This window comes from Mesorhizobium sp. M3A.F.Ca.ET.175.01.1.1 (assembly GCF_004791945.1).
Classification (GTDB): Bacteria; Pseudomonadota; Alphaproteobacteria; order Rhizobiales; family Rhizobiaceae; genus Mesorhizobium.
On record NZ_SRTP01000003.1, the window covers coordinates 621,510 to 675,541 of the forward strand.

The 54,032-nt window shown below is 64.0% G+C and carries 58 protein-coding genes and 1 pseudogene (1 of these 59 only partly in view); 33 read left to right on the forward strand and 26 right to left on the reverse strand.

Annotated elements, in window-relative coordinates; genetic code table 11:
• Positions 1 to 206 carry the beginning of an amidohydrolase gene (locus EN818_RS11070; RefSeq protein WP_095808892.1) on the reverse strand. Its footprint begins 943 nt before the window's first position, so the window shows 206 of its 1,149 coding nt (coding positions 1-206); it begins with the start codon at positions 204 to 206; the stop codon falls past the left edge of the window.
• 235 nt (positions 207 to 441) lie between these two features.
• On the opposite strand from EN818_RS11070, the gene EN818_RS11075 reads away from it, so the two are divergent.
• Positions 442 to 1,617 carry an MFS transporter gene (locus EN818_RS11075; RefSeq protein ID WP_095808955.1) on the forward strand — a complete coding sequence of 392 codons (1,176 nt, stop codon included), beginning with the start codon at positions 442 to 444 and terminating at the stop codon, positions 1,615 to 1,617.
• Between the two features lie 127 nt (positions 1,618 to 1,744).
• Here the strand turns inward: EN818_RS11075 and EN818_RS11080 are convergent.
• Positions 1,745 to 2,394, reverse strand: a pseudogene (locus EN818_RS11080) (glutathione S-transferase family protein).
• Between the two features lie 169 nt (positions 2,395 to 2,563).
• On the opposite strand from EN818_RS11080, the gene EN818_RS11085 reads away from it, so the two are divergent.
• From EN818_RS11085 to EN818_RS11095, 3 genes are all read left to right on the forward strand, one after another.
• Complete coding sequence (locus EN818_RS11085) at positions 2,564 to 3,469, forward strand: alpha/beta hydrolase (RefSeq protein ID WP_095808893.1); 906 nt, start codon at positions 2,564 to 2,566, stop codon at positions 3,467 to 3,469.
• A gap of 134 nt (positions 3,470 to 3,603) precedes the next feature.
• The gene (locus EN818_RS11090; protein ID WP_095808894.1) at positions 3,604 to 4,563 is read left to right on the forward strand and encodes an EamA family transporter; all 960 of its coding nucleotides are present in this window, start codon (positions 3,604 to 3,606) and stop codon (positions 4,561 to 4,563) included.
• A gap of 88 nt (positions 4,564 to 4,651) precedes the next feature.
• Positions 4,652 to 5,563, forward strand: a complete 912-nt coding sequence (locus EN818_RS11095; protein WP_095808895.1) for an ankyrin repeat domain-containing protein — start codon at positions 4,652 to 4,654, stop codon at positions 5,561 to 5,563.
• A 65-nt stretch (positions 5,564 to 5,628) separates the two neighbouring features.
• Here the strand turns inward: EN818_RS11095 and EN818_RS11100 are convergent, their stop codons facing one another.
• From EN818_RS11100 to EN818_RS11115, 3 genes are all read right to left on the reverse strand, one after another.
• On the reverse strand, positions 5,629 to 6,006 hold the full coding sequence (locus tag EN818_RS11100) for a hypothetical protein (protein ID WP_095808956.1): 378 nt from the start codon (positions 6,004 to 6,006) through the stop codon (positions 5,629 to 5,631).
• A 766-nt stretch (positions 6,007 to 6,772) separates the two neighbouring features.
• On the reverse strand, positions 6,773 to 6,970 hold the full coding sequence (locus tag EN818_RS11110) for a hypothetical protein (protein WP_129552837.1): 198 nt from the start codon (positions 6,968 to 6,970) through the stop codon (positions 6,773 to 6,775).
• 12 nt (positions 6,971 to 6,982) lie between these two features.
• On the reverse strand, positions 6,983 to 7,213 hold the full coding sequence (locus tag EN818_RS11115) for an RNA-binding protein (RefSeq protein ID WP_095808896.1): 231 nt from the start codon (positions 7,211 to 7,213) through the stop codon (positions 6,983 to 6,985).
• Between the two features lie 1,024 nt (positions 7,214 to 8,237).
• On the opposite strand from EN818_RS11115, the gene EN818_RS11120 reads away from it, so the two are divergent.
• The 4 genes from EN818_RS11120 to EN818_RS11135 all read left to right on the forward strand — a co-directional run bounded on the left by EN818_RS11120 (position 8,238) and on the right by EN818_RS11135 (position 13,368).
• Positions 8,238 to 10,298, forward strand: a complete 2,061-nt coding sequence (locus tag EN818_RS11120; protein ID WP_095808957.1) for an ABC transporter ATP-binding protein/permease — start codon at positions 8,238 to 8,240, stop codon at positions 10,296 to 10,298.
• 376 nt (positions 10,299 to 10,674) lie between these two features.
• Entirely contained in the window at positions 10,675 to 12,087 is a 1,413-nt protein-coding gene (locus EN818_RS11125) for a polysaccharide biosynthesis/export family protein (RefSeq protein WP_165349871.1), read from the forward strand.
• A 32-nt stretch (positions 12,088 to 12,119) separates the two neighbouring features.
• On the forward strand, positions 12,120 to 12,872 hold the full coding sequence (locus tag EN818_RS11130) for a hypothetical protein (protein ID WP_095808958.1): 753 nt from the start codon (positions 12,120 to 12,122) through the stop codon (positions 12,870 to 12,872).
• A gap of 202 nt (positions 12,873 to 13,074) precedes the next feature.
• The gene (locus EN818_RS11135) at positions 13,075 to 13,368 is read left to right on the forward strand and encodes a hypothetical protein (protein ID WP_095808899.1); all 294 of its coding nucleotides are present in this window, start codon (positions 13,075 to 13,077) and stop codon (positions 13,366 to 13,368) included.
• 49 nt (positions 13,369 to 13,417) lie between these two features.
• Here EN818_RS11135 and EN818_RS11140 read toward each other — a convergent pair whose 3' ends face one another.
• Complete coding sequence (locus EN818_RS11140; protein ID WP_095808900.1) at positions 13,418 to 13,858, reverse strand: hypothetical protein; 441 nt, start codon at positions 13,856 to 13,858, stop codon at positions 13,418 to 13,420.
• A 410-nt stretch (positions 13,859 to 14,268) separates the two neighbouring features.
• Here EN818_RS11140 and EN818_RS11145 point away from each other — a divergent pair, with 410 nt between their 5' ends.
• From EN818_RS11145 to EN818_RS11160, 4 genes are all read left to right on the forward strand, one after another.
• Positions 14,269 to 14,703 carry a DOPA 4,5-dioxygenase family protein gene (locus tag EN818_RS11145; protein WP_095808901.1) on the forward strand — a complete coding sequence of 145 codons (435 nt, stop codon included), beginning with the start codon at positions 14,269 to 14,271 and terminating at the stop codon, positions 14,701 to 14,703.
• 462 nt (positions 14,704 to 15,165) lie between these two features.
• Complete coding sequence (locus EN818_RS11150; RefSeq protein ID WP_095808902.1) at positions 15,166 to 15,348, forward strand: hypothetical protein; 183 nt, start codon at positions 15,166 to 15,168, stop codon at positions 15,346 to 15,348.
• Between the two features lie 465 nt (positions 15,349 to 15,813).
• Positions 15,814 to 16,440, forward strand: coding sequence for a LysE family translocator (locus EN818_RS11155; protein WP_095808903.1), 627 nt, complete (start codon positions 15,814 to 15,816; stop codon positions 16,438 to 16,440).
• Between the two features lie 15 nt (positions 16,441 to 16,455).
• Positions 16,456 to 17,607: an ATP-binding protein gene (locus tag EN818_RS11160; protein ID WP_095808904.1), complete on the forward strand. Its 1,152-nt coding sequence runs from the start codon at positions 16,456 to 16,458 to the stop codon at positions 17,605 to 17,607.
• Between the two features lie 74 nt (positions 17,608 to 17,681).
• Here the strand turns inward: EN818_RS11160 and EN818_RS11165 are convergent, their stop codons facing one another.
• Entirely contained in the window at positions 17,682 to 17,867 is a 186-nt protein-coding gene (locus EN818_RS11165) for a hypothetical protein (protein ID WP_095808959.1), read from the reverse strand.
• 267 nt (positions 17,868 to 18,134) lie between these two features.
• Here EN818_RS11165 and EN818_RS11170 point away from each other — a divergent pair, with 267 nt between their 5' ends.
• Together EN818_RS11170 and EN818_RS11175 are read left to right on the forward strand one after the other, a co-directional pair.
• On the forward strand, positions 18,135 to 19,814 hold the full coding sequence (locus EN818_RS11170; RefSeq protein ID WP_245518818.1) for an RNA-directed DNA polymerase: 1,680 nt from the start codon (positions 18,135 to 18,137) through the stop codon (positions 19,812 to 19,814).
• An 88-nt stretch (positions 19,815 to 19,902) separates the two neighbouring features.
• A complete protein-coding gene (locus tag EN818_RS11175; RefSeq protein WP_245518819.1) occupies positions 19,903 to 20,556 on the forward strand; it encodes a hypothetical protein in 654 nt (217 codons plus the stop codon).
• A gap of 18 nt (positions 20,557 to 20,574) precedes the next feature.
• Here EN818_RS11175 and EN818_RS11180 read toward each other — a convergent pair whose 3' ends face one another.
• From EN818_RS11180 to EN818_RS11220, 9 genes are all read right to left on the reverse strand, one after another.
• Positions 20,575 to 20,820 carry a MoaD/ThiS family protein gene (locus tag EN818_RS11180; RefSeq protein ID WP_095808906.1) on the reverse strand — a complete coding sequence of 82 codons (246 nt, stop codon included), beginning with the start codon at positions 20,818 to 20,820 and terminating at the stop codon, positions 20,575 to 20,577.
• Positions 20,821 to 20,925: 105 nt separating this feature from the next.
• Complete coding sequence (locus tag EN818_RS11185) at positions 20,926 to 23,190, reverse strand: xanthine dehydrogenase family protein molybdopterin-binding subunit (protein ID WP_095808961.1); 2,265 nt, start codon at positions 23,188 to 23,190, stop codon at positions 20,926 to 20,928.
• A gap of 5 nt (positions 23,191 to 23,195) precedes the next feature.
• The gene (locus EN818_RS11190; protein WP_095808907.1) at positions 23,196 to 23,669 is read right to left on the reverse strand and encodes a (2Fe-2S)-binding protein; all 474 of its coding nucleotides are present in this window, start codon (positions 23,667 to 23,669) and stop codon (positions 23,196 to 23,198) included.
• Positions 23,669 to 24,529 carry a xanthine dehydrogenase family protein subunit M gene (locus EN818_RS11195; protein WP_095808908.1) on the reverse strand — a complete coding sequence of 287 codons (861 nt, stop codon included), beginning with the start codon at positions 24,527 to 24,529 and terminating at the stop codon, positions 23,669 to 23,671. The genes EN818_RS11190 and EN818_RS11195 overlap by 1 nt, the downstream gene beginning before the upstream one ends.
• A 306-nt stretch (positions 24,530 to 24,835) precedes the next feature.
• Positions 24,836 to 25,939 (reverse strand): hypothetical protein, encoded by a 1,104-nt coding sequence (locus EN818_RS11200; RefSeq protein WP_095808909.1) that lies wholly within the window; start codon positions 25,937 to 25,939, stop codon positions 24,836 to 24,838.
• 95 nt (positions 25,940 to 26,034) lie between these two features.
• Complete coding sequence (locus tag EN818_RS11205) at positions 26,035 to 27,351, reverse strand: HlyD family type I secretion periplasmic adaptor subunit (protein WP_095808910.1); 1,317 nt, start codon at positions 27,349 to 27,351, stop codon at positions 26,035 to 26,037.
• A 3-nt stretch (positions 27,352 to 27,354) separates the two neighbouring features.
• A complete protein-coding gene (locus EN818_RS11210; protein WP_245420636.1) occupies positions 27,355 to 29,112 on the reverse strand; it encodes a type I secretion system permease/ATPase in 1,758 nt (585 codons plus the stop codon).
• Positions 29,113 to 29,123: 11 nt separating this feature from the next.
• Complete coding sequence (locus tag EN818_RS11215; protein ID WP_095808911.1) at positions 29,124 to 30,548, reverse strand: family 16 glycosylhydrolase; 1,425 nt, start codon at positions 30,546 to 30,548, stop codon at positions 29,124 to 29,126.
• A 211-nt stretch (positions 30,549 to 30,759) separates the two neighbouring features.
• Positions 30,760 to 31,014, reverse strand: a complete 255-nt coding sequence (locus EN818_RS11220) for a hypothetical protein (protein ID WP_128276691.1) — start codon at positions 31,012 to 31,014, stop codon at positions 30,760 to 30,762.
• A 369-nt stretch (positions 31,015 to 31,383) separates the two neighbouring features.
• Between EN818_RS11220 and EN818_RS11225 the strand changes: the two genes are divergently transcribed.
• A complete protein-coding gene (locus EN818_RS11225) occupies positions 31,384 to 32,490 on the forward strand; it encodes a glycosyltransferase family 4 protein (RefSeq protein WP_165349870.1) in 1,107 nt (368 codons plus the stop codon).
• 121 nt (positions 32,491 to 32,611) lie between these two features.
• Here the strand turns inward: EN818_RS11225 and EN818_RS11230 are convergent, their stop codons facing one another.
• Both EN818_RS11230 and EN818_RS11235 read right to left on the reverse strand, forming a co-directional pair.
• Positions 32,612 to 33,724: a hypothetical protein gene (locus EN818_RS11230; protein WP_095808914.1), complete on the reverse strand. Its 1,113-nt coding sequence runs from the start codon at positions 33,722 to 33,724 to the stop codon at positions 32,612 to 32,614.
• Between the two features lie 151 nt (positions 33,725 to 33,875).
• The gene (locus EN818_RS11235; RefSeq protein WP_095808915.1) at positions 33,876 to 34,667 is read right to left on the reverse strand and encodes a pyrroline-5-carboxylate reductase dimerization domain-containing protein; all 792 of its coding nucleotides are present in this window, start codon (positions 34,665 to 34,667) and stop codon (positions 33,876 to 33,878) included.
• Between the two features lie 135 nt (positions 34,668 to 34,802).
• Here EN818_RS11235 and EN818_RS11240 point away from each other — a divergent pair, with 135 nt between their 5' ends.
• Positions 34,803 to 35,042: a hypothetical protein gene (locus EN818_RS11240; protein ID WP_095808916.1), complete on the forward strand. Its 240-nt coding sequence runs from the start codon at positions 34,803 to 34,805 to the stop codon at positions 35,040 to 35,042.
• A 23-nt stretch (positions 35,043 to 35,065) separates the two neighbouring features.
• Here the strand turns inward: EN818_RS11240 and EN818_RS11245 are convergent, their stop codons facing one another.
• Positions 35,066 to 35,770 carry an SDR family oxidoreductase gene (locus tag EN818_RS11245; protein ID WP_095808917.1) on the reverse strand — a complete coding sequence of 235 codons (705 nt, stop codon included), beginning with the start codon at positions 35,768 to 35,770 and terminating at the stop codon, positions 35,066 to 35,068.
• 130 nt (positions 35,771 to 35,900) lie between these two features.
• Between EN818_RS11245 and EN818_RS11250 the strand changes: the two genes are divergently transcribed.
• Positions 35,901 to 36,818 (forward strand): LysR substrate-binding domain-containing protein, encoded by a 918-nt coding sequence (locus EN818_RS11250; protein ID WP_176478473.1) that lies wholly within the window; start codon positions 35,901 to 35,903, stop codon positions 36,816 to 36,818.
• A 170-nt stretch (positions 36,819 to 36,988) separates the two neighbouring features.
• Here EN818_RS11250 and EN818_RS11255 read toward each other — a convergent pair whose 3' ends face one another.
• The 3 genes from EN818_RS11255 to EN818_RS11265 form a co-directional block, all read right to left on the reverse strand.
• Positions 36,989 to 37,432, reverse strand: coding sequence for an SRPBCC family protein (locus EN818_RS11255; protein WP_095808918.1), 444 nt, complete (start codon positions 37,430 to 37,432; stop codon positions 36,989 to 36,991).
• A 259-nt stretch (positions 37,433 to 37,691) separates the two neighbouring features.
• Entirely contained in the window at positions 37,692 to 38,957 is a 1,266-nt protein-coding gene (dinB, locus tag EN818_RS11260; protein WP_095808919.1) for a DNA polymerase IV, read from the reverse strand.
• A 290-nt stretch (positions 38,958 to 39,247) separates the two neighbouring features.
• Positions 39,248 to 39,628, reverse strand: a complete 381-nt coding sequence (locus EN818_RS11265; RefSeq protein ID WP_095808920.1) for a cupin domain-containing protein — start codon at positions 39,626 to 39,628, stop codon at positions 39,248 to 39,250.
• 420 nt (positions 39,629 to 40,048) lie between these two features.
• On the opposite strand from EN818_RS11265, the gene EN818_RS11270 reads away from it, so the two are divergent.
• Positions 40,049 to 40,240, forward strand: coding sequence for a hypothetical protein (locus tag EN818_RS11270; RefSeq protein ID WP_095808921.1), 192 nt, complete (start codon positions 40,049 to 40,051; stop codon positions 40,238 to 40,240).
• A gap of 126 nt (positions 40,241 to 40,366) precedes the next feature.
• Here the strand turns inward: EN818_RS11270 and EN818_RS32645 are convergent, their stop codons facing one another.
• Positions 40,367 to 40,642, reverse strand: a complete 276-nt coding sequence (locus EN818_RS32645; protein ID WP_095808922.1) for a hypothetical protein — start codon at positions 40,640 to 40,642, stop codon at positions 40,367 to 40,369.
• A 365-nt stretch (positions 40,643 to 41,007) separates the two neighbouring features.
• Between EN818_RS32645 and EN818_RS11280 the strand changes: the two genes are divergently transcribed.
• Complete coding sequence (locus EN818_RS11280; RefSeq protein WP_095808923.1) at positions 41,008 to 41,241, forward strand: polymerase; 234 nt, start codon at positions 41,008 to 41,010, stop codon at positions 41,239 to 41,241.
• Between the two features lie 213 nt (positions 41,242 to 41,454).
• Positions 41,455 to 41,685 (forward strand): hypothetical protein, encoded by a 231-nt coding sequence (locus EN818_RS11290; RefSeq protein WP_095808964.1) that lies wholly within the window; start codon positions 41,455 to 41,457, stop codon positions 41,683 to 41,685.
• A gap of 84 nt (positions 41,686 to 41,769) precedes the next feature.
• Here the strand turns inward: EN818_RS11290 and EN818_RS11295 are convergent, their stop codons facing one another.
• The gene (locus EN818_RS11295; RefSeq protein ID WP_095808924.1) at positions 41,770 to 42,987 is read right to left on the reverse strand and encodes a hypothetical protein; all 1,218 of its coding nucleotides are present in this window, start codon (positions 42,985 to 42,987) and stop codon (positions 41,770 to 41,772) included.
• A gap of 279 nt (positions 42,988 to 43,266) precedes the next feature.
• Between EN818_RS11295 and EN818_RS11300 the strand changes: the two genes are divergently transcribed.
• The 6 genes from EN818_RS11300 to EN818_RS11325 all read left to right on the forward strand — a co-directional run bounded on the left by EN818_RS11300 (position 43,267) and on the right by EN818_RS11325 (position 47,787).
• Positions 43,267 to 44,520, forward strand: coding sequence for a pilus assembly protein TadG-related protein (locus tag EN818_RS11300; RefSeq protein ID WP_095808925.1), 1,254 nt, complete (start codon positions 43,267 to 43,269; stop codon positions 44,518 to 44,520).
• Positions 44,521 to 44,525: 5 nt separating this feature from the next.
• Positions 44,526 to 44,969, forward strand: coding sequence for a TadE/TadG family type IV pilus assembly protein (locus EN818_RS11305; RefSeq protein WP_095808926.1), 444 nt, complete (start codon positions 44,526 to 44,528; stop codon positions 44,967 to 44,969).
• A gap of 16 nt (positions 44,970 to 44,985) precedes the next feature.
• Complete coding sequence (locus EN818_RS11310) at positions 44,986 to 45,450, forward strand: TadE/TadG family type IV pilus assembly protein (protein ID WP_095808927.1); 465 nt, start codon at positions 44,986 to 44,988, stop codon at positions 45,448 to 45,450.
• Between the two features lie 456 nt (positions 45,451 to 45,906).
• Entirely contained in the window at positions 45,907 to 46,698 is a 792-nt protein-coding gene (locus tag EN818_RS11315; protein ID WP_095808928.1) for a hypothetical protein, read from the forward strand.
• A gap of 287 nt (positions 46,699 to 46,985) precedes the next feature.
• Entirely contained in the window at positions 46,986 to 47,174 is a 189-nt protein-coding gene (locus EN818_RS11320) for a DUF1059 domain-containing protein (protein WP_095808929.1), read from the forward strand.
• A gap of 205 nt (positions 47,175 to 47,379) precedes the next feature.
• The gene (locus EN818_RS11325) at positions 47,380 to 47,787 is read left to right on the forward strand and encodes a hypothetical protein (protein ID WP_095808930.1); all 408 of its coding nucleotides are present in this window, start codon (positions 47,380 to 47,382) and stop codon (positions 47,785 to 47,787) included.
• Between the two features lie 219 nt (positions 47,788 to 48,006).
• On the opposite strand, the gene EN818_RS11330 is transcribed toward EN818_RS11325, so the two are convergent.
• Positions 48,007 to 48,276 (reverse strand): exopolysaccharide production repressor protein, encoded by a 270-nt coding sequence (locus tag EN818_RS11330; RefSeq protein ID WP_245420638.1) that lies wholly within the window; start codon positions 48,274 to 48,276, stop codon positions 48,007 to 48,009.
• A 708-nt stretch (positions 48,277 to 48,984) separates the two neighbouring features.
• Positions 48,985 to 49,218, reverse strand: coding sequence for a hypothetical protein (locus EN818_RS11335; protein WP_245420641.1), 234 nt, complete (start codon positions 49,216 to 49,218; stop codon positions 48,985 to 48,987).
• Between the two features lie 325 nt (positions 49,219 to 49,543).
• On the opposite strand from EN818_RS11335, the gene EN818_RS11340 reads away from it, so the two are divergent.
• From EN818_RS11340 to EN818_RS11370, 7 genes are all read left to right on the forward strand, one after another.
• On the forward strand, positions 49,544 to 49,867 hold the full coding sequence (locus EN818_RS11340) for a hypothetical protein (RefSeq protein ID WP_348628776.1): 324 nt from the start codon (positions 49,544 to 49,546) through the stop codon (positions 49,865 to 49,867).
• 170 nt (positions 49,868 to 50,037) lie between these two features.
• The gene (locus tag EN818_RS11345) at positions 50,038 to 50,229 is read left to right on the forward strand and encodes a hypothetical protein (protein WP_095808933.1); all 192 of its coding nucleotides are present in this window, start codon (positions 50,038 to 50,040) and stop codon (positions 50,227 to 50,229) included.
• Between the two features lie 164 nt (positions 50,230 to 50,393).
• On the forward strand, positions 50,394 to 50,579 hold the full coding sequence (locus EN818_RS11350; protein WP_095808934.1) for a DUF3606 domain-containing protein: 186 nt from the start codon (positions 50,394 to 50,396) through the stop codon (positions 50,577 to 50,579).
• A 682-nt stretch (positions 50,580 to 51,261) separates the two neighbouring features.
• Positions 51,262 to 51,564, forward strand: coding sequence for a DUF982 domain-containing protein (locus EN818_RS11355; protein WP_095808966.1), 303 nt, complete (start codon positions 51,262 to 51,264; stop codon positions 51,562 to 51,564).
• Positions 51,565 to 51,591: 27 nt separating this feature from the next.
• Positions 51,592 to 51,879 (forward strand): DUF982 domain-containing protein, encoded by a 288-nt coding sequence (locus EN818_RS11360; protein WP_095808935.1) that lies wholly within the window; start codon positions 51,592 to 51,594, stop codon positions 51,877 to 51,879.
• A 199-nt stretch (positions 51,880 to 52,078) separates the two neighbouring features.
• Entirely contained in the window at positions 52,079 to 52,432 is a 354-nt protein-coding gene (locus EN818_RS11365; protein WP_095808936.1) for a GYD domain-containing protein, read from the forward strand.
• Between the two features lie 153 nt (positions 52,433 to 52,585).
• On the forward strand, positions 52,586 to 53,122 hold the full coding sequence (locus tag EN818_RS11370) for a J domain-containing protein (protein ID WP_129552833.1): 537 nt from the start codon (positions 52,586 to 52,588) through the stop codon (positions 53,120 to 53,122).
• Positions 53,123 to 54,032 lie beyond the last annotated feature (910 nt).

Genomic DNA, 54,032 nt, shown 5'->3' on the forward strand with positions numbered 1-54,032 from the left:
ACGGTGGGCCCGGCCTGCCCGCTGTCATAGACCGCCGCGACGCCATGCCCGCCCAGTCCGGTCAACACCCTGTCCGGCCCGGTATCGGCCAGGAAGGCGACGACCTCTTTTGCCGTCTTCTCCTCCTCGTTGGAGATTTCCGGCTGCCGGTGCAGCTTGCGGCGCCATTCCGTCAGCTCGACGATGTCGCGATTGGTCAGGGTCATGGGTACGGCTCCCGCTTGGCTTCCAGCTTCACACAAACACAATAGGGTTTTGCTGGCGCCGTGCCATGTCGGTCGATTCAGATAGTCCATCGGCGAATTGCCGGACATAGGGGTCGGGCGAGCCCACTATCCTGCGCGGCGCCAACCCCTTTGTGTGAACATGGCTGGCGAAAGCATATATGATATTGCTAATATAAAAACAGGCCGCGCACCATCGGCGGTCGGGAGGATCCAAGTGCGAAGCCGCTGGACCATTCTTGCTGTTTTGTTTGTCGCACGTGCTGCCTTCGCCTTCCAGTTTGGAAGCGTGGGGGCCGTCGCGCCGCAGCTCAGTCAAGGTCTCGGCGTGAGCCTGGCCGATATCGGTATCCTTATTGGGCTCTATTTCGCGCCGGGCGTCCTGCTTGCGCTTCCCGGTGGCACGATCGGCCGCCGTTATGGCGACAAGGCGACCGTGCTCGCTGGGCTTCTGGCGATGCTCGCAGGCGAATTGCTAATGGCGTCGTCGACCTCATGGGGCTTGCAAATCGCGGGCAGGTTGATTGCCGGGACCGGCGGTATTCTCTTGAGCGTTCTCATGACCAAGATGGTCGCAGATTGGTTCGCGGGTCGCGAAATCGCCACCGCGATGGCCATCTTCGTCAACTCGTGGCCGGTAGGCATTGCAATCTCGCTCATGCTGTTGCCATGGATCGGACTGACATTCGGGCTTCACCTTGTCCACCTTGCTGTCGAAATGTGGATCTTGATCGCACTGGGCGTCATGGCGGTTGTCTATCGCGCGCCGGAGACGGCCGCCTTCGTTGAAAGCGAGCGCGGCAGTCTGACCCCAGAAACGATTTATGCCTTGGTCGCGGCCGGTGGAATCTGGTGTCTCTACAATATCGGTTTTTCAATGATCTTTAGCTTTGGACCGTCGATGCTCGGTGAGCGACACTGGTCCATTGCCGCAGCTGGATCAGCTATCAGTATCGTGCTCTGGCTCGCTGTGATTTCCGTGCCCCTCGGGGGCGTCCTTGCTGATCAGACCAAACGCGGCGAAGCAATCGTTGTTACGGGCAGTATAGCCTTTGCGATGCTAACGTTGATCCTGTCGCAAAGCGGGCCAGTGCTCCCTACCGTAATTGCGCTGGGGATCGTTTGCGGCCTGCCGGCCGGTGCGATCATGAGCCTTCCTGCGCGTGTGCTCGAGCGAAAGACGCGGTCGATCGGAATGGGAATTTTCTTTACGGTTTTCTATGCCGGGATGCCGGTAGGAACGACAATTGGAGGAAGGCTCTCCACGTCAATTGGCACCGCGAGCGCAGCTCTCGACTTTGGTGCCGTGATGCTGCTGGTTTGCCCGGTCATCCTGTGGCTGTTCAGGCGTGTTGTTCTTGGCCAAAATCGGACTGCCGTTTCATCCACATAGCCGGTTTCACTCAGCGTTCGCGCGGAACTCGCCAGACTGTTCCACACGAAGACATGCGAGGCGGATGGCGCCAGCCAACCGCCCGCGGCCGGCAATTAGCATCGGATTCCTCGGCGAGGAGCCCCCGTCAGCCGTTCGTGGCGCCGGTAAAGACCGCCAGTTGCGCCTCAAAAGCCCGCTTGAACGCAGGCCGTGCTTCGCCGCGCGCGACATAGGCGGCAAGGTTCGGGTACTCCTCCAGCAGGCCCGATCCGTTCAGCCGCCGCAACACCATCACCATCATCAGGTCGCCGGCGCTGAAGCCGCCATCGAGCCAGTCGGCATCGCCGAGGCGGGCGGACAATTCGCCCAGCCGCTTGCGGATGCGATCCTCGACCAGCGGCAGGCGCTGCTCGTGCCAGGGCTGGTCGCGCTCCACCAGCTTTGCAGTTTCGCGATCGAGGATCGGCGGCTCCAGCGTGCTGAGCGCGGCGAACATCCAGGTGACCGCGCGCGCCCGGCCATGCGCATCCTGAGGCAGCAGCCCGGCATGGCGCTCGGCGATATGCAGCACGATCGCGCCCGTCTCGAACAAAGCGAGGCCGCCTTCCTCATAGGTCGGGATTTGCCCGAAAGGCTGCAGCGCGCGATGCGCCGGCTCTCTCATCTCGCGGAACGAGACCAGGCAACGTGATAAGCCTGGCCGACCTCCTCGAGCGCCCAGCGAACGCGCATGTCTCGCGCCTGTCCCCGGCCGCGGTCGGGCGAACGTTCGAAGGCTGTGATGGTGGGGGTCATCGGAAGGCTCCGGGTTGTATGACGGCGTGCATGATCTCAACGATCGTCTTATGGTTTGGTTCTTGGGTTCTGCCCAAAGGACGACCGGCCGGCGCCGTTTCCGACAGCTTTCACCATTTTCTTTCGCGTCGGATCTGTCGCTAAACTGGTACTGAGCGGAGGAGGGAGAATGGACGACGGGGGCGAACACCGCGATCTGGCCGAGATCGCCGCCATCCGCGCCTTGCTGGCGTCAAGGCCGCGACCGGTGGGCTGGGACGAGCGCCGGGCGCGGCTCGACGAGGTCGGTTCGGGCTGGCCGGTTGCGCAGGACATCCGATGCGAGGCGGTGGTCATCGACGGCCTCGCGGCGGAGTGGTCGCTGGCGCCTGGCTCCGACAAGGACAAGGTCCTGCTCTTCTTCCACGGCGGCGGCTACTGCTCCGGCTCGATCAAGAGTCATCGCCGAATGGTGACCGAGGCCGGCCGCGCGATGGGGGTGCGCACGCTCGCCATCGACTATCGACGCGCGCCCGAACATCCGTTCCCGGCGCAGCACGAAGACGCGCTGGCCGCATGGCGCTTCCTTGCCGGGCAGGGCATCGCGCCGGATCGCATCGTCGTTGGCGGCGACAGCGCCGGCGGCAATCTCAGCCTCTCTTTGGCCGGCAGGTTGCGCGCGGCGGGCGAGCGCTTGCCGCGCTGCCTGTGGCTGGTTTCTCCCTGGACGGACCTGTCGATGTCCGGCGCGACGCTGTCGAGCAAGGATGGGACCGACCCGATCATCCACCGGGCCTATCTGGAGGAACTGGCGGCAGCCTATGTTCCGGATGGGATCGACCGGCGCGATCCGCTGATCTCGCCGCTGTTTGCCGATCTCAAAGCGTTTCCGCCGATGCTGATCCAGGTTGGCTCCGCCGAGACGCTGCTCTCGGATGCAGCGCGGCTCGCGGAAGCCGCCGGCGCGGCAGACGTCAAGGTCCGCCTCGAGGTCTGGCCGCATATGATCCATGCCTGGCCGGTCTGGAATGCGGAACTGAGCGCCGGCCGCCGTGCCTTGCAGAGCGCGGGCCAGTTTGTCCGCGAATTCATGTAGTCCTCGGCTCGACCTGCTCGCGTCATTTGCCATGGCACCTCCGCCCCTCGGTCCAGGCGAAGTTATGTAACACGCGCAGATTGAGCTATAGTGCCCGCCGCGCACGCGGGCATTCATCGAGCAGGGGGTATGACATGCAGGCAATGCCGATAGCCCATCATGGCGAGCGCTCCGCCGTCGCGGCCATGTCCTCCCTGAGCGGTTATCCGGCCGCCGTGCTGTGCTGGCTGCTTTCGGCCGGCGTCTATATCGCGGCCAAATGGGTGGCGCCGGAAATGCCGCCCTGGGGACTGTGCTTCTGGCGGCTGGCGCTGGCCTGCGCCATCCTGCTGCCGATCGTGCACCGCCATCACGGCGCGATGATTGCGCTGCTCAAGACCCGGGCGCTGGAGATCGTCGCCGTCGGCGCTATCGGCCTCACCATCTGCCAGGGCATGATCTATCACGGCCTCGCCGACACCGACGCGACCACGGCCGGCATCATCATGGCGCTGTCGCCGGTCATGACCATGGTGCTTGCCCGTTTCGTGCTCGGCGAGCCGCTCGGGCTCTGGCAGTCGGTGGGCGCGGCGATCGCGCTCGTCGGCATGCTGGTCATCGTCGCGCATGGCGACCTGACGGCGCTGCTGCAGCTGCGCTTCAATCTCGGCGAGTTGTGGATCGTCGGCAGCGCGCTGTGCTGGGCGCTCTACACCGTGCTCGTGCGCCGCGCCAAATTCGGCATCGAGCTCTTGCCGCTGGTCGTGCTGCTGCTGGGGGCCGGGGCGCTGGTCGCGCTGCCTTTCCATCTGTGGGAACTGGCCAACGACGAACGCTCCACCATGAACGCCAACGGCCTGCTGGCGCTCGCTTATCTGGCCGGGCCCGGCGGCGCGCTGATGTACTATCTCTACAACCGCAGCGTCGAGACGCTGGGCGCCAGCCGGGCGAGCATGCTGCTCTATCTGCAGACCATGTTCGTCGCCATTCTCGCTTATCTCTTGCTCGGCGAGAGCCTGCACGACTACGATCTCTTGGGCGCCGTCTTCATCGTTGCCGGCATCGTGCTTGCGACGGTGCTGAAGCCGAAGCCGGTTCCCGCCCGCGCCGCCTAGAAAGCCGCGCGACGGCCCGCTCTGCACTGTTCGCGAACCCTGATCGGGTGTACCTTCTTCGATCCGTATCGGCGGGAGGGACGGCCGGATGCGTGGTCTCATCGCAAGCTTGCTGATTTTCCTGGGTGCTCTCGCAGCCGCCCGCGCCGGTCCGCTCCACGACGCGGCCAAGAGCGGCGACCTCGGCGCCATCACTGCGGCGCTCGATGCCGGCGCCGACATCGAGGCGCAGGAGAAGGGCGCCACGCCGCTCTTCTTGGCGGTGCGCAGCGGCCATGTGGAGGCGGCCGAACTGCTGATCAAGCGCGGCGCCGACGTCAACAAGGAGTCGAAGCTCGGACTGCCGATGACCGTTGCCGTGCTGAAGAACGCCGCCGACATGATCCAGCTGCTTCTGGCGCATGGCGCCGACGCCAACGGCACGACGCGGGGCGAGCCGATGCTGACGCTGGCCGTCGCCAATGGCTGCCTCGACTGCGTCAAGGTGTTGGTCGAGGCCGGCGCCGACGTCAACGCCGTCTGGATCCAGGGCGACCCCACCGAGCTGCCGGGCATCATCACGCCCTATCACCTTGCCAGGCACGACGACCATGCCGACATCGCCGCCTATCTTTTGGCGCATGGCGTCGTCATCCTGAAGCCGCCGCCGATTTCCGCCAGTCTGGCGAAGGGCGACCCGGCCAAGGGCCAAGCCCTGTTTGCCACCACCTGTGCCCCCTGCCACGTCGTGCGGCCGAAGGACAATTCCACCATCGGGCCGAACCTGTGGAACGTCGTCGGACGCGACAAGGCCTCGACGACATTCGAGCGCTACTCCAAGACCCTGCTCGCCTGGGACGGTGCCTGGACCTATGAGGACCTCAATATCTTCCTCGCCGGTCCGACGCTGACGACGCCCGGCGTCAACATGGACTTCCGCGGCGTGCCCGACGAGACCGACCGGCTGAACGTGATCGCCTATCTCAGGACGCTGGCCGACACGCCGGTTCCCCTGCCATGAGAACTGGCGCGTCGGCTAAACGAGCCTGAAGTGCAGCCGCAGTCCACAGTCAAGATCAGTCCCAGTCAGGCCGAAGCGATCGCCCACAGCTGCGTCAAGCCCATCGCAAGAACGAGGATCACGCTTGCTCCGATGAACAGCGCCACAGGTATCTGCTTCAGATGAGCGCCGAAGCGGCTGCCCGAGAAGTCGTCGACGGCATCATCCAGCATTGCCTTTAGCTCATCCATGGCGGACCTAGTAGCCAGAACACCATAAACCGTAATTGCGACCACAATCGTCGCGAGCGCGAGCCTTGCGGCTAGTCCCGCTGATGGTCCGTACGCCAGTATCGCGAACATAGTCCCGATATTGGCGAAAAAAATGATCGCATATGTCTGCGTCAGATGGCCAAGTCGCGCGGCTGCCCCCGCCATATATTGATCAACGGTGAGTTTCGCCATGTGCTCCTCCAGCAAGTGACCAGCTAAGTACCGAGTTGCAAATAACCTACCGGCGTCGGAGCGTCGGGAGCTTGGCAAGTCGTTCATTGCGCTGCATGCGGGCGCCCCCCCCCACGAGAGTTCGTTCGATTTCTGTCAAAGCGAGCGAGAGCCAGCATCGACGATCGCAGGCTTCGCAACGAATTCGGCTCGCCGCCCATAGCTAATCCGCGATGAATCGATCGCTTATCTGCTCCGGCTGTCGAACCTTGAAACAAGGGGCCCGGTGGATTTTTTCGCTGAGCGATGCGAGTTCAGCTCCTAGATTAGCATATACTAATATGCTATGCAAATGCGAGGGGCTACTTCCATGGTGCAGTTGAAAAGGCCTATTGCATTGATATGGCTTGCCTTAGCCAGCAGTGCGAATGCTCACGATTGGTACACTGCCAAAACTGACCCGGTTCTTCATTATGCTTGCTGCGGCAACAAAGATTGCCACCCAATCGATCCCAATGACGTCAGGGCGACGAAAGACGGTTACTATGTCAGGCTGTCCCGCCCGACTCACATGAATGACCTACAACAAGCGGAGTGGTTCATCCCAAGAGAGCGTGTACAGGCAGCGCCCGATGATCGATATCACATCTGTGAGCGGCTAGTGACGCTCTATCGGACGATCATTCCACACATGAAGTTCGAGACTTATCAGAGAGTCAGGTGGACGTGTTTCTTCGCGCCAAGGGGCACAAGTTCAATCGCGCAGACCCACCAGATGTGATCTGGGCTAGCGTTTGCGTTTTTCCATTTCCTGATAAACGAGCAAGAGCATTGTCGCCTCGGCGCTTCCCGGCCGAGCATTCCTTGGCAACCGTTTCTCAAGCGCCTGCAGCTTCGCGCTATCCGGTAGTGTCTCAATTTGAATTTTCGGCCACGCGCTTTTGTAGGGGCCGCGCTTTCCCGGCTTCGGCGCAACGGCGTCCATCTTCTCGGCTAGCTATTTAGCCCACCGCTTCGCAGCCGCCTTCTTCGCGATCTCCGCGCGCCGCTCCGGTGACATGTTGGCGGCGCGTTTCTTTCCGCCTTTCGACCCAAGCTCTTTGGCAGCTGGGTTCTTACCGTCATCTGGCGTATCGTCGGCTTCCTCGCCCGTAGCAATGCGCATGACGCGGACGGCGTTGCCGATCACGTCGGCTGGTCGCTTCTGGCCTTTAGGTCCGGTGGGCATCGTGCAGCCTCGACAATTCCAACTCGGCGTCTGACAATTCCTTTTCCCAATACGTGATGTCTTCCGGTGTGGCGGGGAGAGGCATTGCGTTTGCTTTGTAGGCTGCCAGGATGGACTTTGCCAGCCGAACGCGCGATCGCTCGGTATCGCGTAGCAGCTCAAAAACGTCCGGCTGATTTTCTTGTTCGTTCTCCATACCACCAAGCATATAGGCGGTTCGGCCTAGGGGAGCAAACGCGGCAAGGCGCTTTTGCCTTGCGCCCAAATTTCAAACTGAGACACTACCCGCTATCCATATCCGAGAGGTGGTTTCCAATCGCCTCGATCGCATCACGAAGTCTCGCCACCAACTCGACCGCAACGACCTGCATTTTCCTCCGTCCCTCACATTATATGAGAAGGCTCTAACGTATCTGGCGGCCTTTTAACATGTGGCGATTCGGGCATGCTTCGAACAAGAAGTGAGATCGGGTTGGAACCGGGGATGCTCCACATCCCCGGAAGTGGGGGCGTGGTGCGGAGATCCTCGTGAAGAAGCAGGACGTGTGACGCCGAGCACCCAAGCCCGGCGCCGGTTTCCACCGCACGTCAAGCAAAGTGGAGTCAGTCATCTTTGCCAATGGTCACATCTGCTGTGTCTAACGCCCTCAGCGTCTCGGTTCTGGTTCCCCATTGATTCGATTGATAAGGCCGGTGCGGTCGCAGCAATCGCCTATCTCAGAACGCTCGCCGACGCGCCGGCTCCGCTGCCCTGAGCCGCATCGGCGCGGCCGTCGCCGGGACCTGGAACACCAGAAGCCCCGGCCTGGCATCCCGGAGGCATGAAACCTTCTGATTTTTGAGCCGTTGTCGGCTGATGTCGGAGATAGACGCCAGGCCAAAAGCGGCCGATGGGGCCAAATCGGGGGAGGATAGGCTGTCGCGGCCGGGAAAGCTGCGGGCAGAGCAACTGCGCGACGAAAAATCGCGCTCAGCGGAATCGCGCCCAGAGAAATCGCGCCCAGAGAAATCGCGTCCACAGAAATTGCGCTCAGCGAAATCGGGCGATGGGAAAGCGCGCCCAAGGAAGCCGCGCGGCAAGCCGCATGACGGGAAACCGCGCGCCAGGACAGCGCGCGAAGAAAGGTCGCCTTCGCACAAGCCCCCCGAGGACAAGGTCTCGCCTGTCGAGGTCGCGTCGGGGGTCGTCGGCGAGCCGGGGCCGCCGCCGCCCGATGCGGTCGAGCCCGGTCCGGAGCTGACGCCGGAGCAGGCCGACCGGGCGCGGAGGAAATATCTGCTGAGGCGCTTCTGGATCAGCGCGCGCGGCTACTGGAGCCGCCGCGGCGACAGGCTCGCCTGGCCGTTCACCATCGGCGTCCTGGTGATGATCTGCATCAATGTCGGCTTCCAGTACGGCATCAACGTTTGGAACCGCTCGATCTTCGACGCGCTCGAGCAGCGCAACGCCCGCAGCGTCTATTTCCTCAGCGCCGTGTTCGTGCCGCTGGTGCTTTGCAGCGGCAGCCTTGTCGTGGCGCAGGTCTATCTGCGCATGACCATCCAGCGCCGCTGGCGCTCCTGGCTGACCACCGCCGTCATCGCGCGCTGGCTCGCCAACGGCCGCTACTACCAGCTGAACCTGGTCGGCGGCGACCACCAGAACCCCGAGGCCCGCATAACCGAGGACCTGCGCATCGCCACCGAGTCGCCCGTCGATTTCATCTCCGGCGTGCTGAACGCCTTCCTGGCCGCCTCGACCTTCATCGTCGTGCTGTGGACCATCGGCGGCGCGCTGACCTTGCCGATCGGCGGTGAGAGCGTCACCATCCCCGGCTTCCTGGTCATCACCGCGGTGATCTATGCCGGCATCACCTCGACCTCGATGGTGGTGATCGGCCGCAACTTCATCCATCTCTCCGAGCGCAAGAACCAGGCCGAGGCCGAAATGCGCTACACGCTGACGCGCGTGCGCGAGAACGGCGAGAGCATCGCCCTGCTCGGCGGCGAGGAGGAGGAGCGCAGCGGCATCGACAAGGACTTCGCCCATGTGCTCAAGCAATGGGCGCTGCTGACCGGTCAGCACATGCGCACCGCGCTGGTGTCTCAAGGGTCGATCCTGTTCGCCCCGGTTGTGCCGGTGCTGCTCTGCGCGCCGAAATTCCTCGCCGGCGACATGAGCCTCGGACAGGTCATGCAGGCGGCATCCGCCTTCGGCATCGTGCAGGGCGCCTTCGGCTGGCTGGTCGACAACTATCCGCGCCTGGCCGACTGGAACGCCTCGGCCCGGCGCATCGCCTCGCTGATGATGTCGCTCGACGGGCTGGAGCGCGCCGAACAGAGCGACAAGCTGGGCCGCATCCAGCGCGGCGAGACCGACGGCGAGGCGATGCTTTCGCTCGACAATCTCTCCGTCTCGCTCGACGACGGCACCGCCGTGGTCAAGGAGACCGAGGTCGCGATCGAGCCGGGCGAGAGGGTGCTGGTGGCCGGCGAATCCGGTTCCGGCAAGTCGACGCTGGTGCGGGCCGTCGCCGGCCTGTGGCCCTGGGGCGGCGGCAGCGTCAACTTCCACCCCGACCGGCGCCTGTTCATGCTGCCGCAGCGCCCTTACGTGCCCTCGGGCACGCTGCGCCGCGCCGTCGCCTATCCGGGCGCGGCCGACAACTGGACGCTCGAAGAGATCAGCGCCGCGCTCGACAAGGTCGGCCTCGACTATCTGAAGGACCGCATCGAGGAGGAGGCGCCCTGGGACCAGACGCTGTCGGGCGGCGAAAAGCAGCGGCTGGCCTTCGCGCGTCTGTTGCTGCACAGCCCCGACATCATCGTGCTGGACGAGGCGACCTCGGCGCTGGACGAGAAGAGCCAGGACCAGATGATGCAGACCATCATCCACGAATTGCCCAAGGTCACCATCATCAGCGTCGCGCACCGGGCCGAGCTCGAGGCCTTCCACAGCCGCAAGATCACGCTGGAGCGCCGCAAGGGCGGCGCGATCATGGTCAGCGACATCAACCTCGTCCCGCGCAAGGGCAGGCGCAACGTGTTCGCGCGCGCCTTGTGGGGCAGCGGCGGGCGCGATGGCGGACGGCGCGAGGCGCAATGAGGCGCCACGACCGTGGCGCGGCCCGTCGTGTTTATTAGCGGAAACTAATTTTCGAGCCACCCGTTAAGAGGACTGGGAGCGAATTTCAACGCTCGCACCACCACCCACGACGGATGGATAGCGGCTAAGTTGAAAGGAGACAGTCCCTAAGCCTTTTGCGGTGCTTGGCGTGGCCGGGAGCTTTTCTATCATTCGTCGTTCGGTGCGGCATGCAGCCGCGCGATGCGGGTTCACGGAGAAGACAGCGGCAAGGGTCGCGCAGCCGGAGGGTTCAGTGATGGGTAGCCAGTCGACATACCTCCACCGTGACTCCACCTCCACCAAACGGCGGTATTTGAGTTTGCTTCATGGGCGGCGCGGCAGAGCGCCCAGCCCCATGCTGTGCCTCATCTCGCTCTGGCTCGTTCTGCTGCTGGGATCTGCGGCAAGCAGCCAGGCGGCGGCCGACGACAAGCTGGCGCCGGGAGACAGGATCGAACTGCGCGTCTGGCGCTGGACGACCCTGCGCGACGGTGCCGTGGAAGGCTTGCAGCTCAACCAGAATTTCAGCATCGACGCGACCGGCGGGCTCGAGCTGCCGAACATCGGCAGGCTCGAAGCCGCGGGCCTGCAAACCGACGAGCTGGCAAAGCTGATCGCCGATTGCCTGCAAGCCAGAAGCGGCCAGGCCGAGCGGCCGGAGACGACGGTCAAACGCATAGCCCAGCCAGCCATGGAAACGACAGCCTCCCTGGCGGCCGCAGGCGACAAGCCGGCGCCCGAACCGCCGGCGGTTGCCGCAGCCACCGCCAACTCGCCGGCTCCGCAGGGCGGCAACATCGAGAAGGAACCTGGCACGGCGCCTGCGGGCGCCCCCGAGCCGCAACTCTCCGCGGAACTGGCGTTCAAGGCGGCGCAGGCGCTCAGGCAAGGCGCGCAAGCCTTGCTTGGCGGGCATGAGGAGACCGGCTTACGCCGCGAACTGGCGGCGGCGCGCGCGGCCGTGGACCTCATGCAGCGCAACACCCGCGACTTGAGCGCCCAGGCACGCGCAGGGACTGATGCGGCGGCCAGGCAAGGACAAGCCCTCGAGGAGCAACGGCGGACGGCCGAAGCGCTGGCGCGCGACCTTGAGGCGGCGCGGCGCACGATCGAGGGCTTCAAGGCCAAGGCCATCGTCTGGGACAACGAGAAGGCCGCGATGCTTGGAGCGCAGCACGCGACGCAGGCCTCGCAGGCTGCGGTCGAGCAGGCGCTGGCTGTGGAGCGGCAAAGGGTCGGGCGCCTGGAACAGGAACTCGCCACCTCCCGCCAGACCATCGTCGCCCTCCAGACCGGCGCGGATCGCGCCGCGGCCGAGCAGGCCGGCGCCGTGAGGGACCGGCAGGCGGCCGAGGCGGAGCTGAAGCAGGCCGGCGAGGCGCTGGAGCTGGCGCGCCAACGGGCAGATGCCGCTGCACACGATCTCGACGCTGTGCGCAAGGAGCGCGACGCGGCACGGCAGGCCGCGGAAGGCCTCGGCGCGGCCTTGCAGGAAGAGCGTGAAAGGGCAAACGGCCTGGCCCGCAGCCTCGGTGCCGCGCGGCAGCCCAATGACGTCGCCAAGGCGCGCGGCCGCGCGGTGGGCCTGACGCGCGCGCCGAAAGCCCGCAATCCGGCCCATCGGCTTGCAGCTGTGTCGGAGCGTCCCGTGCCTGCGCGCAAACAGCTTCGCAAGCCGCAAGCCGATCTGGTGGCGACCATAACGCTTCCGCCCGCCTTGCTTCCGACGCGACCGCCGAGGTTCGACCTCGCCGGTGATGAATGGTGAGGCGAGATGCATGCCGCAGCAGGAGGATGGCCATGAAAAACTATCTTGCGGCCGCGCTGGCGATCGGAATCTCGACCGGGCCGGCCTTGGCTCTTGAAGCGGGCGTGGGCGCCAGCGTCGGCGGCGTCGGGGCGAACGCTGGCGTGAGCGCCGGTTCGCAAGGCGCCTCCGTCGGGGTCGGCGCGAGCGCCGACGGCGTCGGCGGTGCGAATGTCGGTGCATCGACCGGCACCGGCGGCACGGGCGTCAGCGCCGGCGCCAATCTGGGCAGCGCAAGCGCTGGCGTCTCGGCAGGCGTCAGCGCCGATCCATCAGCCGCCGCAAGCGCTGGCGTGTCGGCAGGCGTCAGCGCCAATCCATCAGCCGCCGCAAGCGCATCGGCTGCCAGTCCCGACGCGGTCACGACGGCCGCTCCCTCGGCCAAGGGCGCCGGAAAGCCCATCGCCCTGCCGCGCGCGCTGAGGCCCTCCAAGGCCGGCGAGGGCGATTTGCAGCGGGCCACCAAGGGCTATCCCGTCGCGCCGCTGTCGCCGTTGAAAGCGATCCCCGGCACGCCGGCCGCCGTGGTGCGCACCTGCCGCGCGGCGATCATGACCGCCGCCAGGCCGCTCGGCGCCATGCGTGTCTACGTGGCAAGCGCCGGCCTTTTGCGCCGGCGCGGAGGCGGACTCAATGCCCCCATCGAGGTGCGCATAGACTACGCAAGGCAAGGCGGCATCGAAATCCGGCAGGCCAAAGTCGGCTGCCGCCTCGACGCGGCGGGCAGGGTCACCGCGGTGATATGACGCCGGGCCAGGCTCAACCGCCGGCGCCGGGCAGGGCGAGACCGCGGCCTCGACGCGCGCCGCACGGACGTTTTTCGGGAACAGGGCGCTGAAGCGCGGCGTTGAAGCCATGAAGGGACGGCCGTCCCTGCCGCTTTCGGCCTTCCGCACAGCCCAAGGTCGGGCGCCGCATGGGACGTTGAACTCCCATTGGAGACCCCTCATGCGAACCTTCGTCATCCTTGCAGCGTTCACGCTGCTTGCCGGCCCCGCGTCGGCAGCCGATCACCTCTTGACCGCCACCGAGGCTGGCGGCCTGACCACCGACAGCCAGCCGTTCCAGAACGGCATCAACAACAAGGCTCCCACCGGCGAGGATGTGGTCGGACAGGGTAGCCCGCTGTCCGGCGAAGACGCCACCGTGCCGGCCACCGATACCCAGACGGGCGCCTCGATCAGGAGCATGCCGTCGGCCACTGAAGGCAAGACGGCGCCGTCGGCCCACGCCAACAAGTGAGAAACCGCGCCGCCTCGCCAGGAGGCGGCGCTCCGCATTCTGGTGCCGGCTATTTCACCGTGATGCTCATGCCGCTGAGGTCGGCATTGACCTGCAGGCCCACCTGCCGGCCTGTGAGTTCGAGCTCGGCGCCCTTGTCGTTGGTCATGACGATGACCTGCGCGCCTTTGCCCAGCGCGCCGCCGCCGCCGGCAGCACCATAGACGCCCGTGACGTCGCGGGCGCGGCGAATGTTGCGCACCTTGCCCTTGAAGTAGGTCTTGGACGCCCCGAAGGCGAGGCCGCCCGAGATGCCGCCGATCGTGATCGGATAGCGGCGGCCGTGGAAGGTCAGCGTGCCCTCGCCACCCGAGCCGCCGACGAAGAAGGCCGCCTTGTAGACGGCGAAGCGGATCGTGCCGGTGTCGGCATGTGCGGCGCCGGCAAGGCCGACGCTGCCGGCGGCGATGGCGGCAAACGCGATGGAACGGAACCTGGACGAAATCTTCATGATGGGGACTCCTCGACATCGCCGCGTGCCCGGCCGGGCAGGTCGGCGTCGGATCAAAGTGAAAGCTGAACAGTCTTGCCCGCCATTTGGTTCCCGGCAGGCGGCCGGAATCCGGGGAGTCGGGGGAGCCGGGGCAGGGACTGAGACAGCAGCTCGTCGCTTCGGCCGTTCGGATGGCTGTTGACGATGCCGGGCAAGCGATATCTTGTTCCCGCCGTCACATGGCGACAGGCGTGGCGCGACCCGGGAGAGAACATGAACGACGCTTCCGAACAGCTCACATCGGCCGGCCATGCGGCCTGGAGCGCCAACGCCACCCATGAGCCGGCATCCGCCTGCGGGCAGGGCCCGCAGCGCGGCCCTGCGGGGGGAATTCCGCCGGGCGGCCATCGTCGAAGGGGAGAATTGAGATGAACGAAGACGCCGCGGGTTCGAAGTCGCACAGTCCGCGCCGGCTCGCCGAGATCGCCAGCTATCACGCCCATATCTACTATGACGGGCAGGCCGAGCGGCGGCATGCCGAATGGCTGCGCCAGCGCATCGGCGAAAGCTTCCGCGTGCGGCTGGGCGATTGGCGCGACGAGCCGGTCGGCCCGCACCAGCAGGCCATGTACCAGGTCTCCTTCGCCAACGAGATTTTCGCTTCGATCGTGCCGTGGCTGATGCTGAACCACGGCGGCCTGAGCATTCTCATCCACCCCAACACCACCAACCCCAAGCGTGACCATACGCTCGACCCGATCTGGATCGGCCGCCCGCTGGCGGTGAAGGGCGAGGTTCTCGGCGACGAGGACGAGGCGGAAGAGGCGCTGGAGGTCAACACCCAGCCGACGCTGGAGGCGTAGGGGCGGCGCCGCCGACGCTTCGTCATCCTCGGGCTTGACCCGAGGATCCATGCCGTGACGCTCGCCGTGGAACGCGGCGGGGCAGAAATTCCGCATCGTCGCAACGCACGCAGGTAACGGTATGGGTCCCAGGGTCTGCGCGCGTCGCTTCGCTGCTTGCTCCGCCCTGGGATGACGAAAGGCACGGCGCCAGAGGAAAAACCGCTGCGTTTGCTGAATTTGCTTAAAAATGCGGCGCCGCTCACACTATACGCCTTTTGGCTAAGTCCATTTATTGCAGTAGGCGGCGGCCCTCGACTCAGACGCGATTGGGATCAATTCTTCACGCCATAAGTTAATGCATGTCGCTCGGATGTGTGGGCGGTACTGGGGCAACGACGTGCATCGACACGAAGACCTGAAGCGCGCCGCCTGAACCCGGTTCAGCGCGGCGCGTTTTAGGCGGGGCGGGGGCTCTCGAACATGGATGCCGATATCATCTCGGGCATTGCCGTTACGTCGATTGTCGTCGGCTTGGCCGGTCAGGCCGTTCTGCTTTGGATCGCATGCCGCGGCCTTGGCTGGACGCCGGCGATGCAGGTCGCGAGCAAGCGAAGAGCGCGCTTCGCCGACGGCCGCAATTTGCCTGGCTCCTCGCGCCGGTGAAGCGACACTGCAGCACTGGCCTGTGCGGCCTGCGCCGACGGACATAGGCGGCGTCGCCCTCGACAAGGGCTGCGCAGCCAGTCATCACGACGATGACAAGCGCGCTTGATTGCCGATCTCTCAATAAAGCGTGAGCTGAAAGCCCTGGTCCTTCGGCCCGTTCCTGCGGCGGCCCTTGCGGCTTTCCGGATCGGCCCGGTAGCAGGTCACTGCCGGCAACGCTGAAACCACCGACACTGACAACCGCGACGAGGCACCGGTAGGCGAGGATGCCGATCGCACTGAGGGCTCCCACGACGCTGGAAAATCTTGAAGGATCATGGCCGACTGACAGCAGGGCCTTGGTTCCTGGCCCTTGGGGTGTCGAACATAGGATCGCTGCATCCGTCCAGCGCACCGCCGCGACCTTTGCATAAGCCGTGCCGATGGTGCACAAGACCGCATCCGAAACGGGAAGCCACGGCGATGCTGCCACTCGACACGATCGTTGCCTTTGCCGCGGCCGCGACGCTGCTGGCCTTTGTGCCTGGGCCCGACAATCTGTTCGTGCTCATCCAATCGGCGCTTTATGGCCGCATGGTGGGCGTGTTCGTCACCCTCGGCCTCTGCACCGGGCTGATCGTCCACACCGTTGCGGTCGCCATCGGCGTGGCGGCCATCTTCCAGACCTCGCAAGCCGCCTTCGACGCGCTGAAGATCATCGGCGCGGCCTATCTGATCTATCTCGCCTACAAGGCCTTTCGCGCCAGGCCCGAGGCGCTGGCAAGCGCCGCCGGCAAAGCCAAGCCGATGCGGCAGATGTATCTGCGCGGCATCGTCATGAACGTGACCAACCCGAAGGTGGCGATCTTCTTCCTCGCCTTCCTGCCGCAGTTCACCCATCCGGAGCGCGGCAGCATCGTCGCCCAGATGCTGCTGCTCGGCGCCATCTTCATCCTCTGCGCCTTCTTGTCGTTCACGCTGATCTCGATGCTGGCCGGAACGCTCAGCCGCTGGCTGCGCCAGTCCGACCGGGGGCAGCTGTGGCTGAACAAGATCGCCGGACTGGTGTTCGTGGGCCTGGCGCTGAAGCTTGCGACGTCGCATCGGTGAGGGGATGCCTATCAGATGCTAACCAACGCATTGCTGGAGGAGTTGCGCTGCAGGGGCGAGGGGGCCGACTTGGACTATAAGGCGGAGCGCTATCCATTTGCCAGCGCCAGCGATGAAGAGAAGTCGGAAATTCTAAAGGACATCCTAGCGCTGGCCAACGCGCACCGGGACGGTACCGGTTACATACTAGTGGGGTTTAGGGAAAACCCTCCCCATCCGGCGGAAGTGGTTGGATTGTCCTCAGAAGGCGCCATCGATGACTCTCGCCTCCAAGAATTCGTAAATGGAAAGCTCGAGAGCAAGCTGAACTTCCGTTACGAGGAAGGACTGTTCGAAGGCCAGCACATAGCCGTGATTTCCATACCGAAGCAGCAACGGCCCTTCTACCTCAAGAGGGCCTACGGCAAGTTGACCAAGGACGCAGTGTATATCCGCCGAGGGAGTGCCACCGCGATTGCGTCACCTCGAGAGATCGCGATGATGGGAGCAGCCAACGTGGCGCGGAGCGAAGCTCGGGTTTTGCTGTCATTCCATGGCCCCGAGAACCAGCCTTTGCCGAGTAGCTTCGAAAGGGAGTTCCTGACCTTCCCAGAAAAATTGCCTGATTTCGCCGAAAATCGGAACGAAATGTTCGCCTTCCCAAGACCTCTTTCGAACAAGAACTATTGGAGAGACGGTGCTTACTATTACTCAAGTTGGAGGCGGGTGATACAGGTTAGGTTATTGTTGTCCAACAATTCTGAGTTCTCCCTCGGAGATACACATCTCGAAGTGACTTGCAATTGCCCGGAAGGAGAGGCGATGTCGATGCTTCGGGCCGACTGCATGCCCGAGGTGCCAGGCACCTCCTACTTAGCCCAGCTCAAGCTGGAGCGTGCTAACCAGCTCATGGTTGTCGATGATCGCGGTTGCGAGCCGGTGGCTCATATAACCATAGGAACGATACGGCCAGGCCAGACGGTTCGCGCTGAAGAGGATTTGGCACTCCTGCCCACGAGCCCGGGGAGCTATCTTCTTCGGGCTCGCATCTTGGCCAATGAGATTCCGACCCCGATACTGATAGAGCACCAGTTTGACGTTGCGGGTCCCGTGCGGAAGGTCAGTGCGCGGGAGCTCTTGGTGTCAATGGACGCCCTCTCGGACGAGAGTGAAGACAGCGGGGGATAAGGCAGACCTGCTCTAGCAGAATGCGTTTCGAGCACGAGGTGCAAACTGAATCGTCGCGGGCTGGTCGCCTGCGCTTACATGTCCAATTCGAGCGGTTCGTGCCCTTGCTTCTCGTGCCAGATGACCTGTCGTAGATCTCGCTTATCGACCTGCTGCCCACAGATCGGGCACAGGTAGAAGCGGCCCTGATCATCGGTCGGATCACCGCCGTGCTTCTTTCCCGTTTTGCTAAGAGGCGGAATACGGGACAGCTTGGTCATAGTTTGCTCTATGTGCCTTCGCGCCTGCGTTGCGCTCAACGGCGGCCTCTATGAAATGTTCCATACTGCTTTTCAGCAAGCGCTAACGAAACAGTCGTGCGGCCGCACAATTTCTATGTGATCGCCGTTGAGCAGCCGAGACCTCTTGGTTGTAGTCGCAATTCGCTATACCTAATGTCAGCCCTTGGGGACTTGCGTCGCAAACTTACTCGGCGGGCCGACTGGGACGAATCTCACGAGACGTCGCAGCCTCATGCCGACTGCGTGATGGGCTCCCAGCCTGATTTGCGGCGGCTGATGGGCAGAATGGGGGTAAAGATGGAAGTAAAACGAGAGCATTTCTTACAGGCGGCTTTAGAGATCGGTCAGGCTGGCGAGAATGATACGCTGTCATATGATGTAGATGCAGCGTTTATCAAAGATAAGTCGAAAGAGTTGTCCGAAATTTGTTTCACTTTATTCAAGTTCGTTGACGACAAGCCCGAGAAAGAAGCCGTTGCATTCATGAACGAGCTTACGGTCGGCTCTGAACGATTGCTAGCCCCTTCGAGATCTCATGGATTTCGCATTACCACAAAAATCCACCCGTTTTGGAATCTGTACTTGAACGGGCTTGGGCTTGCCATCGCCCAAGCAAACGAAGGAAATCGGAGCCCTCGGGTGCACTCATACCGTCTTGGAGGCCAGAACCCTGAGTTCTTCGATAGAGCGAGATCATGGCGAGCGTACAAGGAGGTTACCCTTGAGGAAAAGGCGCTCCAACAGGAGGGATGTGTCGTTGTTCAGACGGATATCTCAAGTTTCTACGAGCATATATATCACCATCGACTGGAAAATGTTGTCAAAGACCTTGAGAGCAAAGACTCCACCGTGGCGCTGCAGGTCAATCGCATACTGAGTAAATTGGCTGCAGGTCGTTCGTTTGGGTTGCCTGTGGGAGGACAGTGCGCCCGGATTCTTGCGGAGGTGATGATGACGCCAATTGACCTCTCGCTTTCTGATGCAGGCATCGTTTGGCACCGCTACGTCGATGACTTCACCTTGATTTGCAGCTCTCAACAGGACGCTTATAAGGCGCTCTCGGTGCTCTCGCATTCTCTTGCAGATTACGGCCTGTCGCTGAATCGAAGCAAAACTACTATACTGAGTGCAAAGCACTATATTGATTACATTGCTGCTCAACTTAGTGGCGGCGAAGACGCAAGTGTTGCCCTGAGAGAGCTTGATCTGCATTTTGATCCGTATTCCGACATGGCTCGGGGCGAATACGAGCAACTGAAGAAATCTTTCGATGAGATTGACATCCAGTTTTTGCTTGACCTCGAAAAAGAAAAGTCACAACCAGACAGTTTCGTGCTAGCACAAATAGGTCGTGCCCTGAAGTTCCAAGAGCCGGCGGTGGCTGCTCAATTGTGCGCTACATTGCTGGATCCTAAGAATCTTGATTCGTTTAGGGCTTCTTGGTCGAAGATCTTGAGAGGGGTATATTCAGTAAGATCAAATGATGAGTTTAAGGCTGTGTTCGATCATATTGACCAATTGCTTGATGACGTGTTGTCGACAGCATCGCACCTTCTATTGCCTGAGGCAAATATTCTCCACTTCTTACGTGCAATACGATTTAAAAGGACGGAGGTGCGTGGCGCGTTTATTCGGGGTGTCTACGATCATACCTCTTCGCAGTCGGTAAAGCGTGCCTGTATCGACTGCTGGAGGTACTGGCGCGAACGTGCGAGCTTCACCCGTTTGAGAAATCAGTGGCAGAACTTAGGGGCTGATGAGCAGCGGATGCTCTGGCTGGCAGCAGGGAATTTTGGCGACGACGGCGCTCACGCTAGGAGTCAGTTGCGGAGGTCGTTAGGTCAGGTTTGGCGGCTCGGGTTTGAGTCGGCCGGTGGCGCTACCTTTGCATCTTGCTACGAAGATTGGGCGAAAGATGTCGCTTGAACGGCTCCCTCTTCGTGATCCGAGGACTGTAGCGCGGGATATACCGGGGGTACTAGATGTGCTTTTTCCCCGTCTGTCCGGCGGGCTGGTGAGTTCGCTAAACAGAAAAATGTTCTCGTTCTCAGGTATAAAGCCAATATCGGATACGCTCGTTGAGCATAGTAAGCTCCAGAAAGCGATGCTATTTGAGCTCGCAATAGTTCGAGCAGAGGGTATTCTCAGTGGACACAGTGCACCAAGTTGGGAAGATTGCCTCCGGATCGCAACGGAGCGTCAAGCAAAGCACTATGATGCGAAGATCCCAGAAAAACTCGATCAATGGGATGTGTATATAGCAAGCCATGCCGCGCGCAATTTAGTCGCTATGTTGCAGAGGGTTGGACGTCAGAGGCCCGAGGCGCAACTGGAAAGAAGCCCCGTGATCCCAGGGTTGGGCTGGATTGCGTCTGGAGCAGGGGACTTTGCCATCGGAGGGATGCTTGTTGAAGTGAAGCACACCGATAGAAATTTTGTATCTGGGGATTTTAGGCAAATATTAATGTACTGGATTCTGAAGTATTCAGCAGCAATCGACAATGAAGCGGATATTTGGTCGGAATGCTTACTGTTGAATCCAAGAAGAAATGCGGCACTTTTGGTGAAGTTTGACTACCTGCTGCGGTCGGCTTCGGCGAACCTCGGGAGAGTCGAGTTATTTGAGCTTTTGCGCGCGGTGGTTGGCCAAGATCGAGATCATCGATAGGTTGAGGCAGGCCCCCATTCACCCCCCAGCCAACCGCGGCAGCAGAAAAATCTCCGCCCCCGGCGGCAGCTCCTTCCCCCACGTATCCCTATAAATTACCCCGTCGATCGACACCGCAATCCCCCGGTCGATCCAGGGCTCGATGCCGGGATATTGTTCCGAAAGCTTGCGGAACAGCTCCCTGATGTCCTTGGCCTCGATGTCGAGCTTGTCCTTGCCTCCGGCGGCGGCGCTGAGCGAACCCCAGAGCGTGACGGCGACCATCGGACCTAGACCCTCATTGGGGATGGAGCATGTCCGACCTTTTCGGCATCATGCTCCATCCCTTTGTTTTGACGCAATTCCGGACGGAAGACCGCTGGAATGGCTTCAGCCTTCCCGCTCCGCCTCCAGCGCCGCGAGAATCCGCGGCGGCGACATCGGGATGTGGGTCATGCGCACGCCGACCGCGTTCGACACCGCGTTGGCGATCGCCGCCAGCGGCGGCACGATCGAGGTCTCGCCGACGCCGCGCACCCCATAGGGGTGGTTGGGGTTGGGGATTTCCAGGATCTGGGTGTCGATCATCGGCAGGTCGGAGCAGACCGGGATGCGGTAGTCGAGGAAGCCGGGGTTCTGCAGCCGCCCGTCTTGGCCGTAGATATACTCCTCGTTGAGCGCCCAGCCGATGCCTTGCGCCGCACCGCCCTGGTACTGGCCCTCGACATAGGTCGGGTGCACCGCTTTGCCGGCATCCTGCACCACCGTGTAGCGCAGCACTTTTGTGAAGCCGGTCTCGGGGTCCACCTCGATGTCGCAGATATGGGTGGCGAAGGAGACGCCGGCGCCGTCGGCGACGAGCTCGCTATGGCCGGCGATCGGCCCGCCGGTCTTGGCCGCGGCGGCTGCGATCTCCTTCAGCGACAGCTTGCCGAGATTGCCGTGTTTTTCGCCTTTAGCCACAGCGTGGCCCTGTTCCCAGGCGACGTCGTCGACCGGAATCTCCCACATCTGCGCTGCGCGCTCGCGCAGCGTCTTAATCGCATTGCGGGCGGCCGAGATGGTCGCCATCGAGGAGGAGAAGGTGCCGCGGCTGCCGTCGGTCATGTCGTTGTAACCGAGGGAGGACGTGTCGGCGACCACCGCCTTGACCTGGGCATAGTCGATGCCGAGCTCCTCCGCCGCCACCAGCGACAGCGACGCGCGCGAGCCGCCGACGTCGACCGTGCCGACGGCGAGCGAGACCGAGCCGTCCATGCCGATGTTCAGGTCGGTGCAGGTCTGGCCGCCGAAGTTGAACCAGAAGCCGCAGGCCATGCCGCGCCCCTGGTTTGCCTTCAGCGGCGCCTTCATGTGCGGATGCTGCTTCACCGCCTCGAGCGTCGGCCCGATGCCGATCGGGCCGTAGACCGGGCCATAGGAGGAGCGTGTGCCTTCCTGGGCGGCGTTCTTGATGCGGAACTCGACCGCATCCATGCCGATCTCCTTGGCGAGCTCGTCGATCGCGCTCTCCACCGCGAAGGCCGCCATCGGCGCCGACGGCGCGCGATAGGCCGCGGTCTTCGGCCGGTTGACCAGCACCTCGTAGCCGACGGTCTTGACGTTCTCGAGCTTGTAGCAGGCGAACGCCGTCATGGCGCCGATCTCGGCCCACATGCCGGCATAGGGGCCGCAGCTGTAGCGCAGCGTCGCTTCCGCCGCGGTGATCGTGCCGTCCTTCCTGGCGCCGATCCGAACGTCGATCGAGGTGGCGCTGGTCGGGCCGGAGGCGCGGAACACCTCGTCGCGGGTCATCACCAGCTTCACCGGGCGGCCGGCTTTGCGCGACAGCGCGAGCGCCACCGGCTCGGCCCAGACATGGGTCTTGCCCCCAAAGCCGCCGCCGATCTCGGAAGAGGTGACGCGCAGCTTGGAGACCTCGATGCCGAGCAGCTGGGCGCAGTGCTGGCGGTAGACGAAATGGCCCTGGGTGCAGACCCACAGATCCGCGGTGCCGTCCGGGTTGACGCTGCCGACGCAGGCATGCGGCTCGATATAGCCCTGATGCGTCTGCTCGGTCTTGAACGAGCGCTCGACGACGAAATCGGCCTGGGCGAAGCCGGCATGGGTGTCGCCATGGCCGAACTGGCTGCGCTTGGTGACGTTGGAGGCCTTGGCGGGCTTTTCCTCGGCACCCTCGGTGAAGACCGTGTCGTTGATCACCGGTGCGGTGTGCTTCATCGCCTCGTCGACATCGGTGACATGCGGCAGCACCTCGTAGTCGACCTCGATCAGCTTCAGCGCCTGGCGGGCTATGCGGGCGTCTACCGCCGCGACCGCGGCCACCGCATGGCCGTCATAGAGCGCCTTCTTGCGCGCCATGCAGTTGTCGAGGATGTCGTACATGGCGGCATCGCCATCTGTGAGGTCGGGCAGGTCCTTCGCCGTGATCACCGCCTTCACGCCGGCGAGCTTCTCCGCCTTCGAGGTGTCGATGTTCCTGATCACCGCATGGGCGTGCGGGCTTCTCAAGATCCGGCCGACCAGCTGGCCGGCCATGTTGAAGTCGGCGCCGTAGCGGGCGCGTCCCGTCACCTTGTCGACGCCGTCGGGGCGGATCGGGCGCGTGCCGACGGAGGTGAAATTGCGTCCCGAGTATCGCGGATCGAAGTTCATCGTCATCAACCCTTCATCACGGCGGCCGCGTCCTGAACGGCGCGCACGATCTTGTCATAGCCGGTGCAGCGGCAGAGATTTCCCGCCAGCCCGAAGCGGATCTCCTCCTCGGTCGGGTCGGGGTTCTTGGCCAAGAGGTCCTTGGCCGCGATCAGGAAGCCGGGCGTGCAGATGCCGCATTGCAGCGCTGCATGCTCGAGGAACTTCTGCTGCAGCGGGTGCAACTGGTCGCCCTGAGCCATGCCCTCGATGGTCTCGATCTGACGGCCTTCCGCCTCCGCGCCGAGCACCAGGCAGGAGCACACCAGCCGGTCGTCGAGGATGATGCTGCAGGCGCCGCAGTCGCCGGTGCCGCAGCCTTCCTTGGCGCCGGTGAGGCCCAACCGGTCGCGCAGCACGTCGAGCAGCGTCTCGTCGGGCTGGCACAGATACTCGACGTGGTCGCCGTTGATTGTCGTTGAAACCGCTACGCCGGCCATCACTTGCCTCCTGCACGCTTATAGGCGGTGGTGGCGGCACGCGTGGCCAGCACACCCGCAACTTTTCGTCTGAAATGGATGGTGCCGCGCTTGTCGTCGATCGGGCGGCAGGCGCCCGAGCAGACCTTGGCCAGCCGCTCCAGCGTCGCCTGGTCGAGCTTCGAGCCGACCAGGATCTCGGCCGCCTCTTCGACCAGAAGCACCGTCGGCGCGGCGGCGCCCAGCGCCACGCGGGCCGATTTCACCACGCCCGCATCGTCGAGCGTCAGGTTCACCCCGGCGCTGACCACGGCGATGTCCATCTCGGTGCGCGGAATGAAGCGCAGATAGGCGTCGCCCGCATTTGGCGGCCGCTTGTCGAGCAGGATCGCCTCGACGATCTCGCCCTTGGCGAGCGAGGTCCGGCCCGGTCCGGTCGGCACGGCCTCGACCGCGATGGTGCGCCTGCCAGACGGCCCGACGACCACGGCCTTCGCACCCGCCGCCACCAGCGCCGGCACGCTGTCGGCGGCCGGCGAGGCGTTGCACAGATTGCCGACGATGGTGCAGCGTCCCTGCACCTGCTTGGAGCCGATCAAATTGGCCGCCTCGACCACGCCCGGCCAGGCCGCCTTGAGCGCCTTGTTCTCGCCCAGCGCCGCGCAGGGCACCGCGGCGCCGATGCTGAAGCCGTCTGCCGTCTGCTTGATTTCGCTCAGGCCCTCGATCGCCTTGATGTCGACGATCAGCTCGGGCTCGATGAAGCCACCCTTCATCCTCACCAAGAGGTCGCTGCCTCCGGCCAGAATGGCTGCCGTGCCGGTTGATCCGGCCAAAAGGCCGGCGGCATCTTCTATTGAATGCGGACGTATGTAGCGCATCGTCTCCCCATGATTATCGGAAATCTCGGCACCGTTATAAAGCCTCTGCTCATAATGGCCATCCCGCTTTTGCATGTGCGGGTTGGGCCAGAGCCGGCGAATCCTGTCCCAGAGGGGGCCGGGCAGGGGGCCAGGGCTTTGCTCATATGGATTCTTACGAAGGTTGAGCCCGCCCTAAAATGAAGATTCTTACGAGGATTGACCCCACCCCTGGTGCCGCGCCAACGCTTCCGAATATTCATATGCCTTGGGGCAGAGGCCAGGGGAACGACATTCGCCGGCGCAAACCTCGTCGGGCTGGCCGCTTCAGCCGCGTCCCTGCAATGCGGTTCGCCGCCATTGCCGGAAGCGTCGCTCCCAGCGCCGCAAGGCAGCGTTGACCGAGGGCCGCGGCAACGGCCGCGACGGCATGGACGAGGCGACCAGCCGCTCGCCGAGCACCGCGGCGACGGTCGCATAGGACCGCAGCCGATGCACGGCGCCGACGCTTGCAAGGTCGATGTGGCGGGCCGGATGCGCGGCGACGCTGGCGATCGTCTCGCGCCAGCCGGGCAGGTTGGCCAGCAGCGGTCCCGGCGCAAGATCGCTGTTTCGGTATGGCCAGGCCGCCGAATAGACCGCCGGGATGCCGTGGCCGAGGAAATCGACCGCCTTGATGTCGGATTTTGAATCGATGAAGGCCTGGTGACGCTCCGAATGCACCGGCAGCGGCGCGACCGCCATCGTCGCCTCGGCCGCGGCGAGAAACCGCCGATACTCGGCGAAAGCCAGCCCCGGTATGTGCTCGAGCTGGCGAAACAGCGACCGGATGCTGTCGGCGAAGCGGCCGACCAGGATCGCCTTCAGGCCGAGCTCGTTCGCCGCCGCCGCAATCGCCTCGGTAAGGCCCGGCGTCTCGGTCTCGATCAGCGGAACATCGCCTGAAACCCAGAGCAGCCGCTTGGCCGGCACGGCCCATCGGCTCGCATCGACGGCGACCGGCTCGAGGCCGTTCGGAACGACGATGCTGCGATCCTGAAAATCGACGCCGGTGGCTTCCGCGAGCTCGCTTGCGAGCTTCTGGTTGGGCGTCGACACGGCCTCCGCATGCGCCAGGCACCAGGCGATCCGGCGGCTGGTCTGCTCCAGCTTGCGTTGCTGGAACGGCCGCCGCGGAAGCAGGTCGTCAATGTCGTAAATGAACGGCAGGCGGCGGCGCGCCAGAAAATCCAATTGCGTCCCGCTGATGTTTCTCTGCGCAATGGCCGCGTTGAAATGGTCGAACCTGCGCTGGCCCATTGGCGCCATGTCGTTGTCGAGCAGGACGTAGTCTGCAATGACTCCGCTCTTGACCAGTGAATCAAGCAAAGGCGCCAGACGTATCTGCCCGATGTCGGGATCGCTGGCGAGAACAGCTACGTTGATGCTCATTGTTGCCAGCTGCGTCGGGTTGGCTCTGTCGAATCTGGCGGATTGTTAGCAGGGCGCAGCCGGTTTGTCTTCGGCTGCGCGAGCGTTGTTGCCGCTCATCTTTCGGTGAACGCCCGCGCGAAGGAATCGAGCATCGGCCGCGCCAGATACTCGAAGAAAGTCCGCTCGCCGGTGCTGATGAAAGCCTCCACCGGCGTTCCCGGATAAAGCTGCTCGGCCTTCACGCCTGCCGGCAGCCGGTCCGCGATCTTCAGCCTGGCGCGGAAATAGGGCTCGTGCGTGGTCTGGTCGACCAGCCGGTCGGCGGAGATCTGCGTCACCGTGGCCGACATCTCCGGCGTCAGCCGCATGTTGAGCGCCGACAGCCTGAGTTTGGCCGGCTGGCCGACGCGCACCTGGTCGACATCCTTCGGCCGCAGCTTGGCATCGACGACCAGCCCCGCTGCCGTGGGCAGGATCTCCATGATCTTTTCGCCCGCGCCGATCACGCTGCCCGCCGAATTGTAGGTCGACGACACCACGATGCCGGCCGCCGGCGCCGTGATCGTGGTGCGGGCAAGCACGGCCTGAGCGGCCCGCCTCTGCTCCTCGATGTCGGCGAGGTTGGTGCGGACCTCGTCGAGCTTGGTCAGCGCTTCCTCGACGCGCTGCGTGGTCAGCCGCTCGGTCTGCTGCTCGGCCTCGATGATCTGCGTGTTGGCCGCGGCAAGATTTGCCTCCAGCGCGCCGGCCTGGCCGACGAGGTCGGCCTCTGAGCGCAGGAGCTGCGAATATTCGGTGCGGTTGGTCAGGCCCTTGTCGAGCAGGCTGGTCTTGATGCCGAGCTCCTTCTTGACGACGTCCGATTGCTGCTGGATGGCGAGCTTCTGGGCGTTCAGGCCCTGCACCGACTCGCGATGCATGGCGACCCGCTGCGCCAGGATCGACTGTTCGGAGCGGAAGCGGGCGAGCCTGGCGTCGAACTCCTTCTGCTGTTCGCGGATGAGGGCCTGGAATTCCTGCTGGAAGGGCGCCGGCGCGGCCTGGCTGATCGGCGCCAGCCTGTCCAGCCCGTCGCGCTCCGCCTCCAGCCGCGCCGCGCTTGCCGTGAGCGCGATCGACTGTCTGGTCAGCCGGTTGAGGTCCGCCTCGGCCGCCGTCCGGTCGAGCAGGACCAGCGGCTGGCCCTGCCGCACGCGGTCGCCCTCATGCACCAGCAGTTGCTGGATGATCCCGCCCTCGCGATGCTGGATCAGGATGTTGCCGCCCGTCGCCGCGATCGTGCCTTGCGTGATCACCGCGCCCGAGAGCGGCGCGAGGGCCGCCCAGTAGCCGAAGCCGCCGGCCAGCAGCGCTATCGCCGCATATCCGGTCAATGCCACGCGGCGGAAGTCGGTGCGCGGCTGGCGGTCCCAGGCGAGGCTCTGTTCCATCGCCTAAGACCCGAAGCGGATGCTGTGCGCCCGGATGGTCGGCGCGAACGATCCCGTCACCACCGTGTTCGGCTTGGCCGCTGCCGGCTGCCGCAGCACCTCGGCGCTGGCGCCGAAGGCTTCGATCACGCCGCCGCGCAGCAGCATCACGCGGTCGCAGGCGGCTGCAATCGCGGGGCGGTGCGTGATGACGATGGTCGTCACCCCGGCGGCGCGCGCCGCGGCAAGCACCGCTTCCAGCGCCGCCTCGCCGCTGCCGTCGAGATGCGTGCTGGGCTCGTCGAGCACCAGGATGCGCGGATTGCCGTAGAGGGCGCGCGCCAGCCCGATGCGCTGGCGCTCGCCGCCCGACAGCGCGCCTGACGCGCCGATCATGGTCTGGTAGCCGTCGCGCAGCGCCAGGATCAGCTCGTGCGCCTCTGCCCGCTTTGCCGCCTCGACGATCGCGCCGTCCTGCGCTGCTGGGTCGAAGCGGGCGACGTTTTCCGCGATCGATCCGGGAAAGAGCTCCACCTCCTGCGCCAGATAGCCGATCTGCCGGCCAAGCTGGTTTTCGTCCCAGGTTCTAAGCTCGGCGCCGTCGATGCTGACCGAGCCGCCGCTCGGCTGCAGCGCGCCGACCAGCAGCCGCGCCAGCGTCGATTTGCCGGCGCCGCTCGGACCGACGATCGCCACCGCTTCGCCTGCGCGAATGGCGAAGTTCAGGCGCTTGAGGATGGGCTCGGTGCCGAAACCCGCATTCGGCGCGAGGAAGAACAGGTCCTGCACCGCAATTGCGCCGCTCGGGTCGGGGAGAGCGAGCTTGCGCGCTTCCGCCGGTTGCGCCGCCAGCGCGGCCTGCAGCCGCGTCCACGCCCGCCTGGCATCGACGATCTGCCGCCAGGACCCGATCAGCTGGTCGAGCGGCTGCAGCGCGCGCGACGACACCAGCGAGGACGCGAAGATCATGCCCGCCGTCATCTGCCCTTCCAGCACCAGCCAGGCGCCGGCGCCGAGGATCGCCAGCTGCAGCACCATGCGCAGTGCCCGCGATGCGCCGCTGAAGACAGCGTTGGCGCCGGCGGAGCGGTCGTGCAGGGCGAGCGCTTCCGCCACCTGCCGTCCCCAGACCCGCGCGGCATTCTCGACCATGCCCATGGCGCGCAGCGTCTCGGCATTGCGGGCAAAGGCCTGCTCCGCCTGGCTGGCGACGGCCGAGCGCTCCAGGGCCAAGGCGTCGTTCCTGCCGATGGCAAGCTGGTTGGCCACGACCAGGAGCAGCAGGAGCACCGCACCCGCCAGCGTCAGCCAGAACAGCACCGGGTGGATGAGATAGAGCAAGGCGAGGAAGACGGGTCCGAAGGGGAGGTCGAACAGCACCGCCACCCCGCGCGACCTGATGAAGGCGCAGACCGAGGCCAGGTCGCGCAGCGGCGACAGGCCGCCGGCATGTCTGGCGCCGAGCGAGGCGGCGAATGTCGTCGCGCCCAGTCTCCGGTCGACGGTGGCCGCGACGCGCTGCGCGTAGATGGCGCGAACCGCGTCCAGCAGCCCGAGAAAGGCGAGCGCTGCAACCGCGATCGCCGACAGGTAGATCAGCGTCTCGAGGCTGGAGGAGGGCAGGACGCGGTCATAGACCTGCAGCAGGTAGAGCGGGATCACCAACAGCAGGATGTTGATCAGCAGCGAGAACAGGCCGAGATCGGCGACGGCGCGCCGGAACACCGGCCGCAGGCCGGGCGGCCTCGACAGTCCCGCAAGCTCTTGGCAGCGCTGGTCCATTGCGCCGCTGCCTAGGCCGTGGGTTCGCCCGCTATGCTGACATGGGCCTGCTGCAGATCGTCCAGCGTGTAGGCGTGGATATAGTCGATCTTCATCTGCGCCGGCGTGGCCAGATGATCGGGCGGCACGCCGGCCTGGCCGCCGATCGCAAGATCGACCAGCATGTACATCGGCTTGTGCATGTCGGAGGGCGTCGCCGCTTCCGCGACCTGCACGCCGTCATAGGTCCAGACGAGCTTGTCCGGCGTCCACAAGAGGCCATAGGTGTGAAAGCCGTCGGTGTCGGAGACGTTCACCGTCGACCCGATCTTGGTATGCGTTCCCGTCTCGTTGGTGTGCGCGGTCATCAGGAGTTGGTTCGGGTTCTGGCCGTACATTTCCACGACGTCCAGCTCCGGCGGCCACGAGCCGTCTTCCGGCAGCAGCCAGAAGGCCGGCCAGGCGCCGGCGTTTTCGGGCAGGTCGGCCCGCATTTCGAAATAGCCATAGGTCTGCGAGAAGGAGTCGTGGGTGGTCAGCAGGCCCGAGGTGTATTCGTAATTGTTGATGTAGGGCTTGATGTCCGCTGGTGCCTGCGCCGCGGTGATGGTGAGGACGCCGTTGTCGACGTTGAACGGGTGGACCGAGCTCGTCGGCCCGTAATTGGCGTCGATATACCACTGCAGCTCGTTGTTGCCGGTCAAGGTGCTGCCGTTCGGCGCCCCCCACCAGAAGTTGGTATCCCAGGTGCCGGTGTGCCCGTCCGAAAGGCTCAGCGTGTTGAAGTCGTCGGAGAAGGCGAGCGTCATTCCGGACTTGTCGATCGGCAGCTCGAACTGGCTGGCCTGCATCTTGTCGGCGGTCGTGTTGTTGAACACCAGCACCTCGTTCGACCCGAGGTCGAGCAGAAGATTCGTGCCCGCCTGGATCATATGCGCCTTGACGTCGGCGAAGGACGTGAAGTCATAGCCATTGAGGCGCACCGTATCGTCGGCCCCGAAATCGGTGATCAGATCGCTGCCATGGTCTTTGGTGATGATGAAAGTGTCGGCCCCGCCGCCGCCGATCAGCACATCGTTGCCAAGGCCGCCGTCAAAGGTCTGGCTGCCGGAGCCGCCCTTGATGATGTTGTCGATCGAGTTGCCGAACGCGAAGTGGTTGTTGCCGGTGACGACGAGGTTCTCGAAATTGCTGGGAAGCTTGTAGCTCATCCAGGTGTCGATGGTGTCGACGCCCTCGCCGGGCAGCTCGACCGCCCGGTTGATCGTCGAATAGAGGTGGTAGTAGTCGTCGCCCGGGCCGCCATACATGGTGACGTTGACGCTGGTGTCGCCCCAGAAGGAATCGTTGCCGGAGGTGCCGTGCATTTCCGGCCCGGCGCCGGTGGCCGAGAACCAATGGGTGGAAGCGCCGCTATAGGGAAGAGGGACGCCCTTGGCGTTGACGACGGTGGTCATCGGTCGATCCTTCCTCGTGATGCTGGCCCGCGCGATCGGCGGATGCGGGGTTCCACCGGCCGCTTGCGGACCAACTTGCAACTCACGCTATCGTTCCAAGGAATCACCATGGAGTACAGGGAAAAATTTCATTTCATCTATCAATTCTTGCAGATGAATATAATAAGGAAGTCCTAATACACTTAATTGCGCGAATTCTGGTCAATTTTACTCAATATTGTTTGTTTCTGAAAATGTCCTGCCAAAAGATTGGGCAGGTTGTCGCGAGACCGCGCATTTGTTTTCGCGCAGCCTTCTCACCGGAGCGAATCGTCGCCTGCCATGCCTCGTCGCCGATCGCCCAGGCGGCCGATCGCCCAGGCGGCGGCCGATCGCCGGCCTGAGCGTCCGCTCCGGAAACTACAGGCTGAAGCATTACGCACGGCGGGAAGCGCAGGTCGTGGTCGGCAAGGTCTCGCTTCTTCAAGCGCCGCTCGGCGTGCCTTGGGGAATGCCCGTGGTGCTGACCGTGGAACGCCGATAGCGAACCTGTTGCGCGGCGACGTGGGCATGGGCACAAAAATACAAGCCGCGCCGGTGAAGGAGCCGGTTCGTTTTCCGACCTTGAAGCAGATGCTTTTTTAGCGTGCTGCGAATAGTTCCGATCGGGGGACCAGTATACCCGTGACGCTGTCTTGTGGGGCTCACTGTATTGTGCCTTAACAGACATCCGTGCGTGTGTTAGCGCCCCTGCTGCTGGGAGCATTGCGGACCGCGGGAGGCCTCGCGGTTTCGGTTCGGGTGAGCAATTGGAGTAGGGAGCAGTCGAGGCTCCTACATGGCAGGATGGAGCGGCATGGAGATTGCGATCGCAGTCGCGGATCTCGTCAGGGCGGGCGGGGTTGAGCGGGATGCCGCGCGAGTGGCGCGGGTGCTGATCGATCGAGGACACCGCGTGAGACTCTACAGCACGTCGGCGGGGCCACTCGCGGCCGGCATTCCAATCACCATACTGCCGGCGCGGGGTCTGACCAATCATGGCCGGATGGCCGCCTTCGCGAGCGATCTTCAGGGCGCTGTCGATCGCCGCAGGCAGCTGGTCGTCGGATTTCAGAAGCTGACCGGGCTCGATGTGCTCTATTGTGGCGATTGGTGCTTCGCCGAGCGGCGGCGATCGCAGCTGTTGCCGCGCTACCGCGTCATGCGGCAGCTGGAGGAGGCCTGTTGCGGCCCGCGCTCGAACACGGCCCTGCTCATGCTCAGCCAGCCCCAGGCCGATGCCTACCGGCGCGCATGGTCGATCCGGCCCGAACGTATCACGGTTCTGCCGCCCACGCTCGCCCCCCGCCGCATTCTTCCCTCGCTGCCCGACCCCGAGCGGCAGGAATTGCGCCGCTCCCTCGGCATCGAGGAGCGACAGAACGCGTGGCTATGGATCGGCGTGCAGCCACGAACCAAAGGCCTGGACCGCGCTGTCGCCGCGCTTTCCCTGGCGCCGGACGCACTGCTGCTGGTCGCCGGCGTCGATCCCGCGCACAAACGCGCGCGCCGGATGTTCGAGGAGGCCGACAGGCGAGGCTGCCGTGATCGCATTGTCGCCGTCGGCGCGGCCGACCACGCCATGCTCGACAGGCTTTTCGGCGCCTGCGACCTGCTCGTTCATCCTGCCCGCCTGGATGTGACCGGCACGGTCATCGTCGAGGCGCTTGCGGCGGGCGTGCCGGTCGTCACGACGCAGAACTGCGGCTATGCCGCGCATGTCAGCGCCTCGGGTGCCGGCCTCGTGCTTTCACCCGATGCCTCGCCGTCGGCGATCGCCGAGGCCGCGCGTGTCGTGAAGAGCAAGCGGGCGAGCCTCAGCAAGCTGGCGCACGACTATGTCGCGACAACCGAAATGACCACCGGGATCGAGCTCGCCGCCACGAGAATCGAAGAGGTCGCGAGCCGGATGTCCGCTGCCTGAGCCAGTTCCTTTCCGTGTAACGGTCAATTGCTCTAATGCATGTCGCCCAGAAGTGTGCAGCGGTTCTGGGGCAACGACATGCATAAGAGCGAAGACTTAAAGCGCGTCGCCTGAATCCGATTCAGCGCGACGCGCTTTTGCGTCGGGACCGCCGCCATTGCCGTATGCGTTGCTCCCATCCGCGCAGGACGGAGTTGATCGAGGGGCGCGGCAGCGGCCGATAGGGCATGGCGGATCGGGCAAGCTGGTCGCCCAGCATGGTCGCGACGGTCGCGTATGATCGCTGGCGGTGAACGGCCTGCACTTTCGGGCCATCGATGTGCCCGGCGGGATGCCCGGCAACGTCCGCGATCGCCTCGCGCCAGCGATGCGGCTCGTTGGCCACCAGCGGCGCGAGGTCGAGATCGCTGTTCCGGTATGGCCATGCCGCCGAGTAGACCGCGGGAATGCCGTGGCCAAGGAAATCGACTGCCTTGATGTCGGATTTCGAATCGATGAAGGCCTGGTGGCTTTCCGAATGGAAGGGCAAGGGCGCGACGGCAATCGTCCGGCGAAGCGAGGCCAGAAACCTCCGATAGTCCGCGAAGCCAAGTCTCGGGATATAGTCGATCCGGTCGAACAGCGACTTGATGCGATCCGGGAAGCGGCCGATCAGGATCGCCTTCAGGCCGAGTTCGTTCGCGGCGGTGGCAATCGCCTCGGCCAGGCCCGGCGCCTCGGTCTCGATCATCGGAAGGTCGCTGGACACCCAAAGCAATTGCCTGGCCGGGACGGCCCATCCGCTCTCGTCGACCGCGACGGGTTCCAGACCGTTCGGGACGACGATGCCGCGGCCTTGAAGACTTACGCCGGTGGCCTCTTCGAGCTCGATTGCAAGCTTCTGGTTAGGGGTCGATACGGCGTCCGCATGCGCGAGGCACCAGGCGATCCTGCGGCTGGTCTCCTGCTTCTTGCGATGCTGGTGCGCCGGCAGCCGCGGCAGCAGATCGTCGATGTCATAGACGAAACGCAGACGCTGACGCGCCAGAAAACGGAGCTGCGCCCTGCTGACGTTCCGCTGCACGATCACGGCGTTGAAGGCGTCGAAGCCGCGTCGTCCGATGGGAGCCAGGTCGCGGTCCAGCAGCACGTAGTCCGCTATCGCCCCGGCGCGTGTCAGCGCGTCGAGCAAAGGCGCCACACGTATGCGACAGATCTCCGGCTCACTGGCGAGAACGGCTACGTTGATGCCCATTGGGCCTCTGCATGTGTTGGCATTGGCGAGCGGACCCAAATTGGCTTGGTGCTGTGGCCGGCGAAAAGATCTGCACTCGAGACATTGCAGGGGTCACGCCCGACCGGCCCTTGCCGACTTTCAGCCAGGATTTCTGCCTCGGCCTGCCCGCTCACGCCTTGCCCATCGCGATCGACTTTTCGAATGCCGCCGCCAGCCCTTTGGCGACCGCCTCGTCGAACCCCGCTTGCCGCATCGTCTCGATCGCGGCGGCTGTCGTGCCGCGATAGCCGAGGAAGGCTTCGACCGTGTCGGGGGGAGAGGCGTCGTTGAGCTCGAGCAGCCGCCCGGTCCCCGTCAGCACCGTGTTGACGGCGCGGCGCGCGACTTCCGGCGACAGGCCGAAGCCGATCGCGTGCACCATCATCGCGTTCGCCAGCAGGGCCGGGAAGGCGGGACCCGAGCCCGTCAGGCCGGTGAGGTAATCGATGTCGCGCTCGCTCGCCACCTCGTCCTGCAGACCGCAGGCATCGAAGATTGCCCGCACGATGGCGCGGTCCTGTTCGGTGGCCTCGCTGCTCGCGATCCACGGCGTGTAGGATTTTGAGACCTCGGCCGCAGCGTTGGGCAGCGTGCGCACGACCCGGCGCGTGCCGTGCCTGTCGCCGATCTCGGCCAGCCTGATCCCGGCCATCACCGAAATCACCAGCTTGCCTTTGGCATCCAGCCCAAGCGGCGGCCAGTCCTGCGGCCGCACCGAAAGCATGATCACATCGCAACGGTCGGCGAGCGCCTGGTTGTCGTCGGTCCAGAACGCGCCCGGGAAACGCTCCGGCTTCGCGCTCCGGTAGGAGAGGGCGAGACCTTCCGCGCGCACGACTCCGGCTGCCAGCGCCGCGCCCGCAATGGCGCCGCCCAGCCAGCCCGCGCCGCCCACGATGCCCAGCTTGAAAGATGTGCTCATCCTTGCCTCCGTTGCAGCGCCGCACGGTAGCCGTCGGGCAAACAATTTGACAGCGAAAGCGCGCGGCCGGTGCCACGGCCGCTGCCTTACCCAAGGTAAGCAAAATTTCACCAAGCGCTATTAGAAACCGCTCTCATGGATCGCAACAAGAACAACGACCTCTTTGTGCTGATGGCGGCGCTTGCTGCGCTGGCGATCTACAACATCGCCTGCGGCATCAAGACGGGCGAAGTCCGGGGCAGGTTGAATTGGGTCGCGCTCGCCGACGATCCGACACGCTTTTGGAACATCGTGGTCGGCAATTCGATCGTCCTGGTGGCCTCAGTGGTCTTTTTAGGGGTTCTGTGGGCGCTCAATTCCCGCAGACCCGGATGACCTGAGCCGGCGCCCGCTCTACCTCACACCGCCCTCGTTATTCCGCCGTCGACGCGGATGTTCTGGCCGGTGATGTAGGCGGCGCCATCCGAGGCGAGGAAAGCGATCGTCGCGGCGATCTCTTCCGAGGTGCCGTAGCGCTTCATCGGCACACTGTCGCGTCGCGCTTCGGTCTCCGGGAGGCTGTCGATCCAGCCCGGCAGCACGTTGTTCATGCGGATGTTGTCGCCGGCATAGGTGTCGGCAAAGATCCTAGTGTAGGCGGCGAGCCCGGCGCGCGCCACGGCCGAGGTCGGGAAGGCGGCGCTCGGCTCGAACGCCCAGGCAGTCGAGATGTTGATGATAACGCCCGACTTTTGTTTCTGCATCACCGGCGTCACCAGCCGGGTCGGACGCACGGCGTTGAGGAAATAGGTGTCGATGCCCTTGTGCCAGTCCTCGTCGCTGATCTCGATGATCTGCGCCCGCGGCCCATGGCCGGCGCTGTTGACCAGCACGTCGATGCGGCCCCAGCGCTCCAGCGCGCCGTCGGTCAGGCGCTTGAGGTCTTCGTTCGACTGGTTGGAGCCGGTGACGCCGAAGCCGCCGAGCTCCTTGCCCAGCGCCTCGCCCTTGCCGGAGGAGGAAAGCACGCCGACCTTGAAGCCGTCGGCCGCCAGCCGCTTCGCCGCCGCCGCCCCCATGCCGCTGCCGCCCGCCGTCACAAGAGCCACTTTTTCTATCGCCATGTCGCTATCGATTCCTGCCTGTCAAAGGCGAAGAAGCCGCCTTTGCGCTGAAGTTCCTGCTCTGTTATCATGAGCGGATCGATCGCGCGAACCAGTTTCGCTTTTTTTATCCAGTAGAAAAACTACTCGCATGGCGGATGGTATCGGAAGGCTCCCTTCGCTCAACGCGCTCCGCGCCTTCGAGGTGGCGACGCGCCATCTCAATTTCCGGCTTGCCGCCGAGGAACTGCGCGTCACCCAGGGCGCGGTCGCGCAGCAGGTGAGGGGGCTCGAGGCCGAGCTCGGCCTGAAGCTGTTCGAGCGCCAGCCGCGAACGCTGGCGCTGACCGAGGCCGGGCGCGGCTATGTCGCCAATGTGCGGCGCGCCTTCGAGCTGATCGCCGAAGCGACCGAGGCGCTGCGCCCGGAGCCGCAACATATCACCATCAGCGTCACGCCGACCTTTGCCTCGAAATGGCTGATCCCGCGCCTGCCCGACTTCACTGCCGCCCATGCCGACATCGATCTGCGCATCGTCGCCAGCGACCGCATGGCCAATTTCCAGACCGACGCGGTCGATCTTGCGGTGCGGCTCGGGCGGCCGCCCTTCGGGCCTGGCCTCAGCGCCGATCTTCTGTTCGAGCAGGAAATCGTCGCGGTGGCGAGCCCGCTGCTCGTCGAGAAGCTCGGCGTCCCCGACGCCGCGGAAAGGCTTACCCGCTATCCGCTGCTGCACGATTCGCATGGTTTCTGGCCGCGCTACCTGGAGCTGGCTTTCCCCGGCCACGTGCCGACCGCGGCCAAGAACATCCGCTTCAACCAGACCTCGCTCGCCATCGAGGCCGCCATCGCCGGCCAGGGCCTGGCACTCGCCAGCCTCTTCTTCGTCGAGGACGACATCGCATCGGGCCGGCTGGTTCGGCCGATCCCCGCCGTGCTCGCCCCCGGTTCGGATTTCTACGTGGTCTCGCCGCGCAAGCCACGCCATCCGGCTCCGGTCGCGGCGGTGAGCTCCTGGCTCGCCGACTTGGCCGGTCGGGGCGGGTTGAAGCAGCGGCGAAGCGCTTAATCTCCCCCCTCGAGGGGGAGATGGCCGGCAGGCCAGAGGGGGTCGCCGCGCATGGAACGCCAACCTCCATTGCGCAACGAGGCCGAGCCCAGTCGGACCGACCCCCTCTGTCGCCTTCGGCGACATCTCCCCCTCGAGGGGGGAGATCGGCGTCCCGCCATCGCGACCCTCTACTGATTGATCTCGGGCTCGACCAGCCGCGCCAGGTTCTTCAGCGATTCCTGCCAGCCGAGATAGCAGGCCTCGGCCGGAATGGCGTCGGGAATGCCGGCCTGGGTGATGTTCAGCTCGGTGCCGACCGAGACCTTCTTCAGCTCCACGGTCACCTGCATCTCGCCGGGCAGGTTGGGGTCGTCGAACTTGTCGGTGTAGCGCACGAGCTCGCCCGGAACGAGCTCGACATAGTCGCCGCCGAACGAATGGCCGTCGCCCGTGGTGAAGTTGCGGAAGGACATCCTGAACGTGCCGCCGACCTTGGCCTCCAGGTGATGCACCGTGCAGGTGAAACCGTTCGGCGGCAGCCATTTCGCCAGCGCGTCCGCCTCGATGAAGGCGCGGTAGACTTTCTCGGGCCTTGTTGCCAGGACGCGGTGCAGGCAGACAGTGCTTGGCATATCGTTTCTCCTGTTGATTGCCGGTCTATGCTCCAAGGACGAGCGAGGCTTGGCAAGACCGACATGGGGGCGGAATTTTTTGAGTGTACTGCCAGGCGAAAGCGGCGGAGCGCGTGATCTCCCCGCTCGAGGGGGAGATGCCGGGCAGGCCAGAGCGGCCCGACCGGACTCGGCCTGATTGGAGGTCGGCGTTCCACGCGCGAGGACCCCCTCTGACCGCTTCGCGGTCATCTCCCCCTCGAGAGGGGAGATCAAGCGCTCACAGCTCCTTCTCGGCCAGTTCCCTGAATTCGTCCGGCACCGAGCGCGCCGCCTCCAGCGCCGCCGTGCCGTAGCCGACGGCCTGGCGGCCGAAGCGCAGGCGGATCTTGTCGACGGCGCGGTCGGCGCCGAAGCGGGCGAGCCCGCTGCGGCTGCCGGGCTTAAGCTTCTCGTCGGCCAGCCCGAGCGGCAGTTCGAGCTGCAGCTCCGGCGTCTCCTCCAGATGCGAGACCGAGATCGCCAGCAGCGAGATCTCCTTTTCTCGCGCGTTGGCGGCCAGCACGCCGCGCACCAGCTCCTCGGCGATTTCGGCCAGCATGTTGGTTGCCGCTATCGGCTGCTCCAGCGTTACCGAGCGGGTGACCGCGCGCATGTCGGCGAAGCGCACGCGCACCGTCACCGTGCGTCCGGGCCGGTTCTTGGCGCGCAAGCGGCTGGCGACGCGGTCGGCCAGATGCAGCAGCGTCGGCACGAAGACGCTGGGCAGCGCCGGCTTGCGGCCGAGCGCCGACTGCGCACCGGCCGAAATTGCGCGCCGGTGCGTCTCCAGCCGGCGCGGGTCGCGGTTCCAGGCAAGTGCTGCCAGCTTCTGCCCGGCGGCGTGGCCGATCAGCCGCTCCAGCGCGCCGCTATGCGTGCGCGCCAGCTGCCCGATCGTCTCGACGCCGATCTCGGCCAACCTTGCCCTGGTCGCCGGTCCGACGCCCCACATCAGCGACACCGGCAAATCGTGCAGGAACTCGATCTCGGTGCCGGGCTCGACCACCACCAGCCCGTCCGGTTTGGCCACCTGCGAGGCGATCTTGGCGAGATGCTTGGTGCGGGCCACGCCGATCGAGATCGGCAGGCCGAGCTCGGCCTTGACGCGGCGGCGGATGGTCCTGGCGATCTCCTCCGGCGGCCCGAACAGATGCGTGCAGCCGGCGACGTCGGCGAACGCCTCGTCGATCGAGATGCGCTCGACCAGGGGCGTAAAGTCGTCGAGCACCTTGATGGCCGCGTCGCCGAGGCGCTGATACTCGCTGAAGCGGCCGCCGACGAAGATCAACTGCGGACAAAGCTCGCGCGCCTTGCGGCCGGGCATGCCGCCGCGCACGCCGAAAATCTTCGCCTCGTAGGAGGCGGCGAGCACTACGCCGCCGCCGACGGCGATCGGCTTGCCTCTGAGCGACGGGTCGAGCAGTTGCTCGACCGAGGCATAGAAGGCGTCGAGGTCGGCATGCAGGATGGTGGCGGCGCCGGCGGTGGCGTTCGTGGCAGGCATCCCGCGCTCCCGGCTCCATCGCCGCACCGCATCGCAGCATTAGTAGCGACTGTTGCAAGAGGGATATTTACCAGAACATAATGAGAACAAAACCGGTCTGCTTGTCAAGTTGCCGTGTGGCGCCAGCCGTCTTCCCCTTGCGGGGGAGATGTCGCCGAAGGCGACAGAGGGGGTCGTCGCGCGTCAAGCGCCGACCTCCTTCGCCCCCGCAATAGGCCGAGCCCAGTCGCACCGACCCCTTCTGGCCGCTTCGCGGCCATCTCCCCCTCGAGCGGGAGATAACCGGCGCGCTATGCCGGCTTGGCGTATTGCTCGGCGCTCAGGACCTCGATGCATTGGAAAGGCTGGTTGCCTTCCACCCAGGCGTCGTGGCCGGGCGGGATGGTGTAGGACGAGCCGGCCTCGAAGGTCTTTTGCGTTCCGTCGGTCATGCGGATGGTGATCTTTCCGGATACGACATAGCCGACATGCGAGACCTGGCAGCTCTCGGTCTTGACCACCGGCTTCACGCATTCGGACCAGCTCCAGCCGGGCTGCATATTCATTCGTGCCAGGGAGTAGCCCGGCAACCGCACGATCTCGACACGCGTCTTGGCGGGCGAGCGGACCTCGTCGGGATTGTCGTGCGACTTGGACTCCAATTTGCTGACGGTCATTGCGGTTTCGGCCATGGCACTCTCTCCCCTAGCAAAAGCGGCGCCTGACGCAGCGATCGCCGGCGACCGCTGCCCGACTCATACGCCCGCTCATGAGAAATTGCTAATATAGTTGGGGAGCGTCACGGCTCCTCTCAATTTTTTGATTGCATCTTATCCGAAGTTAATGCGCAATCGGATTGTTCGATGCTTTCCTGGCCCTCGCGCTGGCACGACGATGGTTGAGGGACCATCCGTTCCCGCCCGAAAGGGAGGATTCGATGCACCCTCGACGAACAGTCTGGGCGACACCGTCGCAGCCCACGCAATCCCCGATCAGGACGATCCCGAACTTGGTCGGGCGCGCGCCGCGCGTCAGGCCGGGCGAGACGTAGCCGGGCGGGGGAAAAGACCATTGGGCGCAGGATAATCAACGAACAACCTGGGAGGAAACCGATGCTTCATGAGGCTCCGAAAACGGATGCCCGTCCGCCGGTCATTGCTGCCCGGCGGGCTCCGCCGGCGCTGCGCCAGTGCTGCGACAACTACATTTGCCCCACCTGCAGCCAGGTGGTCGAACTGACCGATTTCCGCCAGGTGGTCTGGCATCAGCAGCCCGGCCATCAACCCATGCAATTGGAGGACTGATCGGGCCGAGTGCGGGAAGGCTGCCCGGACGTTTCTGTTGCGAAAAAAGGGCCCGCGCTCGAGGCGCGGGCCGAGTTTGAGTAGCCGGTATATCAACGCAACCCGGCACGATTGGTTGCGCCGCTATCAGCCGCCGTTGGCCGGTGCTGGTGCCGGCGCCGGTGCAGGCGCGGCCGGGGCTGGCGCCGGGGTGGTCGTCGGCGCGGAAGGCGTCTCCACCTTGGGCGCCTCGACCTTCGGCGTGTCGAGCTTGACATTGACGTCTGTCGAGCCGCCGCCGCCACCGCCGATATTGATGACGCCGGTGAAGAACAGCAGCACCAGGATCGCGACGATGGCGAGCACGACCGCGATGGCAGTGCCGCCGCTCCCGCTGTTCACAACTGTAGGTCCGTCGGCCATGACTTCCTCTCCTTTTGCCGATTTCGATGCTGGCCAACGGAGCCAAAGGATGATTGTTCCGGCGCTCGGGCCACGGTCCATGGCGCCCCTGGGACTGAAGTCTCACCCTGCGACGCAGAGGCCCGAAATGCCGGATTTGTTGAAACAACCTACGCGGCAAATCATTGGGCCGCAGACCGTCGAGCACAGTCCCTTCATCGGCGGTTGACCACGAGGTGCCCGCCATTTCCTGCGATATGGCGGGCATCTCCTCACAGCATTTGCGGCCGGGCGCAGTCGCTTCGTGTCGCGGAAATGCGGCTAAAACAGATGGTTAGAGCCGGATGCCGATGTCGATTTGAGGCATCCTGCGTCAGGAGCGCTCCATGCAACCGGGCGAAATGATCGCGAACGCCTTCGCCGTTCTCCTGCTGGCGGGATTGATCGCCGGCATCTTTCTCGCCTTCGGCAGGCCGCTCTGGCCGGAGCCCGGCGCGCAGATGGTGGTCCTGCTTCCCGTCGATCCGTCGACGACCGGCTCCATGCGCCAGTCCTGCATGGAACCGTGCCTGCCGTTCCACTTCGATCTCAGCCATGCGCCGGCGCGGCCGCAGCGCTAAAAGCGCCTCGCGCTGACACGGATCCAGGCGATACGCTTTGGGTCTTTGTTTTTATGCATGTCGTTTTCGCAAAACCGCTGCACACTTTCGCGCGACATGCAGTGATGCACGTCGCCCGGAACCGCTGCGCATTTCCGTGACCGCGACGCGCGGGAACCGCTTCGCCCATCGCGCCGTTGATTCGCGGAAGGGATGTTGTGGGCGGAGGCCGCCATGGACAACTTCGAACTCATCGATCTTCTCTGCGTCGTCGACGCCTGCGCCAGCGATCGCTCGGCCGGGCGCCTCGTCTCGATGTCCAAGGCAGTCGAGGAACTGCGCGTGCTGACCGGCGATTTCGTCTCCTCGGACGAGGCGGCCGTGAACGCCCTGAGCCAAGTGGCCTTGCAGCGCGGCTGCGCGGTGCTGTTCGACGAACAGCCGGGCGCGGATATCGTGGCGTGACACAACAGACCACGCCGGCGATCTATGTGAGACGATCCGCTCTGGCCGCTTCGCGGCCATCTCGCTCGAGAGGGAGATCAGCGATCACTTGGCCAGCGTGATCATCCGGCTGGCATACATCTCCCGGCTGCCGAGTTCGGCCGCGCAGTCCGACTTGAACGCCGAGTTTCCCGTGATCTGCACCGTGTCGCCGACCAGCCGCAGGCAGCTGCCTTGCGAATTCATGTCGGAGTTGCCGGCATAGGTGATCGTGGCGTCGGGGGCGTAGATGAAACCGCTGATGACCGAGCCGGCTCCGCCGTTCAGCGTCAGCGCCGACGTGTTGCCGTGGGGCTGGTAGATGGTGATGCCGGCATAGGGGCCGGTTGTCATCGGCGACAGGTTTACCTGCTCGTTGGCGTTGATGTAGATCTGCGAGCCTTCCATCAGGAAGAGCGTCACGCCCGCGCCGGTCAGCGTGCCATTGCCGCCGGGCTTCACGCTCACTCCGCGCAGGATGTAGACGCCCGGGTTGAGAGTGATCTTCCCGGTCCAGCTCTTGTCGCAATAGGTGCCCGGCGACAGCGTCACCATCTTGCCGTTGGGCATCGATTTGCAAGTCCCGAGCGCGGGAGGGACGACGTCGGCCAGTGGGTCGAAGGACGCGTACTGGTTCTCCAGCGGCGTGCCGCAGGTGAGCGTGGCGCTGGGCGGTGTCATGCCTTCGGTCTCGCCGACCGTCGAGACGCAGGCGGCGCTGACGACGGCCGAGCCGCCGCGGTTGACGGCGTCCGAGGCGTCGGAGTTGGCGGCGATCACGCAGCCATTCATGGCGACGCTGGTCGTGCCCTGAAAGTTGACGGCATCGTCGGCATGCTCATTGAGCGCCAGCACGCACGCTTCTGCCCCTGGTTTGATCTTGACCGAGGCGGAGCGCGTCGCCTGCCAGTCGGACGCGCTGCTGATAAAGGACGGGCGGCTGATGCTGGACGACAGCGCGATGGTGTAGCCGCTCGGACTGCCGCTCGCCGTCGCCTGGAAGGCCGAGACGCTGCCCGCATACTCCCCGGCGTCGGCGACGCTCATATTCGCCGCGAAGAAGGTCTGGCCGAGCTGCTGCACGTCGCTCGCCGACATGCTGGCCATGTATTTCGTGCCGATGGCGAGGCCGGCCGCATCGAGCGAGTTCTGCAATTGCGCGGCGTCGTCGCTGGTGCCCACCAGGTTGACGGCGCCGGCCACGGCAAGCATCAGCGGCACCGCGGCGACAGCGGTCGCCACCGCGAAGTTGCCGCGCTTCGAAGCCCAGAATTGCGCAAGCATGGAAAGCACCCCTCGCCGGATATGGCAGAGTGATACGTCAGCGGCCTCTACGAGCGATTTCCGAAAAAGTTAAAATGCAAAAAGTCTAAAATATAAATGTTTTCCGTGGTTTGAGCCTTAAGTCCTAGCGGCGATGGGTCTAAAGTCTTACTGTTTGCGCCACAAGTCGGTGAGACTGGCCTCTGCAGTCTGACCTTCGCAAGTCGAGCGAAAAAATTAGGCATTCCTTTATCCACGGGTGATGACGTGGTCGCCGGGATAGCTTGGGCGCGCTCGGCCATGACACAACTCGGTCGGATCATCAAAAAATTCCTCTCTCGCGGCTTGCGGAGGGGGGAGGGCGGCAATGTCGCCACCATCTTCGCGCTGACCCTGCCGATTGTCGTCGGCGGGGCCGGGCTCGGGGTCGAGACGTCCTACTGGTACTATTCGAGCCTGAGGCTTCAGTCGACGGCGGACGCGGCCGCCTATGCCGGCGCCGTGGAGAAGTCCTGGGGCTCCGACACTGCGACCATCACCGCGGCCGCCACGGCATCGGCGACCGAAAACGGGCTGGGCACGGGCACCATCACCGTCCACACGCCGCCGACGTCGGGGGCTTATACGGCAAAGAAGGCGGTCGAGGTAATCCTCAACCAGAACCTCGACCGGATGTTCACCTCGATCTTCTCATCGAGCAAGGTGCCCGAGCAGGCCAGGGCAGTGGCGCTGATCACCGACGCCTCCTACGCTTGCGTGCTGGCGCTCAGCAACTCGGCCGCGCAGGCGGCGCTCTTCTCCGGCAACACCACCGTCAAGCTCAACGGCTGCTCCGTCATGTCGGATTCGACCGCCAGTGATGCCATCACCGTGCAGGGATCGGCGGGTTTGGCGGCCGACTGCCTGATTTCGGTCGGCGGCATGGTGCTGAACAACCCAGTGACCACGAAATGCGCCTCGAAGATCACTCAGGCGCTGCCGGCGTCCGATCCGTTCGCGAACCTGCCGGCGCCAACACCCAGTGGCGGTTGCAAGAACGTTAACGGCAGCAAGACAACGCAAACACTGCAGGCCGGTACATACTGCAGTGGCATGAACCTCAATGGCAATGTCGCGCTTACTTCCGGCACTTATATCGTGCAGGGCAATTTGAAGATCAATGCCGGCGCGGTCATCACCTGCGCCTCACCCTGCACCAACGGCGTGACCATCTACATGTCGGGCAGCAACACCGTCAGCATCAACGGCAACGCCACGGTGACGCTCAGCGCCCCGACTTCCGGAACCTATTCCGGCGTGCTTTTTTACGGCGACCGGACCGGGACTGCGGCACAGAGCACCTTCAACGGCACCGCGACCTCCTCGCTGACCGGCGCCATCTACTTCCCCAAGCAGCAGGTCAACTATCTCGGTAATTTCTCCGGCCAGAACGGCTGCACGCAAGTCGTCGCCGACACCATCAAATGGTCCGGCAACTCCACCATCAATCAGGACTGCTCGAGCCTTGGGATGAGCGGCATCACGGCCGCGTCGTCGATAAAGCTCGTCGAGTAGGCGCCATGCAACCACCGGCGACCCGTTTCCGCAGAGACCGATCCGGCGCCGCCGCGGTCGAGTTCGCGCTTGTGCTGCCGGTGCTGTGCGTCGCCCTGCTGGGCACCGTCGATGGCTGGTCCTACGTCACCCACTCGCTCTCGATGCGCGCCGGCGTGAAGACGGCGGCGAATTTGGTGCTGGCGGGCTCCAGCGACGACAACGCCACGCAAGCGGCCGCGCTGGCGAGTTGGGAGAAAAAGCCTACGGACGCGGCCGTCACGGTGAACCGCGTCTATAAATGCGGGACGATTGTGGTGGCGTCGGCGTCGACCATGTGCGCGGGATCGAAAGTGCCCACGATCTACGTCGAGATCCAGGCGTCGGGCACCTGGACGCCGCCCTTCAGTTTCGGCCCGTTCCCGGAGGACACGGCGATGGACCATCAACAGGTGGTCCGTGTCCGCTAGGCGAAGCCCGGGAAAAATGCGCAGCGGTTTTCTGACCCCAATTGCGTCTCGCTGCAAGCGGCTGAATCCAAAGGCGTTTGCCGGCAATGTTTCGGGCGGCGGCGCCATCGAGTTCGCGCTGATCGCGCCTGTCCTCATCATGCTGTTGTTTGGGATTTTCGCCTTCGGCTGGTCGATGAATTCCAACTCCAGCGTTCGCTACACGCTGGAGGCCTCCGCGCGCTCGCTGCAGCTCAACAACACGATGACCCAGTCGCAGATCCAGGCGATCGCGACGCAGAAGCTGACAGCGCTTGGCCTCAAGAACGTGAGCGTGACGATTGTCACCGATCCGGCAAGCGGCGGCTTCTGCATGGCGCACCTGACCGCCAGCTACGCCTACGTCATCGATTTCCCCTATTTCGACCAGTTCCCGATCAACTATTCGACCACGGTCTCGGTGCCGAAACTCAGCAGCGTGGCGGGAGCTTGCCCGACCTGAAACGCAGTTGACGCCGAACCGGCAATGCGAAACTTCGCATGCGTCCTTGCGCCTTGCCTACCTTGCAGGCCGGCCACACCAACGTAAGCACGAGCGGGCCAGTTTGTGCCGCCGCGATCTGCTGCTTGAGCGTCACAAGCCATTGATTTCAGCACCTTTCACCTGTTCGTTCACGCCGTTCGCGAGCCGGAAAACCCGCTCCTTGGGACCATGGTCGGGGAGGACATGGGCACTCATTGTTGCAAACGGCCGAGCGCGCCTAAGGCCTTTGATTTAATCAGCAATTTCAAGGACATAAGGGGCATTCTGCGACGCTCTGCAGGCCTGCGGGGCAGCTTGCTCGCACATCGCTACCGCAACTGTCTAAAGTTTACTGCATTCAGTTAGGGAATTCTCATACGACACGCCGTAGCGGTCGGGTGAGGTGGCGATTTCAGTAGACCCGCAGGAGGTATTATGAAAATCCGAAAAATCCTTTTCACATCGCTTGCCGTTCTGGCGCTCGCGGCGGCTCCGGCGATGGCCGGCGGCAATGGCAATGGCGGCGGTCATGGTGGCGGCAATGGCGGCGGCAATGGTGGCGGTCACGGCCATGCCGGTGGCAATGGCGGCGGCGGCAAGAGCAGCGGCAAGAGCGGCGGCAGCGCCACGCACGGCAAGTCGGCGTCAGCCAAGGGCCAGCTCGCGAAATCGCAGGTGGACGACGACACCGATGACACGGCGACGCCGAAGGAGAAGAACCTCCATGCCAAGCTGGGCCGGCTGAATTCATTGCAGCGCAACATCAACGCCTACCTGAACTCCAAGAGCCCGAAGTTCGCCGCCGTCCAGGCCTATGTGACGCAGGCTGCGGCAGCCAAGAACGCGCAGGCCGCGGTTGAGACCGCGCAGCAGGCCGTAGACGACGAACAGGCCAAGCTCGACGCGCTCAACCAGCAGCTGACAGACCTCAATAACATCGACCAGTCCCAGATGACGGACGACGAGAAGGCGGCACTGGCCGACCAGATCGCGGATGTCGAAGCACAGATCGCGGATCAGCAGACCGCGGTGGATGATGCCAACCAGGCACTCACCGATGCCGAGACCGCGGCTGCCAACACGCCAGCTCCCGACGATCAATCGCTCGACGAGGCCCTCCAGGACATGGCCAACAAGCCGGTCGACCAGGAGGTCACGGACTGGGCCAAGGACGTGCTGTCGCAGAAGATCGACGAGGCCGCCGCGGCGACGTCTACGACGCCGTAAGTCGGGCGCTACCACCGACCAGAGGGTAGCCGTAAGTCGGGTGCTACCGACCAGAGGGTAATAATTGATGCCGCCGTTCCCCCCGGCGGCATTTTTCGTGGCAGCAAAGAAACGGCAGCAATGAAGCTGCCGATCTCTTCCCTCCTGGGGGAGATGCCCGGCAGGGCAGAGGGAGGCGCTGTCCCGCCGGCGTCTCAGATCTCGCTCCGGCTTTCGTCAGGAAAGCCATTGACAAAAGCCCGACTCCGCTCGCTCATTTAAGCACTCTCTAATGTGCGGAGCCGGCAATGCCATATACGTATCGGTGCAGAGACTATCCGGGGATGGAAGCCTGTCCGGGAAGCTTCACGGCGCAAAGCGCGGAAGAGGTGATGAAGCATGTCGAGCTTCACGCCAAATCGGCTCATGGCGAAGATCCCGGTCAATGGTCCGACGAGGAGCGCAAGCAACTCGAGGCGATGATAAGCGCCAGCTAGCCGCGCCTTTGAAGGCCGCGCCATCCCTCTTCGGCTACCCGAGCCCCGGGGCTGAACCCTCGCTTGGTGCAGGTCCGTCGAAGCAGCCCTGGCTTCGACAACGCTGCGCAAAAGCCGCCGCCGCCACAACCGCGCATTGGCTAATATGCATTGCGACGTGTAGACTTGGCAGAGTCGGGTTTGACTGGGCATTGGGAGGACAATCATGCCACGGGTTTCGGAACTCTTCTTCAAGACGGCCATCGTGTTTCTCGTCCTGGGCATAGCGGCCGGGCTGCAGATGGCGATTTCGGGCGATCACGGCGCCTTCCCGGCGCACGCCCACATCAACCTTCTCGGCTGGGTCACCAGCGCGATCTTCGGCGGCTATTACGCGCTCAACCCGGCCAAGGCCGAGCGCCGCGTCGCCATGATCCATTACGGCCTTTACACGGTCGGCATCGTCATCATGCTGCCGGCGCTCTATTGGATGCTGGCGGCCGGTCATCCCGAGGTCGAGCCGGTCGTGGCGGTCGGCTCGCTGATCGTCGCCGCCGCCGTGCTGGTCTTTGCCTTCGTGGTGTTCTCGTCCTCGGTCCCGGTGCGTTCGGCCACGCCCGCCACTGCGCGCTGACGGGGCGACGGAGCGCGTGATCTCCCCCCTCGAGGGGGAGATGTCGCCGAAGGCGACAGAGGGGGTCGCCGCGCGTGGAGCGCCAACCTTCATCTGCCGCGAGAAACAGGCCGAGTCCGGTCGAACCGACCCCCTCTGGCCTGCCGGCCATCTCCCCCTCAAGGGGGGAGATCACGCGCGTCGCTGCACGGATATGACTTTCGGTTACTGGAAGTCCCGTTAAGGCATCTGCCTCGGGAACAGCCGCGCAATCAGGGCATGGATGATGCCGTCGCGCTCGAACGGGCCCGGCAGCTTGGCCGGCCCCGCGGTGGCGTCGGACTTCGACTCGTCGGCCGACCGGCTCTCGCCATGCACCAGCCACAGCACGGCCGTGAAGTAGCCTGCCTGCAGCACGACGGCCGCGAGGAATGTCCAGCCCAAAGCTGCCCAGACCGATCCGGTGCTCACCAATGTCCAGCCCAGGATCGCGAGAAGTGTCGCCGTCATTCCCACAAGAAATTGCGGAAAATACATATGCCCATCGAACACTCCCGGCGTTGATGCCGGCAATGTCCGCCCGTGTCTCTACCCGGTTTGAGCCTTGCACCTTTCAGGCACGACCGCAAGTTGGGAACAATGCCAATGTGTGCGGCCCATTGACGTAGGACTTACGTCGTAGGCCGCCAAATGGCAAGCGCGCGCTTCAGCAAGCCGCCTGCCGTCCGAAGAAGCAGAACCTTCGAATTTGCGTCTGTGGGGCGGCCGCCATTTGGCGCAGCCGGCCTTTCCAGGCTCCTGGCCGATGCCCGGCGGGACCATCGCCTGAGGACTTTTGCGCCCGGAACCAAGTTTCCGGCGGTCCGTTCCCAACTCGTGCAATTGAGGAGGCTCTGATGGATCGCAGCGTCTACCAGGCGCGCTGGATACTCGCGCCGATACTTGGCTTCAGCGTCGTCTTTTTCGCTGTCGGACTGCTGGTCGGCTAGCGTCGGCGCTGCGGGGAACGCGCCCTGAAGGCCTTTGGAAAGACCCGGCCCGCTCGATCGAGCTTGGGCTCAGGATCAGCGGGCCGGGCACTACCCCATGCCGGGGGGCGGGCAGAGGCAAAACAACATTGCGCCGCCGGCCGCCATCTCGCCATAACAAGCGTTACAGCATGTCGCGCAAAACTCTGCAGCGGTTTTGCGAAAACGACATGCATGAACACTTAGCCGCTCACTCTGAATTCCGCAGCCGTTCCAGATGGGTGATGTGTTCGAGTTGGATCGCCTGGAACTCCTGCAGCATCTTCACCGCCTCGTCGGTAGGGTGGCCATGTTCGGCCAGCCGCTCGATCAGATCCCGCTGGCGAGCAATGCGCTCTTCGCCTTCACGGACGTGGCGCTGTGCCATTTCCAGCTGGGTTTCGCGGCGCGGCATAGCGCCGAAGCATAGCAGCGGCGGCAGCATCGGAGAACTAGGCCCGTTGCCGTGTCTGTGCTCCAGCAACGGGCCTAGTCTGTCCGGCTTGCCTTGTCGGTGGACACATTGGCAGCAAACCGGACGTTCCCCAACAACCGGGGCAGAGCCCCACCCGTAGCCCCACTGTGCGGCTTGATTCCGGGCCGCGCTGCAACAAAAGTTAATTGACCCGGGGCGACTGAAGTCTGACGTTCGAACGCATTGGTCCCAGCATCGACGATCGGTTGGTCGTAGGGCCGGTGGCGCTGCTGCATGGCGGCTGGGCCGAACTTCCCGAAACGCCATATTAGCAGCCGCTTGACGACGTCCGTGCGTGCTCCAGACTCATGTCATGGCTCGGGGCATCAAGATCGGCGACGAGGTCGCCATTACCGCGACTGTGCGCCGACGCGTGACGGAAGACAGGATCAGCGTCACCATCCCGTCCTACGGATTTCCACACTCGCTCGTCGACCGGACGTCGAAGGTCAAGAAGGGCCAGCTGATGGAACTCATCGGCGACGTCACGCATGTCGACGGCGAGTGGCTGACGATCAATCTGGGTGTCCCGGTGACGGTGAACGGGGATACGGTTCGCCTGGTGACAGCCTACAAGCCGCCGGCCCGCAAGACGCCGCTCATCGACAAGGCGACGTGAGGGCCGGGCGCGCGCCTCCATGAGATGCTGCAGCGGCCTGAACCGTGGCGCAGTCTGATGCATGTCGTTTTCAGCGCGACGCGCTTCAGGGGCAGGGCGGCGACGCAAGAATTTTCACGCATCCATCATAGTTAATTCCCGGCCGCAGCGCTGGGGCCTAACCATGTCGGATGAAGAGCTACATCGTTGAAATCATGTCCGGTGACGTCGTGACCTCATCGCAGTTGGTGGAGGCGCACACGGCGGCCGCCGCAGCAGCCCGGGCAACCGGCCGCGCCGTCCGCATTCGGCGCGACGAGGTGCTTTGGGTCAGGGTCACCGACGCCGCGAACGGCATCGTCTACAAATACGCCTTCCAGTAGATTTTACGCATATGCCCGGAACTGTGCAGCGGTGCCGGGACAGCGAGGTGGCCCGAGATCAAGGACCTGAAGCGCGTCGCCCGAAGCCGTTTCATCGCGGCGAGCGTGGCGGCTTGGAACAATTCCCACGTCGTGGCTGTTGGTTCTGCCAAGGAGGAACAAACATGGCTGACGACAGGATGAAGCGCGACTTCCGCGACCGCGACCGCGTGTCGGCGGATGAGGACTATGAGGTCCGCTATTTCGCCAAGCAGCACCGCATCACGCCCGAGCAGGTTCGGGAACTGATCGGCGCGCATGGCAACGACCGCAAGACGCTGGAGCGCGAGGCCAGGAAGCTCAGAGGGTGACGAGGCTTTTCAGATCTGGCCCGCGCGGCGCGTGATGTGGCGCTGAAGATGTGTCGAGACTGACGGGCCCCGGAGCCCGGCCTGTCGTACTGATTTTGGGGGCACATTTCGCAGGCCGGGCCTTACCCCGAGTTTCGGGATGAGCGGGGCAAGGATCTATAATGCGCCGTCTGCCTTCGCTTCGCCCTAACATTTGTTAGGGATTACTAATATTAGAAGATGCAGGGCTCGCCCGTTGCACCTTTTCGGTGACCTGCGTCCTCCACCGAAACGTTACGCAGTTTGGCGAGTGCATTTGCCCGCCGAACGCCGGACTACCCGCAATAGGATAGCTGCGCACTACCCCTTCTCCTTATGGATGCATTTTGGCCGTTTCGGCGGTGGCGTATATTCTTCGCAGCCGGTGTCCTGATAGCGCGGTCCCCCTAGCTACCCGCCGGTTAGGCCCGGTCGCCTGCGATCCGCGAACCAACATGGGTAGCCGGGCCGCTCCCGCCTTCTTCATTGGCTTTCCGCGCGCAGGCAGCGCTTTTTGGCAGGCCGAGGGGTCCTCACGATGGCCGATGCGCCAAGCTCTTGACGGTCAAAAATGTCGAACCCATATCGCCTTTCGGGCGGAACCGCGCTGTCGGTCGCCGCCTTCACCCGAAGCAAGAATTGTTCGTTCGATTTGGAGGATCCTATGAACGATCGGATGTTCGACAGCCCTGTTCTGGTAAAGAGCGGGAACAGCGTCATTGAGGAAGTCGCTTGCCTGGAAGACGCCCTGGAATTCCTGTACGAATGGCCCAAAAACAGACGCGGTCCCATCTACGAGACGGCACTTCGCGCATGCCAGCGAGCATTCGACAGCGACTACCCGCTGAAGGCGGCCCGAGACGCCTTTTGCGGTTTTGCGAAAGCCGCCAGAATCCTTGAGGAAGCGGCCGCGGGACTGCCTTGGATGACCTCCAAAGGCGGCCGCAGCGGCGGCTTGGTGGCCTAGAACCGTTGCCGGACAAGGGAGTTCGCGATGCTGGCCAAACCCTTCGAAACGCCCATCCGAGTCTGGGTCGGTTTGGGCTTCCCCCGGCAGTTGAACACGGTGGTCGACGCCTACCAGTTTGCCATCGACTGGTGCGGCAACAGCCCTGAGCAGAAAGCGGCGATCCGCGCCTGCAAGGCCGCGTTGGTCGGCGACATCGACGCCGAAACCGCAAGAGGCGTCTTCGTGGCCTTTGCCCGCCGCAAGGACATCCTCATCGAGGATGATGGCGCAATGCCTCCCGTCATCAGCGCAGGGCAGTCGAAACACGCCTGACGTGACTGAGGCGGCTCCCTATGCCGCCTCGTCCGTTCCAAGCACCTTCGCGTCTCTGCAGCGGTTCTGAGACAGCGATATGCATCAGCACAAGAAACATGAAGCGCGTCGCCGTTTCAGCGCGACGCGGCTTTAGACCCGGCCGTCGCCTCGACGGCCGATCCCCTGTATACTTGCCGCAAACCAGGGAGGATCGATCATGCCGTTATACCTGACCAGGTTCAGCTACACGCCGGCAACATGGGCCAAGCTCATCCACAACCCGGAGGACCGCCGAGAGGCGGCCAAGCAGTACATAGAATCGGTCGGCGGGAAGTTGCATGGCTTCTGGTACGCCTTTGGTGAGCACGACGGCTATAATCTGTGGGAGGCTCCGGACAACGTGTCCATGGCCGCGACGGCGCTCGCGATCGGCTCGGGCGGCGCGCTGAGCTCCATCGAGACGACTGTCCTGCTGACCGTGGAGGACACGCTTGCCGCGCTGCAAAAGGCATCGTCGATCAAGTATCGACCGCCGGGAGAACAAGCGAAGCCGACCGAACCCAAAGGCTAACCGCAGGGTCGAGGCGAACGGCAACGCCATGCGCCTACTTTAATGCATGTCGCCGGAGCCGCGATTGTCGCCGGCCGTCCGGCGGCTTGCATGGGCGGGGCGCTTGAGTAATGCTGTCTGTGGGGGGTGGTGTGATTCTTTGGAAGCACCACGATGTTCATCGACTACTACGAACTTCTGGAAATAAGTCCGCGGGCCAACTCGGAAACGATCGAACGCATATTTCGCTATTTCGCCATGCGCTACCATCCCGACAATCGGGACACCGGCGATGAGGCACGTTTCAGCGAAATCGTCGAAGCGCACAACACGCTCAAGGATCCGGTCAAGCGCGCCCGGTACGACATTCAATACAACGACCGGCTGGAGCATCGGCGCGAACTGGCCGAGGAGGCCAGCGATCCCAAGAGCATCGAACGGGATTCGACCATTCAGGCGAAAGTGCTTTCGCTCCTCTATGTGCGGCGCCGACAGGACGTCAACAGTCCTGGCATCGGCGACGAGGAGCTCGAGCGCCTGTCAGCCTGTCCGCGCGAGCATCTGGAGTTCCATCTCTGGTATCTCAAGGCAAAAGGCTGGATAGCCAGGATCGAAAACGGGATGTTTGCCATCACGGTCGACGGCATCGATCGCGCCAACGCCGAGCATCGTGGCAACGCCCCCGTCACCAGATTGCTGAACCACAGCTAGACGGTTCGGGACAGCGTCGCTTGGCCAATTTCAGCCTGGCGCCCATTAAGGGTGCGAGATTAACCAATCGTAGACCGCGCTGTCCTAATCTGAGACAGCGCGGTCTGCTGCAGACTGGCCGCGCAGGCGGCTCCGGCATTCAGGCAACCCTACCCCTGGTCGGAGCCGCCACTTTCTATATACCAGCAGCGGTTGAATCAAGCCTTACCAAGCATCCTTTCCAGTGTATTTCCCGGATCGGTCGGCTTCGACGGTTCGACGGCCCCGGGCGCCATTCGTCTCGCCAGCGGGCTCCTTCTGTTCGCGTCATGTTCGAAATAGAAGCTGTTGCTAAAATATACCTGTTCACGGCCGTTTGGATGAGAGGAGGGGTAACCGAAAGAGGTAGGGAACATTGCCCCCGACGCGCGGTTCGGCACATGTCGGCTTGCGTAAAACCCCTCGCACGCAAGCCGGCCTAGTCCCAAACTTGCCCGCTGGCTCAGCCAAGCGGGCTTTTTTGCGATCTTCCGATTGTTGCCGATTGGCGCCGATTATCGGGGGCGGCCGCGCCAGCTTTGGAATGGGTTTGTAGCCTGCCAACGCTGCGCTCGGCGCCTTGGCGGCGCGTGAGCGGAACATAGGCGGCCCGGCCCGCTTATCGTAGTGTGACACAGGATAGTGCGGGACCGGGCCTACCCTGCGGCAAGGCAGGGCAGGCGTATGGTGCATCTCTGCCCCGGTCTCGCGTTAACAAATGATAGTCCTCCCAAACAAATGATAGTGGAAGGTTACTGCATGTCGCGCAAAACTGTGCAGCGGTTTTGCGAGAACGACATGCATAAAAAGATAGACCTATAGCGCGTCGCCTGGATCCGTTTCAGCACGCCGCGCTTTAGCTTCCGGTTTCACGAAAAAAGGCCCGCCATGC

Excerpts from the sequence above, each read along its gene's own strand:
- EN818_RS11085 (WP_095808893.1), top strand. The coding sequence starts at position 2,564 with ATGGACGACGGGGGCGAACACCGCGATCTGGCCGAGATCGCCGCCATC.
- EN818_RS11090 (WP_095808894.1), top strand. The coding sequence starts at position 3,604 with ATGCAGGCAATGCCGATAGCCCATCATGGCGAGCGCTCCGCCGTCGCG.
- EN818_RS11095 (WP_095808895.1), top strand. The coding sequence starts at position 4,652 with ATGCGTGGTCTCATCGCAAGCTTGCTGATTTTCCTGGGTGCTCTCGCA.
- EN818_RS11100 (WP_095808956.1), bottom strand. The coding sequence starts at position 6,006 with ATGGCGAAACTCACCGTTGATCAATATATGGCGGGGGCAGCCGCGCGA.
- EN818_RS11110 (WP_129552837.1), bottom strand. The coding sequence starts at position 6,970 with ATGGACGCCGTTGCGCCGAAGCCGGGAAAGCGCGGCCCCTACAAAAGC.
- EN818_RS11115 (WP_095808896.1), bottom strand. The coding sequence starts at position 7,213 with ATGCCCACCGGACCTAAAGGCCAGAAGCGACCAGCCGACGTGATCGGC.
- EN818_RS11125 (WP_165349871.1), top strand. The coding sequence starts at position 10,675 with ATGCTGTGCCTCATCTCGCTCTGGCTCGTTCTGCTGCTGGGATCTGCG.
- EN818_RS11130 (WP_095808958.1), top strand. The coding sequence starts at position 12,120 with ATGAAAAACTATCTTGCGGCCGCGCTGGCGATCGGAATCTCGACCGGG.
- EN818_RS11135 (WP_095808899.1), top strand. The coding sequence starts at position 13,075 with ATGCGAACCTTCGTCATCCTTGCAGCGTTCACGCTGCTTGCCGGCCCC.
- EN818_RS11140 (WP_095808900.1), bottom strand. The coding sequence starts at position 13,858 with ATGAAGATTTCGTCCAGGTTCCGTTCCATCGCGTTTGCCGCCATCGCC.
- EN818_RS11145 (WP_095808901.1), top strand. The coding sequence starts at position 14,269 with ATGAACGAAGACGCCGCGGGTTCGAAGTCGCACAGTCCGCGCCGGCTC.
- EN818_RS11150 (WP_095808902.1), top strand. The coding sequence starts at position 15,166 with ATGGATGCCGATATCATCTCGGGCATTGCCGTTACGTCGATTGTCGTC.
- EN818_RS11155 (WP_095808903.1), top strand. The coding sequence starts at position 15,814 with ATGCTGCCACTCGACACGATCGTTGCCTTTGCCGCGGCCGCGACGCTG.
- EN818_RS11160 (WP_095808904.1), top strand. The coding sequence starts at position 16,456 with ATGCTAACCAACGCATTGCTGGAGGAGTTGCGCTGCAGGGGCGAGGGG.
- EN818_RS11165 (WP_095808959.1), bottom strand. The coding sequence starts at position 17,867 with ATGACCAAGCTGTCCCGTATTCCGCCTCTTAGCAAAACGGGAAAGAAG.
- EN818_RS11170 (WP_245518818.1), top strand. The coding sequence starts at position 18,135 with ATGGGCTCCCAGCCTGATTTGCGGCGGCTGATGGGCAGAATGGGGGTA.
- EN818_RS11180 (WP_095808906.1), bottom strand. The coding sequence starts at position 20,820 with ATGGTCGCCGTCACGCTCTGGGGTTCGCTCAGCGCCGCCGCCGGAGGC.
- EN818_RS11185 (WP_095808961.1), bottom strand. The coding sequence starts at position 23,190 with ATGAACTTCGATCCGCGATACTCGGGACGCAATTTCACCTCCGTCGGC.
- EN818_RS11190 (WP_095808907.1), bottom strand. The coding sequence starts at position 23,669 with ATGGCCGGCGTAGCGGTTTCAACGACAATCAACGGCGACCACGTCGAG.
- EN818_RS11195 (WP_095808908.1), bottom strand. The coding sequence starts at position 24,529 with ATGCGCTACATACGTCCGCATTCAATAGAAGATGCCGCCGGCCTTTTG.
- EN818_RS11200 (WP_095808909.1), bottom strand. The coding sequence starts at position 25,939 with ATGAGCATCAACGTAGCTGTTCTCGCCAGCGATCCCGACATCGGGCAG.
- EN818_RS11205 (WP_095808910.1), bottom strand. The coding sequence starts at position 27,351 with ATGGAACAGAGCCTCGCCTGGGACCGCCAGCCGCGCACCGACTTCCGC.
- EN818_RS11210 (WP_245420636.1), bottom strand. The coding sequence starts at position 29,112 with ATGGACCAGCGCTGCCAAGAGCTTGCGGGACTGTCGAGGCCGCCCGGC.
- EN818_RS11215 (WP_095808911.1), bottom strand. The coding sequence starts at position 30,548 with ATGACCACCGTCGTCAACGCCAAGGGCGTCCCTCTTCCCTATAGCGGC.
- EN818_RS11225 (WP_165349870.1), top strand. The coding sequence starts at position 31,384 with ATGGAGATTGCGATCGCAGTCGCGGATCTCGTCAGGGCGGGCGGGGTT.
- EN818_RS11230 (WP_095808914.1), bottom strand. The coding sequence starts at position 33,724 with ATGGGCATCAACGTAGCCGTTCTCGCCAGTGAGCCGGAGATCTGTCGC.
- EN818_RS11235 (WP_095808915.1), bottom strand. The coding sequence starts at position 34,667 with ATGAGCACATCTTTCAAGCTGGGCATCGTGGGCGGCGCGGGCTGGCTG.
- EN818_RS11240 (WP_095808916.1), top strand. The coding sequence starts at position 34,803 with ATGGATCGCAACAAGAACAACGACCTCTTTGTGCTGATGGCGGCGCTT.
- EN818_RS11245 (WP_095808917.1), bottom strand. The coding sequence starts at position 35,770 with ATGGCGATAGAAAAAGTGGCTCTTGTGACGGCGGGCGGCAGCGGCATG.
- EN818_RS11250 (WP_176478473.1), top strand. The coding sequence starts at position 35,901 with ATGGCGGATGGTATCGGAAGGCTCCCTTCGCTCAACGCGCTCCGCGCC.
- EN818_RS11255 (WP_095808918.1), bottom strand. The coding sequence starts at position 37,432 with ATGCCAAGCACTGTCTGCCTGCACCGCGTCCTGGCAACAAGGCCCGAG.
- dinB (WP_095808919.1), bottom strand. The coding sequence starts at position 38,957 with ATGCCTGCCACGAACGCCACCGCCGGCGCCGCCACCATCCTGCATGCC.
- EN818_RS11265 (WP_095808920.1), bottom strand. The coding sequence starts at position 39,628 with ATGGCCGAAACCGCAATGACCGTCAGCAAATTGGAGTCCAAGTCGCAC.
- EN818_RS11270 (WP_095808921.1), top strand. The coding sequence starts at position 40,049 with ATGCTTCATGAGGCTCCGAAAACGGATGCCCGTCCGCCGGTCATTGCT.
- EN818_RS32645 (WP_095808922.1), bottom strand. The coding sequence starts at position 40,642 with ATGGCCGACGGACCTACAGTTGTGAACAGCGGGAGCGGCGGCACTGCC.
- EN818_RS11280 (WP_095808923.1), top strand. The coding sequence starts at position 41,008 with ATGCAACCGGGCGAAATGATCGCGAACGCCTTCGCCGTTCTCCTGCTG.
- EN818_RS11290 (WP_095808964.1), top strand. The coding sequence starts at position 41,455 with ATGGACAACTTCGAACTCATCGATCTTCTCTGCGTCGTCGACGCCTGC.
- EN818_RS11295 (WP_095808924.1), bottom strand. The coding sequence starts at position 42,987 with ATGCTTGCGCAATTCTGGGCTTCGAAGCGCGGCAACTTCGCGGTGGCG.
- EN818_RS11300 (WP_095808925.1), top strand. The coding sequence starts at position 43,267 with ATGACACAACTCGGTCGGATCATCAAAAAATTCCTCTCTCGCGGCTTG.
- EN818_RS11305 (WP_095808926.1), top strand. The coding sequence starts at position 44,526 with ATGCAACCACCGGCGACCCGTTTCCGCAGAGACCGATCCGGCGCCGCC.
- EN818_RS11310 (WP_095808927.1), top strand. The coding sequence starts at position 44,986 with ATGCGCAGCGGTTTTCTGACCCCAATTGCGTCTCGCTGCAAGCGGCTG.
- EN818_RS11315 (WP_095808928.1), top strand. The coding sequence starts at position 45,907 with ATGAAAATCCGAAAAATCCTTTTCACATCGCTTGCCGTTCTGGCGCTC.
- EN818_RS11320 (WP_095808929.1), top strand. The coding sequence starts at position 46,986 with ATGCCATATACGTATCGGTGCAGAGACTATCCGGGGATGGAAGCCTGT.
- EN818_RS11325 (WP_095808930.1), top strand. The coding sequence starts at position 47,380 with ATGCCACGGGTTTCGGAACTCTTCTTCAAGACGGCCATCGTGTTTCTC.
- EN818_RS11330 (WP_245420638.1), bottom strand. The coding sequence starts at position 48,276 with ATGACGGCGACACTTCTCGCGATCCTGGGCTGGACATTGGTGAGCACC.
- EN818_RS11335 (WP_245420641.1), bottom strand. The coding sequence starts at position 49,218 with ATGCTGCCGCCGCTGCTATGCTTCGGCGCTATGCCGCGCCGCGAAACC.
- EN818_RS11345 (WP_095808933.1), top strand. The coding sequence starts at position 50,038 with ATGAAGAGCTACATCGTTGAAATCATGTCCGGTGACGTCGTGACCTCA.
- EN818_RS11350 (WP_095808934.1), top strand. The coding sequence starts at position 50,394 with ATGGCTGACGACAGGATGAAGCGCGACTTCCGCGACCGCGACCGCGTG.
- EN818_RS11355 (WP_095808966.1), top strand. The coding sequence starts at position 51,262 with ATGAACGATCGGATGTTCGACAGCCCTGTTCTGGTAAAGAGCGGGAAC.
- EN818_RS11360 (WP_095808935.1), top strand. The coding sequence starts at position 51,592 with ATGCTGGCCAAACCCTTCGAAACGCCCATCCGAGTCTGGGTCGGTTTG.
- EN818_RS11365 (WP_095808936.1), top strand. The coding sequence starts at position 52,079 with ATGCCGTTATACCTGACCAGGTTCAGCTACACGCCGGCAACATGGGCC.
- EN818_RS11370 (WP_129552833.1), top strand. The coding sequence starts at position 52,586 with ATGTTCATCGACTACTACGAACTTCTGGAAATAAGTCCGCGGGCCAAC.